The sequence below is a fragment of the Staphylococcus sp. ACRSN genome, from assembly GCF_022346615.1.
Lineage (GTDB): Bacteria > Bacillota > Bacilli > Staphylococcales > Staphylococcaceae > Staphylococcus.
This window is the reverse complement of sequence record NZ_JAKRNS010000012.1, coordinates 57,672-115,342: the sequence shown is the minus strand read 5'-3', so window position 1 is coordinate 115,342 and position 57,671 is coordinate 57,672. Positions and strand designations below refer to the sequence as shown.

The following is a 57,671-nucleotide window of genomic DNA, read 5'->3' as shown; positions in this document are numbered from 1 at the left end:
AGTACGTACCAACACCAGAAATTAAACCACCGCCACCTATTGCAGCGAATAAATAATCAAATGTTACATTATCTTCTTTGGATTGCTCAATGATTTCTTTAGCAAGTGTGCCTTGACCAGCAATTGTATAGATATTGTTAAAAGGGTCGATGAAATTCATTTGATTTTCGTTTGTATAAGTAAGTGCTTCTTTCAAACAATCATCAAAAGTATCACCTGTAAGAACGACTTCTACATTTGTCCCTCCAAAAAATTTAACTTGATTAATTTTTTGGAGAGGTGTAGTAACTGGCATAAAAATCACTGCATTGAGATCTAATTTACTTGCAGTATATGCAACACCTTGTGCATGATTTCCAGCACTTGCACATGTAATGCCATTTTGTCGTTCTTCTTCTGCTAATGCGATAATCGCATTGTAAGCACCTCTTAGTTTGAAAGAACGTACCCATTGTAAATCTTCTCTTTTTAAATAGACGTCACAATCATATTTATGTGATAGATAATGGTCCTTTTGGAGAGGGGTTTCTTTCACTATATCTTTCAATTGTAAGAAAGCTTCATCGATATCTTTAGAAGAAACAGTTGTTTTTACAGTCATAAGTTTCACACCTTTATTTAATAAGATTAAAATGTTTTTGCTTTTTCATAAGATTTAATTTGTTCTTCATATTCTAAAGTTATAGCTATATCATCTAAGCCTTTAACTAATTTATTCTTCCAAGTTTCATCAATATCAAAGTGAAATGATTTTTCAGAAGTATAAACAGATTGATTTGGTAAATCTACAGTAATTTCTTTAGCTTTTGCTAAGTACTTTCTACTTGGTTCATCTAATACGATAGGTAACATAGCATTTTTTGTACAGTTCATATAAAAAATATCACTATAACTACCAGCAATAATAATATCAAATCCATAATCTTTAAGTGCCCAAGCAGCGTGTTCACGGCTAGAACCACATCCAAAGTTATCTCCAGTAATTAAAATACTCGCACCTTTATATTCTGGTTTGTTTGGATTGAAATCAGGGTTATCTGTCCCATCATCTAAATAACGCCACTCATCAAAAGCAAATGGACCAAATCCAGTTTTTGAAATTCTTTTCAAATGTGCTTTTGGTATTATTTGGTCTGTATCGATATTATCGTTAAATAGTGGAACGACTTTACCTGTATAAGTAGTGATCGGTTTGATTTCCATATTAAACAACCACCTTTCTAACATCTACGAATTTACCATTAATTGCAGCAGCAGCAGCCATTGCAGGGGAAACGAGATGAGTTCTTGCACCTTTTCCTTGTCTACCTTCAAAATTACGGTTACTTGTAGATGCACAGTGCACGCCAGCTGGTACTTGGTCAGGATTCATACCTAGACACATAGAACAACCAGGTTCTCTCCAATCAAATCCTGCTTCTTTAAATATTTTATCGAGTCCAAGCTTCTCAGCTTCATTTTTAACAGTACGTGATCCAGGTACAACAATAGCTGTAATATTTGGATGAACTCTGTTTCCTTTAACTATTTCACTAGCCTCTACGAGATCAGAAAGTCTTGCATTAGTACATGAACCTAAAAATACATATCCAAGATCGATGTCTTCAGCTTTTTGACCTGGTTTCAAATCCATATAATTATAAGCTCGTTCATCATTTACACTTTGAATTTCAGGAAATGGTTCATTAAAGCTAACACCCATTTCAGGATTTGTACCCCAAGTTACTTGTGGCTCTAAATCAGATACATCGAGTGTAATCACTTTATCAAAATGAGCATCTTCATCTGTATATAATGTTTTCCATTCTTCAACTGAATATTCGAAATTTTGAGCGTATGGACGTCCTTTAACATATTCGAAAGTAATTTCATCTGGTTGCATCATACCGTATTTAGCGCCAGCTTCAATTGCCATATTACAAATCGTCATACGTGCTTCCATAGAAAGTGATTTAATAGTGTCGCCTGTAAATTCTAAAGCATACCCAGTTCCAAAATCTACGCCATATTGACTGATAAGATAGAGAATAATGTCTTTTGCGTAGACACCTGTAGGCAATTTTCCATTAACATCTATTTTAAGATTTTTAGGTTTTGTTTGCCAAAGTGATTGTGTCGCAAAGACGTGTTCAACTTCACTCGTACCTATACCAAATGCTATAGCACCAAATGCACCATGCGTTGCAGTGTGAGAATCACCACAGACAATTGTTTTACCTGGTTGTGTCAATCCTGTTTCTGGGCCTACCATATGAACAATTCCTTGTTCATCAGATCCCATATCAAATATATGAACACCAAATGCTTCAGCATTTTTTTGCAAAGTTGTGATTTGTTTATTAGCAATTTCATCTTTAATATTGAAAATATCAATAGTTGGTACGTTGTGATCAAGTGTTGCATACGTTAAATCTGGACGACGTAGTTGACGATTTTGTAGTCTCAAACCTTCAAATGCTTGAGGAGATGTAACTTCATGTATAAGATGTAAATCGATATATAATAACTGTGGGTCACCTTCTTTACCAGTTAAGACATGCTTATTCCAAACTTTATCAAATAGTGTTTTACCCATATGACATCTCCTCCTTTATAGATTTTCTTTTACAAAATTAAATATTTCAGATGTACTAAATTGACCATTAAGGTCTTGAGTTGTCTTGCCTTCTTTTATTAATTGATAAATTACAGATTCAAGTTTTGCAGCAGCTTCATTTTCATTTAAACTTTCACGTAAACACATGACAACTGACAATAACATTCCAAAAGGATTAGCCTTATCTTGATTAGCGATATCTGGTGCAGATCCATGTATTGGTTCATATAATCTAGGACCTTGTTCACTAAAACTAGCAGAAGGGGATAAACCTAAAGAGCCTGGAATGACAGATGCTTCATCACTTAATATATCACCAAATAAATTTTCAGTAACAATTACATCAAATTGTGATGGATTTGTTATTAAATGCATAGCGCAAGCATCTACAAGTAAATGATTTACTTCAACTTCAGGATAGCTAACTGAAACTTCATCAATGATTTTACGCCATAGTTTACTTGAAGATAGTACGTTTTCTTTATCTACAGATGTTAATTTTTTACTTCGCTTTTGAGCAAGATCGAATGCAACTTTTGCGATACGTTCGATTTCCTGACGTGAATATGTTAGAGAATCAAGTGCTTCTTCATTATTCCAATGTTTTGGTTCACCAAAGTAAATACCTCCAGTGAGCTCTCTTACTAATATAAAATCAGTTCCTGCAACACGTTCTTCTTTGATTGGGGATAAATGACTTGTGCCATTTGTAACAGTAGTGGGGCGAATATTTGCAAACAGACCCAAAGCTTTTCGTATACCTAATAAACCTTGTTCAGGTCTATTAGTTGGATCTGTCCATTTAGGTCCCCCCACAGCACCTAATAGGATTGCATCAGCATTTTTACATGCGTTTAATGTTGTTTCTGGTAAAGGATTACCGTGATTATCGATAGCAATGCCACCAAAATCATGACTTTCAACTTTATAATCAAAATTGAATTGTTCACTTAATTTTTGTAAGACTTCTAAAGAGCCATTTAAAATTTCAGGACCAATGCCGTCACCTGGCAATGCTACTATTTTGTAACTCATGAATGAATACCTTCTTTCTTAGATGTATTAGATGCATATTTTGCATGCGCTTCTACATATGCTTTACATGATGCGAGTAGGATATCATGATCAATGCCAACACCTGTGACAATTTGGTCGTCTATTTTAAGTTGTACGTGTACTTCACCTTGAGCGTCAGTACCTTCTGTTACTGAGTCGATTGTATAATCAATTAATTCTGTTTCTTTTTTAAATATTCGATCAACTGCATTGTAAATAGAAACAATTGAACCAGTACCAATACTTGAGTCTTGGTAAATATTGCCTTCATTATCTTTGATAACGACTACGGCACTTTGTAATCCACTAGATACAAATTGTAATTGAAGTGTTTCAACTTGGTAAATTGCATTTTGTTCATGTTCTGTGCCTTGTATCAATGCATGAATATCTCTATCAGTCACTGATTTTTTCTTATCAGCTACTGTTTTAAACTGTTTGAACAATGTTTTTTGCTCTTCAGGCGATACATCATAACCTAATGCAATAAGTTTTTCAGCAAATGCATGTTTACCTGATAGTTTCCCAAGAGGTAATTCAGTTGTATCCACACCAACTAATTGTGGTGTCATAATTTCATAAGTTTCAGGATTTTTAAGCACACCGTCTTGATGTATGCCTGATTCGTGACTGAAAGCATTCTGGCCTACAATTGCTTTATTTCTTGGGACTCGAATACCTGCAAATCTTGAAATTAAATCTGAAGTTTGTTTTGTTTCTGATAAATTGATTTGAGTTTGATTTTTATAATGATCTTGACGAACGTAAAGGCCAAGCGCAACTTCTTCTAAAGCAGTATTACCTGCACGTTCCCCAATACCATTTAAAGTACCTTCAATACGTTTAGCACCATTTTCAATCGCTGCCATACTATTTGCAACAGCTAATCCTAAATCATCATGACAATGTGCGCTATAAATGACTTCGTGATCAGAATCAATTTTTTCTAGAAGTGTTTTGAAAATTTGACCATATTCTGAAGGATAACTAAATCCTACAGTATCAGGAATATTGATAACACTGGCACCGGCATTTACTGCTGTTTGTACACATTCGATTAAGAATGGTAGTTCAGTTCTTGTCGCATCCTCTGGTGAAAATTGAACTATATCAAAGTATTGTTTTGCATAACTTACATGTTCTTTAATCGAAGCTAGTACTTCCTCTTTTGACATCATGAGTTTTGAATCACGATGAATAGGGCTAGTTGCTATAAATACGTGGATTCTTGGTTTAGCTGCTTTCTTAGTTGCTCCGTATACTGCGTCTATATCAGATTTTACGCAACGTGCTAGTCCACAAACTGCAGTTGTTGTTAAAGCTTGTGAAATTGCTTCAACTGATGCAAAACTTCCCGAACTCGATGCAGGGAATCCTGCTTCAATAATATCGACACCCCATTTTTCTAATTGCTTAGCAATCTTTAAACGTTCATCGAATGAAAAGTTAACTCCAGGTGTTTGCTCGCCGTCTCTTAGTGTGGTATCAAAAATTTGAATATGGCTACTCATTTTAAACATCTCCTAACAATAGTTGTAATTATCGATTAATAATATAAACCTGATGTTTTATAGTCAGTACATCATTTCGTAATGTTTAAAGCATCATAAGTTATTTATATTAGACTAGGTGAAAATATAAATTTACTTATAATGCTTTAATTACGATGGTTATCTTTTATTAATCAAATTATTTTTGAATACTTTTAGATTTGATAAATGGCATCATTTCACGTAGGTCTTTACCAACTGCTTCGATTTGATGACCATGTTGTTCTTCACGTAATTTATGGAATTCTTCAAAATTATTTTCGTTATCTTTAATGAATCGATTACTGAAGTTACCTTTTTGAATATCTTCTAATACTGCTTTCATATTATCTTTAACATCCGGAGTGATAACTCGAGGACCAGAAACATAGTCACCGAACTCAGCAGTATTTGAAATTGAATAACGCATGTTTTCCATTCCGCCTTCATACATTAAATCAACGATTAATTTCATTTCATGTAACACTTCGAAATAAGCAATTTCAGGTTGGTAACCCGCTTCAACTAATGTTTCAAATCCAGTTTGGATTAATTTTGTAGCTCCGCCACATAATACAGCTTGTTCACCGAATAAATCAGTTTCAGTTTCTTCTTTAAATGAAGTTTCTAATACACCAGCACGTGTTGCACCGATACCTTTCGCATAACTTAAAGCTAAGTCTCTTGCCTCACCTGAAGCATCTTGTTGAACTGCGAATAGGGCAGGTACTGCACTTCCTTCTGCAAAAGTACGACGAACTAAGTGTCCAGGTCCTTTTGGAGCTACTAAGAATACATCAACGTCAGCTGGTGGTTGAATAACATCAAAATGAATATTAAATCCATGAGCAAAAACTAATGCATTGTTTGCTTCTAAATTAGGTTCAATTTCTTCTTTATATACTTGTCCTTGAATTTCATCTGGTAATAAAATCATGATGACATCAGCTTGTTTTGCTGCCTCATTTACAGGGTATACTTCGAAGCCATCGTCTTTAGCTTTATCAAAAGAACTTCCTGGTCTGATACCGATAATCACATCATATCCGTTATCTTTTAAGTTTTGTGCGTGTGCATGTCCTTGAGAACCATACCCAACGATTGCTACTTTTTTACCTTGTAATGCGTCTTTTGTAACTGTTTGGTCATAATAAACTGTTGTCATAATAAAATCCTCCATGTTTTAAATTAAATTTTTTCAATTTTCTAAAAACTCAACTAAATAATACCTGCTGAACCAGTTCTAGAAACTTGAGCAATACCATATGATGATAGATCATCTAAGAGATTGTCCATCGTATACTGTGGACCTGAAGCTTGAAGATAAGTATAATCATCTTCCTTTTTCAAAATAGAGATTAGCGCATCATACGGTTGAATTACTTTTTCTAATTGATCACTACTACTAGGTGTTTGTAATTTGACTAAAACGAGTTCTCGATTATACGTATTCGTATCTGTAATATCTTCAACGTCTATAATATTGATTTGCTTTTCAAGTTGTTGAATTAAATTTCTTAATACGTCTGTATCAGGCACTTCTGCAACAAATGTGATGTCTGAAACACCTTCTTCAAGTGTTGGTGTAGCAGAAAGGGTCACGATATTAAATTGCCTACGTACAAAGATACTAGTCAGTCTATTTAATGTGCCTGCTTTATCTCTGACTTTTGTTCTGAAAGTTCTTCTCATGATAGTCCCTCCATCTCGTGGTTTGCTTTGCCACTTGGTACCATAGGTGTTACTGGTTCGATAGGTGAAATACGCACTTCAATTAATGCTGGACCGTCATGTGCAAAAGCTTCATCGATTTGTGATTCTAATTTTGCTGGATCATCGATTAAGAAGCCTTTAACATTATAAGCTTCTGCCAATTTCAAGAAATCAGGTTGATCGTTAAATACAGAGTGTGAAAAACGCTTATTAAAGAATTTATCTTGCCATTGTTTAACCATACCAAGTGTGCCATTGTTGATTAAAACAACTTTTATATCTAAACCATATTCTTCAAGTATTGCCATTTCTTGATTTGTCATTTGGAATCCGCCATCACCAACGAATGTTACTACTGTTTTATCGGGTGCAGCTAATTTAGCACCAATCGCAGCTGGGATACCAAATCCCATTGTTCCTAAACCACCACTGGTTACTAATTGACCATGTGATTTGAAAGGATAATATTGTGCAGTCCACATTTGATGTTGTCCTACATCTGTAGTAACAATGGCATCTCCATGTGTAATTTCACCAATATATTCAATTGCACGTTGTGGTTTCGAAAATGAATCGTCTTCATCTTTTTTATATGAAAATGGATGTTTATCTTTGTTGTTATTACAATATGTTAACCATGTATCATGCTTTATAGAATAACTTTCATAATCTAAGAGAGCTTCTAACGTTGCTTTACAATCTGCAACAATGCCTAAGTCAACTTTGATAATTTTATTTATTTCCGAAGGATCTATGTCGACATGCACGATTTTAGCATTTGGCGCAAATTCATCTGGATTACTTGCAAGTCTATCATCAAATCTACTACCAAAGTTTATGAGTAAATCACATTCAGTGAGTGCCATATTACTTGCATAAGATCCGTGCATCCCACCCATACCTAAAAATAAGGGATGTTCATATGGTATTGCACCAAGACCTAATAATGTACTAACCACTGGCAATTGATGTCTTGTTACAAATTCAGTGAATAATTCATTAGCTTTTGCATGATTTATACCTGCACCAGAGAGTACAATTGGTTTTTTTGCTGATTTTAAATAATCACGAAGCTTTTGAATATCATTTTCAGCTGGTTGATTAGGTATATTATAACCAGGTAATTCAAGTTCATCTGTTGTCTTGGCATTGGTAGATAATATACCCATATCTTTTGGAAAATCAATGACAACTGGACCTTTACGTCCTGTATTTGCAATATGAAATGCTTCATGAATTATTTTTGGTATTTCATTTACATTTTTAACTTGATAATTGTGTTTTGTGATAGGCGTTGTCATTGATAATAAATCTGCCTCTTGAAATGCATCTTTTCCAATACCAGCCGTAGCAACTTGTCCTGTAATGACAACGAGTGGTAACGAATCACTATATGCATCTGCAATTCCAGTTATTGCATTTGTAGCTCCGGGGCCACTGGTAACAACCACAACCCCTGTATTACCGGAAACACGTGCATAACCTTCAGCGGCATGTGTTGCACCTTGTTCGTGCCTAGCTAATATATGCTTAATCTTTCCATCGTAGAATGTGTCATAGAGTGGAAGAACTGCTCCTCCTGGATAACCAAATATAAAGTCAACATTTTCATTTGCTAAAGATTCAACTAATAACTCAGAACCTGAGCACATTTCGTCTACTGTCTCTTGTTCAAGTTCTACTTCAGGCTCAACTGATTGTGCCGCTTCCAAAGAATCAAAATTTTCTGACTTTTCATACTCAAGTGTTTCAATTTGTTTAGACATTGTTCTCACTCCTTAAATAAGGTTTTCAGGTACTTGCATAATTCCACCCGTATTTGCGCTTGTTACTAATGCTGTATAACGTGCAAGATAACCAGTTTTTACTTTTGCTTTAAATGGTTTTAAGTCTTGTTTTCTAGCTTCTAAAGTTTCAGTTGGAACTTCGACATCTAATGTTCGATTTGTTAAATCAATTGTTATCTCATCACCATCATTGATTAATCCAATCGGACCACCAGCTGCTGCTTCAGGTGATACGTGACCTACAGCAATACCTCTTGTGGCACCTGAGAAACGACCATCTGTTATCAAGGCAACGTCCTTACCTAATCCTCGTCCAACGATTGAAGAAGTAGGGGCCAACATTTCTGGCATACCTGGTCCGCCTTTAGGACCCTCATATCGAATTACGACTACATGTCCTTCTCTGACAGTATGATTATCAATTGCTTCAACAGCATCATCATGTGAATCGAAACAAATTGCTTTACCTTTGAATACTTTGATTGAAGGATCAACACCACCAACTTTTATTACAGCACCGTTTGGAGCGATGTTACCGTATAAAATTGATAGGCCACCTTGTTTATCATAAGGATTATCCAAATGTCTGATGACATCACTATTCAGTATTTCTTTATTTTCGTTGTTTTGACGTAATGTTTGACCTGTAGCAGTAATTCTATCTGGATGTAAGGTACCTTCTTTTTTAAATAATTCATTGATGATTGCTGGAACACCACCTGCTTCATGAACATCATGCATAGAATAGGATGAACTTGGAGCAATTTTTGAAAGGTAAGGTGTTTTTTTAGCGATTTCATTGATTCTTGTTAAGTCATAATCAATGCCTGCCTCATTAGCGATTGCTAATGTGTGTAATACTGTGTTTGTAGAGCCGCCCATAGCCATGTCTAAGGCGAATGCATCATCAATTGCTTCTTCAGTGATGATATCTCTAGGTTTTAAATCATTTTTAATGTTATCTACTAATTTGAATGCAGCTTCTCTAATCATTTCTCTTCGTTGTTCACTAACTGCTAGTGCTGTACCATTGTATGGTAATGCTAATCCCAATACCTCCATTAAACAGTTCATTGAGTTTGCTGTGAACATACCAGAACAAGAACCACAAGTAGGGCAGGCATTTTGTTCCATATCTAAAAATTCATCTTTTGAAATAGAACCATCTTTAAAAGCACCAACGGCTTCGAACATAGATGATAAAGTTAAAGCTTTACCTTCAGTAGATAAACCTGCTTTCATTGGACCACCTGAACAAAAAATAGCCGGTACGTTTGTTCTGACGGATGCTAACAACATTCCTGGTGTAATCTTGTCACAGTTTGGGATGTAAAATACGCCGTCGAACCAATGGGCATTTATTACTGTTTCAGCTGCATCTGCAATTACTTCACGTGATGGAAGAGAATATCTCATTCCAATGTGTCCCATGGCAATACCATCATCAACTCCGATAGTATTAAATTCAAAAGGAATCGCACCTGCTTCTCTAATTGCTTCTTTAGCTATGTCTCCTAATTCTCTAAGATGAACATGTCCTGGGACAATATCGATATAGGAATTACAGATTGCTACGAAAGGTTTATTCATATCGGTAGGTTGTTTTAATGCACCTGTAGCGTGTAAAAGACTTCTTGCTGGAGCTTGATGATCTCCTTTTTTGATCATATCGCTTCTCATGTTTGATTCCCCCATAAAATTGAAAATAAAAAAACGTCCCAATAATAATTGGGACGTTTTAAAGTCCCATTCAACTAGAAAGAGGACTTAAACACTTAGTAAATTTTTTACTAAAGTTCCAGTCCTACGAGCATAATAAAATGACTAAAATATTTGAAGTTGTCGGTTGATATTGCTTTGTACATGGCATCATTTTATTATGCTCCTTTCGAAAGAATGGTATATTTTTTGATTTGTTAGAAATATCTAAAAATTTGATAAATTAAATTTACTACATCGATGTGTTGATGTCAATAACTATTTGTAATTTTCTTACAATTCAAATAAATACAATTCAATGAAATAGTTATACTATGATGAAGTAATGTACGTTAAAATTTGTTAAACTATAAGAGTTAATTTATTAGACATTCTGATTTGTGCTTTCTAATATATACAGTGGTTAATGTAATTCACTCATTTTATTCAAGTGATTATTCATTGAAATAAATAGAATAAAATGAAAGATAGTACAATAAAAGCAATGGTATTTGTATAGTGATTATTTTAAATGATAAATGCTGATTGTATGATTTACTAATATGGAGAATCAATTTAGTAAGTCATGTGAAAGTTTATAAAATAGTAAGGTGCAATCTTAATGCCGTTGTGTAAAGGAGTATGAAGATGATTAAAATAAAAAATTTAGATGAGATGGAGCGTTTTGCCTCAATATTAGCAAAGCATTTAGCAGCACAGGATTTAATACTGTTAAATGGGGATTTGGGCGCAGGAAAAACGACACTTACTCAATTTATTGGTAAGCATATGGGTGTTCGCAGAAATATTAATTCTCCGACTTTTAATATAATAAAATCATACCAGGGGACAAACCTCAAATTACATCATATGGATTGTTATAGACTAGAAGGCTCTGATGATGACTTAGGTTTTGAAGAATATTTTGCTGATGAAGCGGTCATTGTTATTGAATGGAGTGAATTTATCACTGACTTTTTGCCAACAACTCATTTAACAATACAGATAAATACAATTACAGAAAATGAAAGAGTAATTGAACTAAAGGCACAAGGCGAATATTATAAAAATTTAAAGGAGGCAGTGGAACGTGAATTATCTATTGATTGATACATCCAATCAACCTTTATCAGTCGCTGTAGTACGCGACAAACAAGTGTTGAGTGAAATAAATACAAATATTAAAAAGAATCATTCTATCCAATTGATGCCTTCAATTCAGCAAGTTTTAGCGGATAGTGATATAGAAAAAAATGATATAGATGCTATAGTCATAGCAAAAGGACCAGGTTCTTATACAGGTTTAAGAATCGGAGTAACAGTTGCCAAAACTTTGGCATATGCATTAAATGCTGAATTATATGGTGTTTCTTCATTGAAAGCATTAGCAGCTACACTTGAAAACGAAAAAGGTTTAATTGTACCTTTATTTGATGCAAGAAGAGAAGCGGTATATGCAGGTGTATATAAAAAGATTAACGATGAACTTGTAAATGTAATAGAGGATCAATATATTCCTATAGAAGCATTGCTAGAGCAACTACATGAATTATCCTTAGACTATACATTTGTTGGTCCAGATACAGATCATTTACAAGAATTATTAGATGGTAAGTGTGTACCTAATTTACCGCAAGCTAAGTATATGAAAGATATGATTGGTGAACCAGAAGATATTCATCAATTCACACCAAACTATATTAAAATATCAGAGGCTGAGAGAAATTGGTTAAACCAACAGAACAAGCATTAAATATTAGATTAATGACAAAAGAAGATGTGCCACAAGTATTTGATATCGAAAGAATTAGTTTTAATGATAGTAGTTGGTCAATTGATGCTTTTTATCATGAAATCGAACAAAACGAATTTGCAAATTACTTTATAATGGAATTTAATCAGCAGGTAATTGGTTATATTGGTATGTGGATTGTGGTTGATCAAGCCCAAATTACTACAGTTGCTATTGATAATGCATACAGAGGCTATGGATTAGGACAACTTTTATTAAAATACGCTATGAACTATGCACAAACGAAATGTGAAGTTATGAGTTTAGAAGTAAAAGTAGAAAATGCAGTAGCACGACATGTGTATACAAATTTAGGTTTTCAATATGGAGGAAAACGTAAAAACTATTACGGTGAAGGCGAGGATGCGTTAGTCATGTGGGTGAATCTAAATGAATAAAGAGACAATAATATTAGCAATAGAATCAAGTTGTGATGAAACAAGTGTAAGTTTAATTAAAGATGGTAATAATGTCATGAGTAATATAGTGCTTAGCCAAATAGAAAGTCATAAGCGATTTGGTGGTGTAGTACCCGAAGTTGCCAGTAGACATCATGTTGAAGGTATTACGACAACAATTGATGAAGCGTTAAAAGAAGCGGAAGTTACCATGAATGAAGTAGATGCAATTGCAGTAACTCAAGGTCCAGGATTGATTGGAGCACTATTAGTAGGCATTAATGCAGCGAAAGCTTTAGCATTTGCTTATGATAAACCTTTAATACCTGTACATCATATTGCTGGGCATATATATGCTAATCATTTAGAAAAGCCACTTCAATTTCCACTAATTGCACTCATTGTTTCTGGTGGTCACACTGAGTTAATTTATATGAAAGATCATTTAAATTTCGAAGTGATTGGTGAAACAAGAGATGATGCAGTGGGTGAGGCTTATGATAAGGTAGCAAGAACTATAGGGTTAAGTTATCCAGGTGGACCTCAAGTAGACAAATTAGCTGCAGAAGGTGCAGATGTATATGAATTTCCACGCGTATGGTTAGAAAAAGGTAGTTATGATTTTAGTTTTAGTGGATTGAAAAGTGCAGTTATAAATAAATTGCATAATCTAAAACAAAAAGGTGAAAATATTGTTGAAGCAGATGTAGCAACAAGTTTCCAAAATAGTGTTGTAGAAGTATTGGTCGGAAAAACAATTGCAGCATGTAAGGAATATCATGTTGATCAACTTATCGTTGCTGGCGGAGTTGCAAGTAATAAAGGCTTACGGCAGTCTTTATCGACTACTTGTGAGGCTGAAAATATTAAATTATCGATACCAAACCCAAAATTATGTACTGACAATGCAGCAATGATTGGCGCAGCAGGCCATTTTTTATATCAAGAAAATCGTTTTGCTGATATGTCATTAAATGGATTTGGAAATATAGATATTGAGTTATTTTCAAAATAATATATGGCGTGTTGTTATATTATTGAAATTTCAGGATGGTTTACAGTTACTGTAAACCATCCTTTTATTTATATCCTCATAAATAGAACTGCTATTTATATTTTAAAGGTGTAGGAAATGGGTATTAATAATTTAGTGGTATAAAATAATGTTAAATGGTTTACCATTGTATTAATTTTAAAAAGTTGGATATTAGGAGGACTTATATTATGAAATCAGTTCAGTATTTTAATTTTCAAAATAGTTTAGCTGCATTGAATTTTTATGAAAAACATTTAGGTGCAACAAACATTCAGCGTTTAGGTGGAGACAATGCAATGTTCGACGACATGCCGGAAGAATATAAAGTAGATGCTGAGTTTACAATGCATGCTACTTTTGAAATATTTGGCGAAACATTTTATTGTAGTGATACTTGGAAAAATAAAAAAATTGATAACAGTGGTGCGATTGTAACATTTACATTTAGCCAATCTGATGAAGCTGAAAAACAAAGCGCGATTGAATTCTTTAATAAAGCAGTAGAAGCGGGTTGTGAAGTTACAATGCCATTAGGCAAAACAGAATGGTCAGAGCTTTATGGTATGTTTAATGACCCATTTGGTGTGACTTGGATGATTAATGCCGAATAGGTACGTCTCGCTTAATAGCTAATATAGTACGTTTAGTTACGATTATAATTTAGAAACTAAAAAAGTAGCAATCCTCATATTTAAATAGGATTGCTACTTTTTTATTAATACAGTTATTCATATTCTAATTGGTTTAAATATGAATGTTACTTTGTTGTTGATTTGGCACGCTCGTAAATAGACTTTGGAAAATCAGTGATTCTAAGTAATTCGATAGCATTTCGTGTATCTGCCTTACCGGATTTAATTTTGTAATCAAAATCAATTGTATTATCTGAAATTGACTCATTAAAATGATAATTTTCATAATTTGTGTCTAATAAGGATGACAATTCTATATCATGCGTTGCAGCTATGACAGTATAGCTATCTTGTTGATCAAAGTAACTTAGTACTGCTTCAGATGCAGCAATACGTTCTGTTGTATTAGTACCTTTGAAAATTTCATCAATAAAAATATAAATATGTTCTGTTAACGATAAATCAAATAGACGTTTGATAGATTTAATTTCAGTCATAAAATAACTATCTCCAGAAAGAATGTCATCTTGATTAACCATAGATGTATATACAAACCCAGGACTATATTTGAATTGGCTGGCAGTTACAGTGTTTATTGTTTGAGCCATAATCAAATTTAAAGCGATTGCTTTCATAAAAGTAGATTTACCAGATGCATTCGATCCAGTTAAAAGAATATGGTTATCTATCAATAAGTCATTAGGTACAGCATGTTTTAACAATGGGTGTGTTAAATTTTCGAAGGAAAGGGTCTGCGTATTCGTTGCTTCAGGTATACAATAACCGTCTAATGACTCTTGCCATAACGCGATAGCATAATGGTTGTCTATTTCTGCAATATAGTCATAACATGCCATAACTTCAATTTCATATTTTTTAAAACTGTTCTGAATAAGATGGAATACGTGATAATCGAACATGAAAATTAACTTGATTAACATAATCAGCATAAATGTGTCATCATTTGAATTTGCACGACCTAATAAGCCACTAAATTTACGTGCAATAAAAAAATGTTTGAAATCAACGTTTAACTTAGGAGAACCATCAATCTTTTGTATAGCAAATGCGCGACGTATCACATTGGAAGTGTAAAATATTGAATTCAAATCTTGATCGAATGTTTTCCGAATCATACCACTAATAATCATATTAAATAGAACTGATGCTATTGTAAGTAGTATGCCTAGCTTTGCGTTGAAAAATGAAAAAGCAAGAAATATTATTGGAAAATAAGTACTAGCCATGTAAAAGTTATTACGTTTTATGTATGTTAATTGATTTGGAAAAAGGGGATAAATTGCTTTTCCAACTTTTGCTAAATGCAAAGAAATTTGCTCTCTAAATTGTATATTTGATTTAAAACGATCAATGAGTGTACCGTTATCAATTTTAAACATTTGTCTTAAAGTAGCATATAATCGCATCTCACCGATAGAAGTAAAATTAAAATTAAGTGTTTGAAATAATTGATCCATATCTAAATCTGACCATGTTTTATTATCGATAAGTTGATCACTTTCGTGTTCTGATTTGAATGTATCAAATTGATAGCTATAACGGCGATAAGGTCGTACAAATGTTTCTAGTGGTTTACGCTTTGACCATAAACTTTTAATGTCATTTTTAAGCCTTTGATTAACAATAATATTAGTGATAAGCGCAATTATGGCACTCGCTATAATAAAGGCGATAAAAAACCATAAAATGGTAGGCATTATTAATCACAATCCTTTCTAAATTTGCTTGAGTGGTTCGAAAATCAATTATGACATGTAAATTATTTAAATACAATGTGCTTAATAAGGCAGTTATAATAAATATTCGAAATCATGTAAAGTCAATAGGGAACGTGCGTACTTATTAACAAATCGTGTATAAGTTGTGGATAAACTTTATTAACAGTGTGGATATCGACTTTTTTCTGAAAAGTAAAACATAAAATATGTTACATTTTACTTGTTGATAACTAGGATAACTTTGTGGATAGCTTTTGTTATAGGCATTCTGGTGTGAATAAAAAAATAAAAATTTACACTAAAAAAAGAAGCGAGGTAAAAATAATTTACCAAGCTTCTTTTATATAAAAATTATTATTGTAACAATTCTTGTAATTCTGCCCATTCGAACATTACCTGTTCTAGCTTTTGTTCGGTATCTGATTTAGAAATGGCGATTTCGTTCGCTTTTTCAGGATCTGAATAGATTTCAGGTTTTGTAAGTTCATTGTTTAGTTTATTAATTAGTGATTCATAGTTTTCAATTTGTTCTTCACATTGCTCTATCTTACGTGCAATTTGTCGTTGTTCTTTTTTTATTTGCTTTTGGTCAGTATAATTATTATTTTGTTGCAACACAACTGTTTGTTGGTTACTCTGTTCTTGCTCATGCTTTGTTTTGAGCGCTTCCTTTTCCTCTAGTTTATCAATAAAGTATTGATAATCACCTAAATATAAAGTGCCACCTGATGTATCTAAATCAAATACCTTATTCGCTAATTGGTTGATAAAGTAACGATCATGTGAAACGAAGAGCAAAGTTCCTTCAAAATTAACTAAGGCTTGTTCTAACATTTCCTTTGAATCAATATCTAAATGGTTTGTTGGTTCATCTAATATTAATACATTGTTTCTTTCTAGCATTAATAATGCGAGTTGAAGTCTTGCTTTTTCGCCGCCAGATAAATCATTGATTATTTTTTTTACATCTTCTTGCACAAATAGAAATCTACCTAATACTGCACGTACATCTTTTTCATTCATAGTAGGATACTGATCCCAAATATAATCGAGTATGGTTTTATTTGATTTGAACTCGGCTTGTTTTTGATCATAATATCCAATCTTTAAATTAGCACCTTTTGTGATGTCCCCAGAAATTTTAGGCTGAATATCTGCTAATGTCTTAATTAAAGTGGATTTTCCGATTCCGTTAGGTCCAATGATAGCAATATGGTCGCCTTTAGTTACTTCTAAGTTAATGTTAGAAGTAATTGGGGCCTCGTAACCAATTGTTAAATTTTTTATATGAAATACATCATTACCAGTATTACGATCGAAGTCAAACTCAATATTAGCACTTTTTGCATCTATCATGGGTTTATTGATAAGTTCGATTTTTTCAAGCATCTTTCGACGACTTTTAGCCATACCAGTTGTTGATGCACGAGCAATATTTTTTTCCACAAAAGTTTCTAATTTTTTAATTTCAGCTTGTTGATTTTCATATTCCTGCATTTTTTTTTGGTAATATTTATCTCTTTGTTCGATAAACTGACCGTAATTACCTATATAATGCTGAACATCACCCAGTGCTACATCATATATTTGATTCACAATTTTATCTAAAAAGTATCTATCGTGACTGATAATGATAATGGCACCTTTAAAGTAATTTAAGTAACCTTCAAGCCATTGTGTGGTTTCCATATCTAAATGGTTTGTCGGTTCATCTAATAATAATAAGTCTGGCTCATTTAATAACATTTGAGCTAAAGAAAGTCTCGTTTTTTGACCACCGCTAAAATCATTAATTGGTCTTTCAAAATCCGACTCACTAAAATTCAAGCCATGTAATACGGTTTTGATTTTACTTTCATATTGATAACCTTCTTGTTGCTCAAATTGGTTTGAAATACTCTCGTAGCGCGCAATATGCTCCTTATATATATCTGTGTCATATTCCTCAGCGTGTTGTGCTAGCCAATCTGTTTCTACCTTCATTTCATCCTGCATTTTTTTAATATGTTCAAACGGTTTTGACATTTCTGAAATTACGGTTTGATTTGTGTTTAGTGTCATCTGTTGCGTAAGATAACCTAATTTTAAATTTTTAATTTTAGAAATATGACCAGAATCATAATCTTCGACACCTGCAATGATTTTCATTAATGTTGATTTACCAGCACCGTTACGTCCTACAATACCGATTCGTTCACCAGTTTTTACCTCTAAATCTACATTGTCGAAAATATCTTCCCCGTCGAATGATTTGGTAATATTATTTAATTGTAAAAGTATCATCCGAATTTGCACCTCTCTATTCATAATCTATTTTACCGTATAAAGCTTATGGATAAAACTATCAGTGTTTATTTTTATATATCATTAATGTATAATGTTGTAGTAATTATTAGATTATTTAGCATTATTAATTAAATTAGGGGGACATGATCTTGGCTAATCAAAGCGATAAGATTCCTCGTGCAACGTTGAAACGTTTACCGTTATATTATAGATTCGTCAATACATTAAAATCTAAGGGCATAGATAGAGTGAATTCTAAAGCAATTAGTGAAGGCTTGAATATAGATTCTGCTACTATTCGTCGTGATTTTTCATATTTTGGAGAGTTAGGTAAAAAAGGTTATGGCTATAATATAGATAGCTTATTACATTTTTTCAAAAATGAAATTAGTGAAAACGATGAAATCAAAATAGCCATTGTTGGTGTAGGGAACTTAGGAAAAGCTTTGTTAACGTATAATTTCTCAATACATGATGAGATGACAATAACGGAAGCTTTTGATATACGAGAAGATGTGATAGGGACACAAATAGGTCAAGTGAGCGTTAGCAATTACGTTGACATAACTGATGTTTTGCAAAGAGAACAAATTGATATCGTTATACTTACAACGCCTGAAAGTGTTGCACAACAAGTTACAGACAAATTAGTAGAAGCTGGTGTGAAAGGCATATTAAATTTCACGCCAAGCAGAGTATCGACGCCGTCAGATGTACAAGTACATCATATAGATTTAGGTATTGAATTACAATCATTACTTTTCTTTATGAAAAATTATAGCAATAAATAAAGTTAGTAAACGAATTTACTTTTTTAATAAGTAAATTCGTTTTTTTTTATAACTTTATTTAATCGCTAAAGTTAGAGTATTAAATATGCATATTTGTACGGACAATAAATACTTTGCATTGACTTATACGGACAAATATAATACATTGTTATTGAAAGCGTTTTCTCAAAAAGATTTAAGGGGGATTTTATGGAGCATATAAACAATCCAATAGTGATACAAAGAGCGGATCCATTTATTTTTAAAGATGCAAAGACATACTATTTTACTGGTTCTTATCCAAAGTATGATCGTATTATTTTGAGAAAAGCAATGTCATTAAATGATTTAAATGATGCAGAAGAACATGTGATTTGGACTAAAGATGAACAGGGGGAGAAAAGTGCACTAATTTGGGCACCAGAAATTCATAAAATAAATGGTAACTGGTACATCTATTATGCTGCAGCTCCAAATAATCAAATTGAAGATGACACATTTAATCATAGAATGTTTGTTTTAGAAAATAGAAATGCCGATCCATTTTCAGATAACTGGACAGATAAAGGGAAAATTGATACAGGGTGGGAAACATTTGCACTGGATGCAACTGTATTTGAGTTAAATGGTAGGTTGTATTATGTTTGGGCACAGCAAGATGTCGATATATCTGGGCATTCTAATATCTATATTTCGGAAATGTCTAATCCTTGGACACTAAAAGGGAAATCAACAATGTTAACGGTACCTGAATATGACTGGGAATGTAAAGGTTTTTGGGTTAATGAAGGACCAGCAATATTAATTAAAGAACATCGAATATTTCTTACGTATTCTGCTAGTGCTACTGGAATTGATTATTGTATGGGAATGCTCGTTGCATCTATTGATAGTGATGTGCTTGATTTAAACGCATGGCAAAAAGTTGAGAAACCTGTATTTACGAGCGATATTAAAAATGGTCAATACGGACCGGGACATAATTCATTTACGAAATCTAAAGATAATCTTCATGATGTATTGGTTTATCATGCTAGAAATTATACAGATATAGTAGGTGATCCATTATATGATCCAAATCGTCATGCGCGTGCACAGTTTATTGAATGGCATAATAATTGGCCTAGTTTTGGTTCACCTGTGCGTGATAATCGACAAACGCCTCATTCAGTCAAGGTGAATGGAGTTGAAGCTAATGATTAATTTTAAGCGTGTAACATTTTGGAGTTTCGGTGGACTTAACTTCTTTTATTTTGCCATATGGACCTTAATTATTACTTTTTTACCTTTATGGTTGAATAGAGTAGCACATTTAAATACAGCTGAAGCAGGAATAGTATTTTCGACAATGTCTATTGTTGCGATAGTACTTGAACCGATTTATGGCATCATACAAGATAAATTAGGTTTGAAAAAGTATTTGTTCGCCTTTGTTATTCTGTGCTTATTGTTAATTGGTCCCTTTTTTGAATATGCCTTCATCCCACTATTAAATATGAACGTGTTCATAGGTAGTGTATTGGGTGGCTCATTTATTAGCTTGTGTTTGTATAGTGGCGTGGGCGTCGTCGAAGCATATTGTGAAAAATCGAGTCGTGCAAATTCCTTTGAATATGGTCATGCAAGATTGTTTGGTTCTATTGCTGGAGGTACGTTTGCATTTGTTGGAGGTATTATGTTTGTGCAACAACCAAATAGTATTTTTTGGGTGTGTACAACAGCAGCTATATTACTGGGTATTATCCTATGGTCAATTAAAGTGAAAGCATTTGACTACCAAAAAGATGATTCAACTAAAAATGAAAAAGAATATGTAAATAAAAATACAATTTTGGAATTGTTTAAAAATAAAAGCTTTTGGGGCTTATGTTTATTAATTATAGGAAGTGCAAGTTTGTATGATGTGTTTGATCAACAATTTCCTAACTATTTTGTTAAATTTTTTTCGGAACAAAGTTCTGGAGAATCGTTATTTAGTAAGCTGACTTCTACACAAATATTTATTGAAGCGGTAGTTATGTTATTTATGCCATGGATTATAAATAAAATTGGTTCTAAAAATGGTCTATTTCTATTCGGAATTATTTTATTCTTAAGAGTTATTGGTACAGCATTTACTGATGAAGTTTGGCTACTATCATTTTTTAGACTATTGGCAGCCTTAGAAATGCCATTAATGTTAGTTTCTATAATGAAATATATTGTAGGGACTTTTGATATTAGGTTATCCGCGACAGTTTACATGCTTGCGTTTAATGTAGCAAAACAATTAGGCGTAGCTTTTTTCTCATTAGTAATGGGGAAACTCTATGTGAGTATAGGCTTTCAAAGTACTTATATTCTCATGTCTTTAATTATTATCGTTTTTGTTTGTTTAGGAGCGTTATTAATGAATAATGATAAAGTAGATTATCAAAAAATTACTATGAATAAAAAAATTAAAAAAATAAGTTGATTTATGAAAAATTAATAAGGCAGATAATTTTACGTCAACCAATATTATCTGCTTTTTAAATGTCCTAATTTTATTTGGGTTTGGAAAATCTAAATCTAAATATATATTGAGCTAAGAGGTTGAAAAGTTACTCTAACTCTAATATTATTAATCTTATTGATTTTATCGGGGAAAGAGGTTATGTAATGGCTTGGTTAATCATAAGTGGGCTGTTTGTCGGTGCACTTTTAGGTTTTGTTATGCAAAGAACTAGGTTTTGTTTAGCAGGTGGATTTAGAGATATGTATGTGCAAAAGAACAATAAGATGTTTTATGCATTATTAATTGCAATAACAGTACAAAGTATTGGTTTGCTTATATTAACATCAACTGGAATTGTAGAGATTCCGAAGGCTTCTTATCCAGTTGTTGGTACCGTAATCGGTTCATTTATTTTTGGAATAGGAATTATTTTATCAGGTGGATGTGCTACAGGTACATGGTACAGAGCTGGTGAAGGCTTAATAGGAAGTTGGTTAGCATTAGTCGCTTATGGATTTACTTCAGCGGCAACTAAGTTTGGTATTTTATTGCCACTCATGAATGGTTTAAATAAACCAACAAATGTGAATACAAGCATGGCACAAACTACAGGTATTCCAACATGGATTTGGGTCTTAATATTAACGATAATTACAGCATTATTAGTAGTGAGAACGTTACGTAAACCGAAGCCTAAATTTGCAATGCCTAAATTGAAACAAAAATTTACAGGTATAAGACATGTATTATTCGAAAAGAAATATCATCCATTTATTGCAGCCATAGCGGTAGGATTAGTTGCTTTAATCGCGTGGCCAGTCAGTGAAACAACAGGTAGAATGTATGGATTAGGTATTACAACACCATCCGCGAATATTGTACAATTTTTAGTAACCGGTGATTTTAAATTACTAGACTGGGGCGTTTTCTTAGTACTAGGTATATTTGTAGGATCATATATAGCAGCAAAAGGATCTCGTGAATTTAAATGGAGACTTCCCGACAAGAAAACGATACGTAATAGTGTAATTGGTGGGGTCTTAATGGGATTCGGTGCTTCGGTAGCAGGTGGTTGCTCAATAGGTAATGGTTTAGTTGAAACTGCAACAATGTCATGGAAAGGATGGATTGCTTTAGCTTCTATGATTTTAGGTGCATGGACAATGAGTTACTTTATTTTTGTTAGACCTATGAAGAAAGCACAAAAATCACAAACTAGTAGTACGCATTCTGTTTCAAATGGAACACAAACGACATAATATATAGGAGGTATTGATTTATGATATATGAATTAGGTACAGTAGGTATGGTTTGCCCATTCCCATTAATCGAAGCTCAGAAAAAAATGGATACGTTAGAACTTGGTGACGAGTTAAAAATTGATTTTGATTGTACTCAAGCAACTGAAGCCTTACCAAATTGGGCTGCTGAACAAAGTTATCCAGTTACAAACTATGAACAATTAGACGATGCATCTTGGACAATCACAATACAAAAAGCATAGTTTTTAAATATTAATCACCTTGAACAAAACTAGAAACTACCTAGTAAATTCAAGGTGGTTTTTATTTTAAATAGTATTTAAAGCGGTTGCAATATGATAGAATAAGATTGTTTACAATAGCCAAATAATGAGAGTGAGAGTATATGAAAAATATTGCAGATATTGCAAAAATTGCAGGGGTATCAAAAAGTACTGTTTCTAGATATTTAAATAATGGTTCAGTTAGTGTGAAAACAAAACAAAAACTAGATAAAATCATTCAAGAAAATGATTACCAACCTAATCAATTTGCACAAAGTTTAAGAGCACACAGAACGAATATGATTGGCGCAATTATTCCAAGAATGAATTCTTACGCAGTTGACGAGACAGTAAAAGGTGTTAAAACGATATGCGATGAATTGAACTATAGTTTATTGCTTAACTATACAAATTTAAATGTAGAGAAAGAATTAGAAGCACTAGAGACATTTTATCGTAGCAAAGTAGATGGTATTGTTTTAATGGCAACTGAAATTACAGAACGTCATTTAACAATAATTAATAAAATTCAAGTGCCAGTCATCATCGTGGGACAAGAGCACGAACAATTACATTGCGTAATACATAATGACTTTCATGCAGGCTATGTTGTCGGTCAAGCACTCGGAAAATCCCAATATAAGAACGTCAAATTTTTTGGTGTAACTGAAAGTGACATTGCTGTTGGAATTGATAGGAAGTCAGGTTTAATTGCTGGCCTTCGAGAATATAGTATTGAACCGAGCATTTCATTAACTTCGTTTAATTATCAGGAAGCATTGTTCGATGTTACAGAAGAATTAGAAACTCAGCCTCATTTCGATGCTATTGTAGGGGCAACAGATTCAATTGCTTTGGCTGTACATAAATATACTTCAGAACACCATAAAAAAGTAGACAAGCAATTTATAGTGGGATTCGGTGGAAATCCAGTAACTGAAATTGTATCTCCCTCAATTAGTACAGTGATATATCATTTTGAATATGCTGGAGAAGTAGCAATGAACCAGCTCAATCAGATGATTATGCAACAAGCAATTGAGAAACGTCTAACAATTGATGTAACCCTAGCATTTAAATATTAAATGAAACATGATATGATGTAATAGATCATTGTGGAACCGGTACCAAAAACACTTAGGAGGATAAATAATGACGGAATGGACAAGAGAACAACGCTATCAAAGAATAGAAGATATAGACCAACAAACACTCGATGATTTAACAGACAAAGTTAAAGCTTCAATATATAGACAAACATATCATATTCAGCCAACTACGGGATTACTTAATGATCCTAATGGTTTAATATTTTTCAATGGTAAATATTATGTTTCTCATCAATGGTTTCCTCTAGGGGCAGTACATGGATTGAAATATTGGTATACATACACAAGTGAAGATTTAGTACATTTTAAACCTATTGGAGCGACTGTAAAGCCAGATACAAAAGATGATAGTCATGGAGTATATAGTGGTAGTGCTTTTGAATATAATCAGCATTTATATTACATGTATACTGCAAACCATCGTGATAAAGAATGGAATAGGTATTCTAGTCAACATATTGCGAAAGTAAACGCAGATCAAGAAGTAGAAAAATTTCCTAAAGCGGTTATTGCTGAACCACCTGAAGGTTATACGCAACATTTCAGAGATCCTAAAGTATTTACAAAAGATGGTATCTATTATGCAATTATTGCAGCACAAAATGAATTAGAACAGGGTAGAGTGCTACAGTATAGTTCTAAGGATATAGTGAATTGGACTTTTCAAGGAGAAATTGAAACAAAATTAGATGCATTTGGATATATGTGGGAATGTCCGGATTACTTCAATTTAAATGGTTATGACATACTTATGTTTTGTCCACAAGGGTTAGAATCAGATGGTGAAAAATTCAAAAATATTTATCAATCTGGTTATATAATGGGACAATATGATATTGAAAATTTATCTATGAATCATGGCGATTTTTTTGAATTAGATCATGGCTTTGATTTTTATGCACCTCAAACATTTTTAGATAAAGATGGTCAACGTATATTAATTGGTTGGATGGGGTTACCTGATACAAGTTATCCTTCAGATAATGATGGTTGGGCACACTGTTTGACACTTCCAAGAGTTTTAACAATTGAAGAAGGTAAACTTAAACAACGTCCAATTAAAGCATTAGAATCTTTAAGAACTAACGAAGAAACAGCTCTAGGATATGCGAATAAATTTGCAAGACAATTATATCCATATGAAGGTACACAGTATGAACTGATTATAGACATTTTAGAAAATGATGCTACGGCATTATATTTTGAAGTACGAACTTCAAAACAATTTTCAACATTGATTACTTATGATACACGCTCAAAAAAATTAACATTAGATCGTAGTGAAAGTGGTTCATTACCAGAACCAGTTGAGGGTGTGACAAGAACAACAACATTAGACACAGATCTTTCTCAATTAAGAATTTTTGTTGATACCTCAAGTATTGAAATATTCTGTAATGATGGCGAAAGTGTGTTAACTTCAAGAATATTCACTGATGAAGAAGCTACTGGTATTAAAGCATCGACTGAATCTGGACAAGCTTACCTAAGATTTACCAAATATGATTTGAAGGATGATAAATAAGTTATGAAACGATTACTTGCAATTGGAGAAGCGCTTATAGATTTTATACCTAATACAACAGATTCAAAATTAAAAGATGTCGAAGGATTTTCTCGACAAGTAGGAGGAGCACCTTGTAATGTTGCGTGTACTACAACAAAATTAGGTGGAAATGCTGAAATGATTACGCGACTGGGTGATGATGCATTTGGTGATTTGATTGTTGAAACAATAGAAGCTATTGGTGTGAAGACAAATTATCTCAAAAGAACAACTGAAGCGAACACTGCATTAGCTTTTGTTAGTTTAACAAAAGATGGGGAACGAGACTTTTCATTTTATCGTAAACCTTCTGCAGATATGCTGTTCAAAGCTCAGGATGTAGAAGATATTGATGTTACAGAAAATGATATATTGCATTTTTGTTCGGTAGATTTAGTAGAAAGTCCGATGAAACAGGCACATAAAGCTTTGATTGAAAAAGTTCAAAAAGCGGGCGGTACAATTGTGTTTGACCCTAATGTTAGATTACCTTTATGGGAAAGTGAAGCGGATTGTAAAAATGCAATTCATGAATTCTTACCACTAGCCAATGTAGTAAAAATTTCAGATGAAGAATTGTCATTTGTTACAGGTTTAAAAGACGAAGAAAAAGCAATTCAATGGCTGTTCCAAGGCAATGTACAAGTTGTAATATATACAAAAGGTCCTGAAGGAGCTGTATTGTTTTTTAAAGATGGTACAGTCATTGACAAAAAAGGGGTTAAAGTTAAAGCAGTTGATACAACAGGTGCGGGAGATGCATTTATTGGCGCTTTAATTAGTAGACTTGTAACTTCTGAAAAAACGGATGTCATACAACAATTAAAAGAAGAAGGCGAATCAATTTTAACATTTAGTAATTATGTTGCAGCGACTGTTACAACAAAATATGGAGCAATTGATAGTTTACCTGATTTAAAAGAAGTAAATGAAGCATTAATCAAATAAAATAGTTTAGAACAGAAATCATATTTTTAATAAAAAAGAGAGTTAATCTATTGCGGATTAACTCTCTTTTTTTGAGAAAGGTGGTACATGGTATCAAACGCTTTTAAATTTTTTTAACATTTCTAACTGATGCGTAACAGTGTTCGTTATTTTTAAAATAAACAATGCGTGATTTTGAATCGATTGATTCAATATTATGCCTGTTAACCACAAAACTATTATGACATCTAAAAAATCGTTCATCTAATTGATCAATTTCTTTTAAATTACCATAAAATTCAATTTGACGGTTATCTAAATGTGCAATTAAACGATGCGATTTAGATGAAGATTCAAAAAACATTACATCATCATATTGTACATAAACAGAATTACTACCTCTTTTTAATTCGATTGTTTCTACATTACTTTCTTTGGATAATAATTTCAATCTGGATTCAGAAGTTTCTAAACAGTCTATTATTCTTGATTTGAGTTCGTCTGGATCATCTTTAAAGATAAAATCCATAGCAGCGACTTTATATACAAATGTTAAGTAGGTTAACTCACTATGACTTGTAACAAAAATAATATTCCCAACTGGATCATGCTTACGAATCTCGCTTGCTAACTTTATTCCATTGATATCCGCTTCTAATTGAATATCTAAAAAGTAACATCCTATATCATTTAATTTCTTTGAACGCTCTAAAATTTCATAAGGATCATCTGTTGCAACTTCTATCTCCATGGGTTTTTCTTCAATCATAATATAATTATTTATAATTGAAATCATACGCTCACGTTGTCTTACGTCATCTTCACAAATGAATATTTTCATGTCTCCACGTCCTTATGAGTTAGAATTTAAAATTTCTACTTTTTGTATAAAGTAATTATTGTCAATTGTTGTATCTAATAAAACATTCGATGTAGTATCTGTCAATTCCTTTAAGGTAGAAAGTCCTAAGCCACGATTTTTTCCTTTCGTTGAATAATTTTCTTTGAAAAGAGTATGAATTTTAGGCATATCTGGATCACATTTGTTCATGACAATAAACATGACCGAATCATCGTTGTTTTTGATGAAGGCAATGCGAATCAAGGGATCATCTTCATTTTTTTCCGAAGCTTCAATCGCATTATCTAAAATAATTCCGATTGCTCTACTTAGATTAACGATAGGCATATCAATTTTTTCAATAGGCTCAGGAACTTCAATACTGATTCGAATGTTTTTTTCTTGAGCCTGTAAAATTTTTGTTGTTAATAAACCTTTAATTTCACGTACTTTTAAATTTTCAATTCCATTTATTTTAATTGCATTCATTTGCATACTATCTTGCATTGGTAAAATTTCTTCATGAAAATATTTTTTCAAACCTTCCATATCATTTTCTCTAATAAACTCTGACATGGTAGACAATATATTTACATAATCATGTCTAAACTTACGCATTTCATTATTAATGTTTTCAATTTGTAACGTATATTTGTAGTAATTCTCAATTTCCTGCATATTTCGCTTATATTGAATTTGCCTAACGATACTAAATGAAATTGTGATAATAAGTATGGCTAAAGTAATAATAAATATTGCATACATTACAGTAAGGAATTTAATATCGGCAAAAGACATTATCTGATTTGGTAAATAAAAATAAACTACTAATAAGCAAGTTAATAAAAATAGAGCAACAATAGTTAAATATATTTTATTAAAAGAAAGATCAGATGATAAAAGTTTCTTAACAAAATACCTAGAAATAAATGAAAACCCTAAAGTAGTTACAGCAAAAAATACAATATAAAGTAAATTAAATAATATATCATTATCTATCAAATTGTATGATATCGTTGCAAGCCACGTAGTTATAAAATTGGCTATGTATAGGATGAAAAAACTAATTAAAACAGAAACTAATCCAATAATTCTATTTCTAAAGTACATAAATATAGCTGTACAGCCTAATAAAAAAATCATTGCTCTAGATTGGAAAAGATAAAATACAACAGTAGAAGGGATTATAATCCCAATCATGGTAATATAATCCCTAACTGTATACTTAATACTATTAATAATTTTAATAATAACAAATAGTATTAAAGACTGAATTATAGTTAATGTAAGTGAACTTAATATTGTCATTCTTTACACACTTTCTATTGAACTATTATTTGTGTAATTCTGTTATTTCAGCAGGTATTTCAGGTTCATCGAAGTAACCACCGCAAGGTAAAGCTCCAACAGTAGCACCTAAAACAGAAAATAATTTAGTAATTAAATTTAAAACAGATTCTAAAATGTTCATTGTTAAACATCCTCCTTAGGGAAAAATATTGGTAGTTGAACCACTGCAATTAATACAATACCCAAAAGTATTAATTGTTGATAGGGTTCAGAGAAAAATACTGATAGTACTAATAATAATAAAGTTACAATAATTGTTTTTATTTTCTTACCTTTACGTAGTCTAGCAGGTATAGGTTGCTTTTTGGTTTCAGCCGGTGCATAAATTGCTAAAATAACAAATCCCAAAATTGCGAGTATATACATTATTAATGCAGACACTTCCATATACCCGATTAACCAAGGTAATAAAACAAAAAGCAATAAATTTTGAACATGGCATAAAAACGATGATTTCGCATGTGCACCATGTGCAAAAAGTCTAATAAAGAAATACGATAAATGAACAAGTAAAGTGTATAAAAAGAGATGACAAAGGATTGAAACGCCATAAGTGACTATTGTTTTAGAAAAGTTAATTGCAACAGCTTGCATTCCTAAACGTATTTTCAAAAATTCAATGTGTTCTAAATTATTACGTTGTTGTAAGTATCGTGCAAACTGCTCGATTTTATTATCAATAAGCTTTGACATTGCGCTTCTCTCCTTGGTTGTATTATACAAATTAAATTAAGTTTTGAGCGTCTTATTGCTCAACTGTACTTTTTAAGTTCCTAACTGTTTCATTTATATATCTGTTTAATTTTAACATATATATATTTGCAGTTAGGAATAAATTTTGACTAGTTGAGGAAAAAAAGACACGAAATTTTTAATTCATGGTTAAATGGTCATGTATCACAAAGAAGTGATAAACATTTTACAAATTATTTATGCAACAATTTGTTTGTAATGATAACTATTGTTTGAACTTAAGAGCAGGGGTTCAATCAATAAACTGACTATAGAAATAATGCTTTTGTATAGTTGAGTACTTATTTTAGTTAGTTGTCGTTTTTCAATTCTTTGAATACAAACAGAGGAGGCTGATGTAGTGACATATTACTTTTCAGCAATAAATAGAGATTTTGTAAAATAGTACAATATTTACTTGGTTCTTAAATGAACGAGTAAAGTTATTTTGATTAATTAGTGTATTCCCAACACTATAATCAGAATATTGTTTTATCAGTTTAAAGATTTGATGATTTTCCCAGTCTCAAATCAACATTAACACATTCAAAGATCATTCCCAATCTTGGATGCGTAACAATGAATTACTCAAGCTTAAATAGACCATTCCCAGTCTCAGTTGAGTAATTTTAATCTACTTAATATCATTGACCATTCCCAGTCATGAATTAAGTATCAGTAAAATACTTAGATTTAAGATTATTCCCAGTCTTAATATCAAGTGTCATTTAATCGCTCAAATTCGAGGCCATTCCCAGTCTCTAATGAGTATCATTAGTCTGTTTAGTGATAAGGATTTTCCCAGTCTTTAAGCTAAATAGTATTAAATATGATGACAGAGCTTTCCCAGTCTGAAGTCATAATTCAAACTTCTATAACAGAGATAGTTTGAATAGTTAATTATGTAAGCTATCGTAAACATCATTCAATTTATCATTAATTAACGGTAAATTCACTAAAATTTTTTCATAATTAATAACATCCCCAAAAATAGATAGAGAATTAACTGTAAAAAACATTCCCTTAATAATAAGTTACAAAAACCGTGAGCCCCTCCCAAGCTCACGGTTTTTTATATCTATTTTTTATATAAATCAGTTCTAAGATTTTTGAATACAGGGATTGCTTCTCTTTGTTTTTCAACTTCACCAATATCTATATCACAAGTTAAATGACCTGGTTTTTCTTTTAATTGCGCTATAATTTCGCCATTCGGATTAATAATGACAGATTGACCTGCATATAATGTATTACCATCATCTCCACAACCATTGCATGCAACGATGAATATATTATTTTCAATTGCACGTGCTTGTAATAAGGCAGTCCAATGATTACTTCTAACTTCAGGCCATTGCGCAACATAAAATGCAATTTGAGCACCATTTTTGGCAGGATATCTCAACAATTCTGGAAAACGTAAATCATAGCAGATAATTTGTGTAGCTTCTATACCACTAGATAATTTGAATTTTTCTGGAACCATATCTCCAGCTGTCATAAATCTTGGTTCATCCAGCATTGGAACGAGATGAACTTTGTCATAACTATTTATTAAGGTGCCATCTTTAGCTACGGAAAAAGCACTGTTGTATATTTTATCATCTTTGGAATTAGAAACAGATCCAGCAACAATATCGACCTGATATTGTTCTGCTAAGTCTTTTATAAACGCATAACTTCTTTTTAAATCAGAATCAGCAATTTGATGTAATTGGGGGAGAGCATAGCCGTTATTCCACATCTCTGGTAAAACAACAACATCTGTTTCCTCAGTAACGTAGTTCATAAACCATTGTGAAATTGTTTGCTCATTTAAAGTTACATTGGCTGGTTCTACTTTAAATTGAAAAATCTCTATATTCATTTAAATCGCCCCTTAATTTATTGTTAGAGTAAATATACTAAATTTATATATAGATTTCAAAATTATTAGAATATTAGGATGTAAAAAAGAAGTTACTCTATAACTAGCACAACGCATAGTAATTAGAGTAACTTCTTTAATTAAGTATGGATTATTTTCTTACTAAGAAACGTTTGTTAATATCGTGAATTTCTTTTTCACCAGCTTCTTCACGAATGTTACCAAATGGCATTTGTGCAACTAAATTCCATGTTTTAGGAATATCAAATGCTTCTTGAGTAGCATTATCAACTAATGGATTGTAGTGTTGTAATGATGCGCCAATACCTTCAGTACTTAATGCCGTCCAAATCGCAAATTGGTGCATCGCATTTGTTTGGTTAGACCAAATTGCAAAGTTCTCTGCATAGCTTGGCATTTGTTGTTGTAAACCTTCCACGACTTCAGTGTCTTCAAAATAAAGAATTGTACCGTGTGAATGTTTAAAATTATCGATTTTATCTGATGTAGGTTGAAAATCTCTATCGTCACCCATTACATTTTTTAATTCATTTTTTGTAATATCCCAAAAAGTATCATGTTTATCATTTAATAATAAAACAATTCTAGTAGATTGAGAGTTGAATGAAGATGGTACGTGTTTCACTGCATGCTCAATAATTGATTCAACTTCTTTATCTGAAATAGAAATTTCTTTCTCTAAACTATAAATAGTGCGTCGTGTTTCGATTGCATTTTGAAAGCTTTCTAAAGCTTTTACATTTTTATTAAATAAACCCATGTCCAAAACTCCTTTTTCGATTTAAATTATATATCAAGTATAATAATTATATTAGAGTTTGTAAATAGGATTTTACATAAAATTTCAAAGATATTAATATTATCTTTCAATAACTAACTTTTAATGAAAAAATAGCAGAATTCTAATATACTGAAATTGATATGAGAAATTTTAGGGAGGCGAATTGATGAAGCATCCTTTTTCACAAAAAGTGGTCGTTTCAGGCTTTGTTTTTGCATTAAGTACTGTGTTAATAACGAAGCCGACATATGGTGCAATACAATCAAATGAACAACAAAATAAGATAAATGATAATAAATTAGTTAATATAAATGGTAATAAAGGAAATATAACAACAGATAGTACAAAATTTGATGATGTAACATTATCAAATTCAAATAACACGAAGGATAAATCAGATCATTCTGGAAACAGTTCTAATTCAAATGGTACAGCATATATTGATCAAACTGGTGATTCAAAATTATCTGATAGTGATGTTGAACCAGCCTCATCAAAAAACTCAAATGTTCAAGATGGAAAGAATTATAGCAATTCCGATGATACAAAGTACAATGGTACAGCGAGAAGTCAAGATTTAGGACAACCGGATGACGCCGATATGAATGATACCAATACAAGTGACGATACAACATCAAGCGGTTCTATTGATAACAGTAGCAATAACACGAACAAAAACGACTCATCGCAATCGAATAGTTCAAATGATACTGAACCATCCAGTGATGGAAATAATACATTGCCACCAAATAATACAAATGATTCTAATAGTGGTACCCAATCAGATCAAACTCAAAATAATCGTGATGTTCCAAATGATTCGAATCAGTCGGATGCAGATGATACAACATTACCAACTGTACCAGATGACAATACGAGTAATAATAATGATGGATCGCAAAGTGGTGGAACGAAGCCGGACGACAATACAAGCGATAATAATGATAATGGTGCGCAAAGTGGTGGAACGAAGCCGGATGACAATACAAACGATAATAATGATAATGGTGCGCAAACTGACGGAACAAAGCCAAATGACAATACCAGCGATAATAATGATGGATCGCAAACTGGTGGAACAAAGCCGGATGACAATACCAGCGATAATAATGATGGATCGCAAACTGGTGGAACAAAGCCGGATGACAATACAAGCGATAATAATGATGGATCGCAAAGTGGTGGAATGAAGCCGGATGACAATACAAACGATAATAATGATGGTGCCCAAAGCGGTGGAGTGAAGCCGGATGACAATACAAACGATAATAATGATGGTGCACAAACTGACGGAACGAAGCCAGATGACAATACAAGCGATAATAATGATAATGGTGCGCAAAGTGGTGGAACAAAGCCAAATGACAATTCCAGTAATAATAATGATGGTGCACAAACTGGTGGAACGAAGCCGAATGACAATACCAGCGATAATAATGATGGTGCACAAAGCGGTGGAGTGAAGCCGAATGACAATACCAACGATAATAATGATAATGGTGCCCAAAGTGGTGGAGTGAAGCCGGATGACAATACCAACGATAATAATGATGGTGCCCAAAGTGGTGGAGTGAAGCCGGATGACAATACAAACGATAATAATGATGGTACACAAACTGACGGAACGAAGCCAGATGACAATACAAGCGATAATAATGATAATGGATCGCAAAGTGGTGGAACGAAGCCAGGTAGTGATGCTACATCTAATCAAGGTGGCAACGATACACAGACACCTCAACAACATAGTAAGCCAAATAATAAACAATCTAACAAAACAACAAATAATGATATAGCTACACTTGAGCCACATCAAAATATTGCTGGTCAAGAAGGAAATAACGTTTCTGGTACAGCGCAAAAGCAGCACAAACATGTACAAAGTGATAATCCAAATACTAAGTACAATCAAAATAATATTGAAAACAAGACGAATAAGTTAAAACATAACCAATATAATAATGCGACAAATCAATTGCATAATGAACATTCAAACCAATACAGTTCAAGGAATGATAAAGGTGTAACTTATGGTGACCTCTCTGTAAATGAAAATCAACAAATTGGTAACCATAATGATGATACGAAAGTAGTTAATAGGTTCAAACAAATGTCTACAGGCTCATTTAAATATAATCCTTACGTCATTAATCAAGTTCGTGCGTTAAATAATAAAGCTGCAAGTGTAACGGACAAAGAGATTTCAGCAGTTTTAAAAAAACAAAGCTTTGAAGATAATGCATATTTAAATTCGTTACAAAAAGGAACCAATTATTTTAAATTTCAATATTTTAATCCATTGAAATCAAGTGACTACTATAAAAATTTAGATAAACAAGTATTAGCATTAATCACTGGCGATATTGGTTCTATGCCTGATTTAAAAAATCCTAAAACCAAGTCATCATCTGGAAAATATGAATATCATTCAAGTAGTGAAGAAGAATTAACTGATACTCAAGAAAGAAATGCTAATACTACAATTGATATCAAATTTGAAAGAACATTATTCGCATTAATTACTGCAATGATAATTATAAGTATTGGTATGGTAATCGGATATCTAGTGCATAGAAGAAAATAGTTGTTTTAAACAGTAATACTAATCAAATTAGATAATGTATCATATTTGATAATAGAATAAAAAATGGTCGAGGCATCTCAGTGCCTCGACCATTTTTTTATTTTTGGTCACAATTCAAAGTATTGACCATCTTTCGTTATCTATATAGTTTTATAACTTTGCAGTATATAAATGAGTGATTGATTTGAGTGTCATTCAAAATAGGGAAGATATAAATCAGTTCATATCATCATGTTAAATAATATAGAAAATTAGAAAGTATTGAGATTTTTAAAATATTAACCTATAAAATGAATGATAAATGATGTCGTTTCTTGAAGTTGCTTTATTTTTTCAGGTCCTATAACAATTTGAATAATTACGACCAAGCTATTTTGCATGATATGTACTAAAATAGGTACCCAGATACGTTTAGTGTATGCATACAATGCTGAAAAGATCACACCCATGCCAAAGTAAATGATAAAAAAGGAAGGATCTCCATGTGCAGCACTAAAAATTATTGAGCTGACAACTGCTGCAATAATAAAACGAACGGCTTTATTTGCTTTAATTAAGTTATATATTTCCCCGAATATAACCTTTCTGAATACAAACTCTTCTAATATTGGTCCCACTGTTGATATTAGTATGATAAATAAAGGAATTTCTTGTGCAACTTTCATTAATCTTGCAGTATTTGGACTTTTATTTGGTGCACCAAATACATACATATTTATCATACCTGCAATCACTTGATAAATCATAACAACAGCAAATCCAACAAATGCCCATAAAACAACATAACGTTTCTTTTCTTTATGTTGACGCTCAATATAAGATGGATTTTTTATAAATAAATTGATAAGAATAATTAAAATTGCAGCAATAATAAAACAAGTTACCTGAGTATATATGCTTGCAAAAAGTAATGCTTTGCCGGATAAATTGTCAAATAGACCTAACAACTGAAGGATAACAACCCCTAATTGTGCAAATCCATAAATTAATAATGTCAAAATTGACGCCCATAATCGAGACATGGTGAACCTCCAATAATAAGTATATGTTATTTATTCTATCGTAAATGCAATCTATGCACAAAATTTATGACAAATAGTTTTAACTTGAAATATTGACCAACTTTGATTATTATTAAAAGTGTATTAGCACTCAAGCATATTAAGTGCTAACGATTTACTATTTTGAGGAGGAACAGTCAATGTTAAAACCATTAGGTAGTCGAGTGATTATACAAAAAACAGAACAAGAACAAACAACGAAAAGCGGCATCGTATTAACGGATAGCGCTAAAGAAAAATCTAACGAAGGAACTGTTATAGAAGTAGGTGCAGGACGTACTTTAGAAAATGGTACTCGAGTTGTTCCAGAAGTTAATAAAGGCGATAAGGCCGTTTTCCAACAATATGCAGGTACAGAAGTTAAGCGTGGAGACGAAACATATTTAATCGTCAATGAAGAAGATATATTAGCAATTATTGAAGCATAATACCTTTATAAATATAAATTTTTAAGAATTCTAAATAACAACATGGAGGTAAGAAAATTATGGCAAAAGATTTGAAGTTTTCAGAAGATGCACGTCAAGCAATGCTTAGAGGTGTAGATAAATTAGCTAATGCAGTCAAAGTTACGATTGGTCCAAAAGGACGTAACGTCGTATTAGATAAAGAATATACTTCACCATTGATTACAAACGATGGTGTAACAATCGCTAAAGAAATTGAGTTAGAAGATCCATATGAAAATATGGGTGCAAAATTGGTACAAGAAGTTGCAAACAAAACTAACGAAATTGCTGGTGATGGTACGACAACTGCAACTGTATTGGCACAAGCAATGATTCAAGAAGGATTGAAGAACGTAACAAGTGGAGCAAACCCTGTTGGATTACGTCAAGGTATTGATAAAGCTGTTGAAGTAGCGATTACAGCATTACATGACATTTCTCAAAAAGTTGAAAATAAAAACGAAATTGCACAAGTAGGTTCGATTTCAGCTGCAGATGAAGAAATTGGTAAATACATTTCTGAAGCTATGGAAAAAGTAGGTAATGACGGTGTCATCACTATTGAAGAATCAAGCGGTTTTAACACAGAATTAGAAGTAGTTGAAGGTATGCAGTTTGATAGAGGTTATCAATCACCATATATGGTTACAGATTCAGATAAAATGATTGCTGATCTTGAAAGACCCTACATTTTGATAACTGATAAAAAAATCTCATCATTCCAAGATATCTTGCCGTTACTTGAGCAAGTTGTTCAAGCAAGTAGACCAATATTAATTGTTGCAGATGATGTTGAAGGTGACGCATTAACGAATATTGTATTAAACCGTATGCGTGGTACTTTCACAGCAGTAGCAGTAAAAGCACCTGGATTTGGTGATCGTCGTAAAGCAATGTTAGAAGACTTAGCAATTCTTACTGGGGCACAAGTCATTACTGATGACCTTGGCTTAGAATTGAAAGATGCGACAATCGATATGTTAGGTACTGCAAATAAAGCTGAAGTTACAAAAGATAACACAACAGTTGTTGATGGTAATGGGGATCAAAATAATATTGATGCACGTGTAAGCCAAATTAAAGCTCAAATCGAAGAAACAGATTCTGACTTTGATAAAGAAAAATTACAAGAACGCCTTGCTAAACTAGCAGGTGGTGTTGCAGTTATTAAAGTTGGAGCAGCAAGTGAAACTGAATTAAAAGAACGTAAATTACGTATCGAAGATGCTTTAAACTCAACAAGAGCTGCTGTTGAAGAAGGTATTGTTGCAGGTGGTGGAACTGCATTCATGAATATTTATGATAAAGTCTCACAAATCGATGCAGAAGGTGATGTAGCAACAGGCGTTAACATTGTACTGAAAGCATTAGAAGCACCTGTTCGCCAAATTGCAGAAAATGCTGGGTTAGAAGGTTCAGTAATTGTTGAAAGATTGAAAAATGCTGAAGTTAGTGTAGGATTTAATGCTGCTACAAATGAATGGGTTAACATGTTGGATGCAGGTATCGTGGATCCAACTAAAGTTTCACGTTCTTCATTACAACACGCAGCAAGTGTTGCTGCGATGTTCTTAACTACTGAAGCAGTAGTTGCTAATATTCCAGAAGAGAATAATGGTAACGATAGTCAAGCAGGCATGGGCGGCATGCCAGGTATGATGTAACTAGCATACTGAATATTAAAATGATTAAAATTTAAATATAATGATACAGTTAGAGAATTAATATCTTTGACGAAAACAAAAAGGCAATTTCTATTGAAAACATAGAAATTGCCTTTTATTTTATTTAATAGTAATGGAAATACGAATATTTATGTCAATACACTTAAGAGGATAGTATGATATTAAACCATAGAATTAAAGTATATACTAAATAAAATATATTAATATGAAGCATACTTCTAATATTCCGAAATGTGTTGCATAACTTTATTTAAATGTATTAATTTAGAATAAATATTAAGGCATTGATTTATTTAACTCTTGTTTGGACGATAAATGAGTTGAACGACACCAGATGAAAATGTATTTGTGTGTACTAATGTTAAATTCAATCTCTGTTTTATATTTTCGAATAATGGTTTGCCTTCACCTAATACTACTGGATGAACAGATAGTCTATATTCATCAATCAGATTTAAATCAATAAATGTAGTAATAAGACCCGATCCACCATATAACCATATATTTCCACCTGGTTTATGTGTTAACTTATTTACTTGATCTGCAATATTTTCATTAATAAAAATAACATTTTCAGCAGAACTTGTTTGTGTTTTAGAAAATACATATTTATCTTTACGATGAACCAAGTCCCACATTTCCTTTTCCTCATCAGAAGCATCTAACGAAGGTGTATATTGTCCCCATAAATCGTAACTTTTTCTACCATATAAAATTGTGTCAATTTGGTTGAGAAAATTTGTGAATTCCATTTCGGGATCCATAATACACCAATCAATCTCCCCATTTTTTCCTTCGATAAATCCGTCTAAGGAAATAGCCAAATCTAATATGATTTTTCTTTGTTTTAATTTGATAGTCATACTTTTACCCTCCTCAAAATATTAGAAAAGTGTAACATATTGATAAAATAATTATTATTTTAATATTATCATAATGAAAAATACCAGTCATCGAGGTACAAAATTCTAATTTGAAATCTATGCTTTTAATAGTTAATAAGTCAATATAGACGTATAAAAAATAGTGTGTTTTCGCTATATAACAACCATTTATTGAAAATATTTTTTATAAAAATAAGTTAGGGGAATTTTTACATCTTATACATCAATAATAATGATTAATATAATCAAAAATCATCATTTTTATTGATGGTAATAAAAACGTATAATCATTAATATAATCATTTTTGAAAAGAGGATAAATTATGTTAGATAAGACGCACAAACAGTTAATATCTGGGATGGTTGCCTTGTTTATTGTTATGGCAATTAGCAGGTTTGCATTTACACCTTTATTACCGATTATGCAATCATCTACGCATTTAAACAGTCAAACTTCAGGTTATTTAGCTACTTCTAATTATTTAGGTTATTTAATTGGAGCTATTATACCAATGTGGTTCATTATGAAATCGAAAGCCATCGATTTGAAATTATATTTACTGATTAATATTGTAAGTACTGTATTAATGGGGATGTCAGATTCTTATATTGTATGGTTGGTCTTACGGTTGATTGGTGGTATTACAAGTGGCACAGTATTTGTATTAGCTTCTAATATTGTGTTAGATGCTTTAAGACAAGCGCATAAAGAAAGTATTTCAGGTTTATTGTATAGTGCAGTTGGTATGGGGTTATTTGTAAGTAGTATTTATATATTCTTTGTTGCGGATAGTGTTTCATGGCAAGCATTATGGATTACGCTAGGTATATTTTCTATGATTATATCATTGTATGTCTTTATTACTTTGAAAGATAATGTGCAGATGAAAATGGAAGATTCAAAAACGCATCGTAATTTTTCAACACAGACTATCGATGCAAGGTTTAAAAGATATTTTTATATTGCGTATTTCTGTGAAGGTGCAGGATATATCATTACAGGTACATTTTTAGTCGTTATTGTAAAATCAATCCCCCAATTTGCTGACTATGCTGCACTTAGTTGGATGTTTGTTGGATTAGGCGCAATACCTTCTACGATTCTTTGGTCGATGATTGCAGACAAGATAACAAGAGAAAAGGCAATTTATTTAGCATTTATATTACAAATTGTTGGTGTTTGCTTACCAATCCTTTCACATAATATAGTTAGTATTATCATAAGTTCTATATTATTTGGTGGCACATTCTTAGGCTTAACTACACTCTTTTTATCTCAAGGGCAAACCATGATGTATCAATATAATACTAAAACTAATTTTGTTGCTTCATTAACTGTAATTTATAGTATAGGTCAAATGGTTGCGCCAAGTATTTCAGGTGTTTTAATAGGTGAATCTGGAAATTATAATTTGGCATTGGGTTTTGCGACAATCATCTTATTAGTAGGCTTGATTAGTAGTGTTAAAAGTTATAATGTAATGCGTAAATTGGAGTGATATGATACATGCAAATTGAAGACTTGAAAACATTTAAAAAAGTTTGTGATTTGAAAAGTTTTACTAAAGCAGCTATCGAATTAAACTATGTACAATCTAATGTTACTGCCAAAATTAAACGCTTGGAAAAGTATTATGATACACAATTGCTTTATAGAGATAAAAAAGAAGTGACACCTACAGCAAAAGGTCATGTGCTCTTATCTTATATTAATGAAATCCTTTCATTAACTACAAAAGCAGAAGCGGATATTGGTAAAGTGAAAGATATAACATTACAAATTGGCTCAATTGAAACAATTGCAGCAACTAGATTGCCGGAAATATTGGAAGCTTTTCGTAAGGAGGACAAGAATACTAAATTAAATGTAACAACAGGTTCATCTAAACAGTTAGTTGAACATATTAAAAATAGAAATCTAGATGGTGCTTTTTTATCTGGAGTTGTTAACGAAAAAGAAATTATACAAGTTCCTTTATACGAAGAAAAAATGGTTGTTATTTCTCAAAAGGGGAGTACTGACTTATTACAAAATAGCTTGCCTCAATCAATTATTGTCTTTGAAAAAGGATGTTTTTATAGAAGTTACTTTGAACAATGGTTGAAATATAATTGTATTTCGGTTCAAAGTATCATGACATTAAACACTTTGGATGGGATTTTAGGTTGTGTAAAAGCTGGCATAGGCATTGCAATGCTACCTTTTTCTGTTATAAAAAATAGAGCTGATATTGATGTCGATTTTTATGAGATGAATGAAATTTTTGAAGATGTACCCATTTCATTTGTCTATCGAAGAGATAATATTGGTACGCCTGCATTTTTACAGCTGTTATCAATTTTACAGGATGAATGAGTGTAAAATGGTAAACCTTTAAATAACTCGATCGTATAGTTAAAACCTTTTTTGTTAAAATAAGTTGATTTAATTTCTAATAGGAAACGAATTTGATATGCTACTTATTAGCTATTTATATTTTAAAAATATTCTAGTATTTATTGTGTACTGAATAAACATTTGATATTAGGGTAGAGTTGGAAATAGTTTCGCTACAAATGTGTAATGCTTTGTATGATTTTCAACTTGTTTACGAAAGGGAGAATAATTATGACAAAGAAAACAGTTTATGAGGTTATTGATACTGGAATTAATTATTTATTGTCAGGATATGAAAAGTGGGATAATGATCAAGTTTTAGATGACAAATTTGAATTATTCCCAAATACGATTCATTGGCAATACGGACATGTATTAACAATATTTGAATCCGGATTATCTCTTTGTGAACAAAACGAAGTGGATATTGTTAAATATAATGAATTATTCGGATATGGAAGTTCACCTGAAGATTGGGGAGACAAAGAAATCCCATCTATTGATGAAATCTTTAGTTATTTAAAAACATTGCCTGAAAGATCTCGAAATTTAACTGATCAACAATTAGAAGAAGAATTAACTGAGACAATTGCAGGTTGTAATACGTTGGATGAATTGCTTGTATTAAATGCGATTCACATTCCATTACATGCTGGTAAGATTGAAGAAATGTCCCGAGTATTAAAAGAGCAACAATAAATAAAAGGAACAAACACTAATTTGACGACTCCACTTATAAAAGTGAAGTAATACATTAGCGTTTGTTCCTTTTTTAAGATTAATTATTTTTGTAAATCTGCAATTGCTTTTGCAATAGAATCGAATACATGTGGAATGTCTTCTTTTTCAACACAACTAAAGGCAATTCTAATATCGGTTTTATTTAATGCAATGATACCGATAGAATAATTTTCAATTAAATGTGTACGTAATGCCTCAGGATCTACACCTTTGACTTGTACAGCCATGAAGTAGCCAGAATTAAATTCATAAGGTTGCCAGTATGCCACATATTTATCATCATATACAACCTCTTTTGTTACTTCATATCTAGCTTGTAAAGTTTCAATATTTTGTTGAATTTCTTTATCAAACGTTTCGTTATGTTCTAAAACATATTTTACAGCACTTTGGGAAGGCATTGGTCCACTTGAAATATTACTACGTATCATACCTTTAACTTTGGCTTCTAACACGGATTTCGTAGTTTCATCATTGACGCCAAAAGTAATAAATCCAACTCTTAAGCCCCATGCGAAAAATTCTTTCGTCGCACCATCTAAACGAATAGGGAGTAAATTGTTTAACTGTAAGTTTGTTAATGCAGTAAATAAAGATTGAGTGTAAACATCTTCATAGAATAAGCCATAATATGCATCATCAACAAGTGCAATAACATTAGTACCACGTTCAGCTAATGATTTAATTGCAGAAACAATTTTCTCAACTTGATCTTTAGTAGGCGTGTAACCTGTAGGATTATTTGGATAATTTAAAATTAAGATTACTTTATCTTTAGTATAATTATCAAGTGTGTTAACTAAAGCATCTGTAGTATAGTTACCACTTTCATCGAATATATCATACGTTTCGAAAACGGCACTGTGTCTTGTGCTATAAACAAGTTTGTAGTTGCCCCAATTATGTGTTGGAAGTAGTATTGTATCACCACTATTCACAAACATATCACCAATTAATGATAAACCATGAGTCAAAGCATTAGTAACGATAGGTCTAGTCATATCTGATTTTTTTAAATCAGGGTTTTCTTTTAACATTTTTTTCTGCCATAAATCGCGTAAAGGTTCAATTCCTTGTGGGGGAGCATAAGGGAAGATTTCATCTGGTTCTAATTGACCAAAAACATCATTTAAAGTATCGGCATACATTTTTTTATCACTATATGTTGCCATACCAATCGTAGCATTATATTTTGTTGATTTTGCTTCCGCAGATTGAGACAAAATACCTTTTGGATAATACATTAATTTACCTAAATCTGAGAGCATATCTGCTATTTCTGGATTTGATTTAGATAATTGTTCATTTAAATCTAAAGCTAATGGATTCATGGTTGGTCTACCTCTCTTTACATATTGTTACTTTCTATATTATCTTGAAATGATTTAAAATTAAAGTCCTGACCACATTTTAAACAAAAATTATAAGAAACTGACCTTTTTAGCGAACATACGTTCTATTTTTGTGTTAAAATAAGCACAGGCCATCAAACTCCACATGGCACTTTTTACTGTGGGAGGTGTAGTATGATTACGTGGTGGCAAGAAATAATTGGAACTTTACTAACAGGTTGCTTGCTTGTTATTTTCCGTGTTTGGTTAGAAAATAAATGGAAAGATAAATAGGCAAGCTCACACAAAAAACCCCAAGTCTGCGACACCAGACTTGGGGTTGTGTAGTATAATTCGTGGATACACAATAATTTTATCATCAAAGGTGTAACTCTGCAAACAATATATTTTATTGTATATAATAGAAATAAGGTAAATCATATACTAATAAATTTATTTGTATGTTTAGGAAATTAAATTAATTTTTGCTATAATTACAATGTTTGAGGTGATAAATTGAAACATTTAACTAAGATATTTGTAACTTTGGCAATAATCTCATTTGTAGTAGGTTATTATTTACAAGCTAATGGTAATGAATCATCAGGTGTGAAATTGCTAATTGCTGCTATTATGTTTATGATTTGTGCGTTTATTAATCGTAATAATAATAGAAAGCAACGAAATAAAAAATGATAATAAAGAGGCTCAACTGTGTATGTTTCATATACTCAATTGAGTCTCTTTTTTTAATTTTTATTGAATATAATGCAATTTCTATTTACAAAACTATCATAATTGTATATATTGTATATATACAGTGGTAAGGGAGGACGTTAATGAAAATACTTTTGAAAAACAATAGTGAGAGCCCAATATATGAACAGATAAAGCAACAAATTAAAGAAAATATTTTAAAAGGATACGTTGATCCTGGCGAACATTTACCTTCTATGCGTGAACTTGCACAAGACTTGAGTGTAAGTGTAATTACTACGAAACGCGCTTATGAAGACTTAGAAAAAGATGGATTTGTCTTCACTATTAGAGGGAAAGGTACTTTTGTTAAGGAACAAGATAGCTCCATATTAAAAGAAAAGCAGTTTATTGTGATTGAGTCGTTGGCTAAATCTTTGAGTAAAGAAGCTAAAACAATCGGAATGCCTCTATCAGAGTTGCAAGATATATTGGCGATGATTTATGAGGAGGACGATGAATGAACGCAATAGAATTAAATGCTGTTAATTATCAATATGGAGATTTCGAATTAAAGGATATTAATTTTCATGTTCCTAAGGGTTATGTTACTGGATTTATTGGTTCTAATGGTGTGGGCAAAACCACAATTATAAGAATGATAATGGATTTAATAGAGCCAGAAAATGGTGAGATTCTTGTCTTTGAGAAAAGTATGCGTGAGTATGCTGTAGAATTGAAAAATAAGATAGGGTTTGTGTATTCAGATCTTTACTTAAATGAGAAATGGACTGTAAAAAAGATTGAATCATATATTTCGACTTTTTATAAAAATTGGAATCATGATCTTTTTTCTTATTATTTACAGAAGTTCAATTTATTATACAGCATGAAAATTAAAACTTTATCGACAGGCATGAAAATGAAATTATCCATTGCAATCGCCTTTAGTCATCATGCGGAATTATTTATTCTAGATGAGCCGACTTCTGGTTTGGATCCAATTGTCCGTAATGAAGTGTTAGATATTATACAACAGGAACTTATAAATGAAGAGAAGACTGTCTTTATATCAACACATATCATATCAGATTTGGAAAAAATTGCAGATTACTTAATTTATATTAAAGATGGAGAAGTTGTTTTAAATAACTACTTAGATGAAATCATGAACAAATATAAAGTAGTAAAAGGTGACTCAGATGAATTGGATGACGAATTATTTAGAATTATGAATTATTATGAACAAAATAAGACTGGCTATGTTGCTTTAACGGATCGAGCCAATGTATTTAAAGAAATATTTGGAAATAAAGTAGCTATCACGAGACCTACGATTGAAGAGCTAATGGTTTATTTAGAAAAAGGCAAAAATAATTTAATGCATCATAATTTGGATTAGGATTGAGGGAGACAGTATATGAAAAATTTACTTATTAGAAATTGTAAACTTCGTAAAAAGACCATTATTTTGTATAGTTTCTTACTCATTTTTGCACCGATCCAATTGTTAATAAACAATGATTTATTAATTATTAGAATTTTATCTTCAATCGTTGCCTTAGTCATATTGTTTGTTTCATTATTGGATTCAGGTCATGCTTTTCGTTTCCATAGTAGATTAGGACACAAACGAGCTTTTGATTTTTTTGGTAGCTTACCAATTTCTAAAAAAGATTTACTAAACTCACATTATTTAACGATTTTAATGTTTACTTTAATTGGAGCAGGTATTTTATCCTTATATAATATACCAAATTCGACTGTCACAAAAACAGGGATTTCTTATAGTATAACCTTACCGTTTTCTTATATAGCGATTAATTTGTTCGCTGTCCCAATCGCATTTAAGAGAAATTTAGAACAGAAATCGGAGAACATATCATATTTAGTATATTTATTGGTAATGATATTGTTTATTCCATTTTTAATGATATTAATTGCTATAGGTATACAATTCTTAATTGGTCATGAACAAATCTATATGGACTATTTAAGTATTCTTTATAAATATGGTTTTTTAATTATTAGCATTATTTTCTTTATAGGTAATTACTTTATACAATATAAAAAAATTAGCAATATACAAAAGGAGGCAAATTAATGCAATTACAAGACATTACTAAAACCTATGGTTCAAATAATGTGCTAGATCATATTGATTTCGACTTTGGTCACAGTCAAATTGTAGGTTTGATAGGTAAAAATGGGGTCGGTAAAACGACTTTAATGAAGGTTATGAATGGCAATATTATTAATTATAAAGGTGATGTAAAAATAGGAAATAAAGATAATATTGGTTACCTGATTGAGCATCCGAAATTATATGATAATAAATCAGGAATGTACAATTTAAAATTATTTGCGCATGTATTAGGAAAAGGGTTCGATAAAAAATATACAGATTATATTATAGATGCTTTTGGAATGAGACCTTATATTAAGAAAAAAGTTAAGAAATATTCAATGGGGATGAAGCAAAAATTAGCCATTGCTGTATCGTTAATGAACAAACCGAAGTATCTTATATTAGATGAACCTACAAATGGTATGGACCCAGATGGTTCTATTGATGTACTTAAGACAATTCAAAATTTGGTAAAAGAACTTGATATGAAAATATTGATTTCAAGTCATAAATTAGAAGATATTGAGTTGATTTGTGATAGAGCGGTATTTTTAAGAGATGGAAACTTCGTTCAAGATGTAGATATGAAGTCAGGTGCCCCTACAGACTCAACTGTAGTAATTGTAGCAGATAATGAATTTGATCAAACATTAGCACATTTAAATGAGCATTATGAAGTGCTTCAATCAATGAAAGAAAATAATGAAATTATTTTAAAAGCGCAAAAGAATTATAAAGTCTTATTAAAAGGGTTAGCATCCGTTGATGTATATCCTGAATTTATAGAAACACGTAAGAGCTCACTACGTGACACATACTTTAATATTAACCAGAAAGGCGGGAAATAATGAATAGTTTACAGTTAGTAAAATACGATATGTATAGTATTTTAAAAAGTCCTTTAACTTATTTAGCATTACTTTTAACAATCATTCCATTAATTGGATTCACTGTTTTGTTTGTTCAACAATCGGATAAAATGGATGGAAGTATATTACTATCAGCTGGAAGTTGGTTCTTCTCTTTAATGGGATTATTATTTGTAATTAAAACGATTACTAGAGATATATCGCAAGGCACAATACAGTTATATATGAATAAGAAGTCAAGTCGTGCAGGATATGTTATCGCTAAAGTAATTTCAATTTTATTAATCTCAATTTTGATTACTGCTGCACTTGTAGTATTTGTTTTAATCGTACAAGGTATTGTTGATGGTAAAAATGTAAAAATAGAAAAGTTCTTTGATTTATTATGGTTCTTCTTTATTTTCCATTTGTTCTATGGATTATTATTGTATCTATTTTCATTAATAGTACCAAAAACGGCATTGATTTTTACTTTAGGTATCTTTTTAGTATTAATTGTTCCTTTTGCAGAACCATTTTTACCAATGATTCCGAAAATAGGTGACGATATTAAAGATGCATTAAAATATATACCATTTAGTTATTTAACTTCAAAAACAACATCAGGGGATTATACTTTTACTCACTGGCAGTGGTTCATTTCATCTGCATCAATCGTTCTGTTATTTGTTGTTAATTTATTCTATGTAACTAAAAAAGATATATAAGTATTAACCGAAGACTTCAAAAATAAAAAGACGTATGAATAAGCGGTTAGAAAAACCCTATTCATACGTCTTTTTTTAAATGGTAATAAGTTTGTCTAAAATTGAATTATAAACATGTTCCCACATTTTAGAATCCGTTTTAAATCGGTTACTAATAATAACATGAGTTTCTGCAACTTTATCATCATATGTAGGGTCATTTTTATCCGGTAATTCTGCTCGTGTTTCCTCCACGAAGTGTTGTACTTGTTTAGCCCGTGGTCCCCACACAGAAACCTGTTCAAAATTATCATTTAAAAATACAAAAATTGGAATTGAACGCGCTGTTCCATTCGTTAAGTATTGATCGATTAAATCAGTGTTTTCATCACGATGGAAGACACGTACTTCCAAATTTAAATTCTCACTTATGTGTTTTAAAATTGGTATATTCATCATGGCATCGCCACACCAGTCTTCTGAAATGACTAAGACTTTACTATAGTTTGCTGATTTAATTTGTTCTAATCTTTGATCATTATCAGGTAAAGAGAATGAATGATATATTGATTCTAAGTTCTCTTTATTTTCAGTCATAGCTGCAATATACTGATCAAGTGGTTGACTGTTTTTGAAATAAGTTTCTAAACTTGTCATACTACTTCCCCCTTTAGTTTATTAGCTATTATTATATCAATAAATTTATATGAAAGAAAATTTTTAATACTTATAAAAGTAATATGTTTTTAAAAGTATAGTTTATGGATGAAAGTATGATTTTCCTATGCTATATTTATTACGTGATATGGATGTGGTGAAAAATTGAACTTGTATAAAAAGATAACATGGATATTGATATTGTTTAGTGTAATTTTTATTATAGGTTTTGTAATAATCGTAGTAAATCACAATAAAGGAAATGCATATACAAATTTATCTAATTTGAAAATTGATAAATTAAAAATAGGTTCGAAATTAAATCAACGTCAATTTTATAAACGTGAAGATGTAACTTTAAAGAAAATACATGTGTATTCGATGGTAACACATCCTGATTTTATTATTATAGTTAATAAACATAGTGATAGAGTAGTTGGGATGACGTTAATAAATGATGAGAAATTACATACAAATTATGGTTGGAACATCGGAGACGATATTTCAAAAGTTAAAGCATCACTTGGTAAAAATGGTGATGAGAAAGCCTTACATAATGGATTTAAGTCATTGATTTTTATTGATAAAACACATAAAATAAAGTTGTTTATTATACATAAACACAATAAAATTAAAAAGATTGAAATTCATAATATATAACAATTTAAAATGACATTGCCATTAGCTATGTCATTTTTCTATACTAAAACATAATGAAGTGAATTTAATTCTAAATTTGAATGGCGGTAGATATTTTGGATAAAATCACTTTTTTAAATGAACTAGAACAAGAGCTAGATAATTTACCAAGAAGTGAAAGAGATAAGGTAATGTATGAATATGAAGATTACTTTTTTGAACAAGAAAGTGAAGGGAAAAATGAATATCAAATCATAGGTGCATTAGAGTCACCAAAAACAATAGGAAAAGAGATAATGGCGAAAAGTGCAATTGCTTCTGCGGAATATAAACCGAATGCAAGAACAATTATTCGTGCTATTATGGCTTCACTTGGTATGGGGATATTATCTGTTGTGATAATCTTAATTCCAATGATATTTGTTGGTTTTTTCATGGTAATCTTATTATTATGCTCATTATTTTTTACATTAAGCCCAGTTCTATTAATTATAAATGGTATATTTAATAACAATATAAGTTTTGCTGTCAGTAATTATTTATTTGCGATATCTTATACAGGTTTAGGTATCGTACTCTTCGTTTCGATTGCCAAATTAGCTCAGTTTGTATATCGCTTGATTTTAAAATATTTACGTTGGAACATTAAAACGATAAGAGGGAGTGCAGTTGAATGAAGAAGTTGTTCATATGTGGGTTGATTTTATTCATTGTGTGCTTCCTCTTGGGCTGCTTAACTTGGTTTGGATTTGAACAACAAAACAATAAATTAAATTCAGTAAATAAAAGTTTTGATTCCAACAAAATAGATAGTGTTCATTTAGATAGCCAAAATAGTACAGTTAATATTAAGAGAGGTAACACTTTTTCTGTTAAATACAGTGGAAAAAAGAAGCTTAGTATTAGTGAGTCAAAAGGGCTGTTGAACATTCAAGAAAACAGTAATAGCGAAGATCATTATGGTTTGAATTTTAATCTATTCAGAAGAGTAAGTGATCAGATGACAGTTACTGTACCAGATAAACAGTTGAAAAAATTGAATTTATCGTGTGAAACAAATACGACTACAATAAGCGATATTAATATTAAATCAGCAAGAATTTTATTTAATGATACTGGTGGTGCACGTTTAAAAGTAAATAATTCAAATATAGAAAATATGTATTATAGGGGAACGAATTCACCTGTTCATATAGACAATAGTGAATTATCAAATGCCAATTTAAAATCGAAAAATGAAAGTATATTAATTAATAATTCTTTAATCGAGTCCTCTGTATTATTGGCTGATAAAGGTAATATTGACTTAAATAAAATGGATGTAAAATCTGATTTTAAAGCTTCTACACAACATGGAGACATTCAGATGAGATATAATAATGAACCAAAGAACACTTTACTTAAACTAAACCCTGAAAATGGGAAACCACATGTGAATAATAGTGTGTTTAAGGATGATAAAGTAGGTAATGGCGAACATGTTCTTGAATTATATACTAATCATGGTGATATTCATATAAATTAAATAATTAAGTAAAGAACCGATTTTAACGTTTTAAATGTTATCTTCGGTTCTTTTAATTATTTTAATCAGTAGCAAAAGTTAAATCGGTATCTATTTTGCCAGTAATTTGAGTGATATCTAATGAATCACCATTTAACCATTTCGAAAAATCTATTCTTAAAGGTGTATTATTTTCTCCTAAGGATATGGAAGCAATCAGACTTTCTGGTTCATACATACTGGTATGTATTGTACCTGACCAGCTTTTAAATAATTTACTATAAATTTCAAAATCTGGATTATTAAACATTTTAAAAGCATCAATTTTATTCAAGTTATTAGGTGCTTTTTTTAATAATCTAGAGAGGCGTTCTTTAGACTCTTTAGTGTAATTTCTATTTTCATGCGTTAATAATTTAAAGTGATTTGTACATGTCCGATCATAACGCACATCTATTGAACGTGGTGATACTTCGATAATCGCATGGTTTAAATGCTTATCCATGACAATGTAGCTGAATGAACTACGGTGAGGTATTTCTTTTAATAGTTGAATTGCCTCAGGCACATCTTTACAGTATTGAAGTATTAATCTTCCAATCATATAGCAAACAAAGCCATTTCCAGGATGTTTTCTGTGCATAAAATTATATCCCATTGCTAACCCTGCTTCGTTCATTCCATCCATTCTTCCTGTAATTCTTGATGTTGGGCCAATTTGTGCTAAACCACCATCATTTGGTTGAAATAATAAATAACGTCCATCGTATGTTGCTGGATGATAATCATAATTTCTGACCATATAATCTTTACCTAAAAATACAGTACAACCACTATTTTTAAGTGGTGTGAATCGATAATGTGCAAAATTCAGAATCATTTGACTCGTTGGTATATTAAGCACTTCTTGCATCCCGTTTATCTCATCCCATATTTGTGGTGCATATACTTGGAAAATATCATATGTTTCTTTGATGTGAATATCGAAGCGGGGAACACGTTTTTTCCATTCTTTTTCTCTGTTTTTTAACAAAGGTGTTTGTTGCATCCATTGTGCGGTTTGTATTCCTAAATCAAAGTGTGAACCTCGATGTGTTAATATATCTGATTTAACATTTTGCATAAACAAAACTCCTAATTTATTGAATATAAGCTAACAAAATTGTAATTCTATTGTAACTTCATATTAATTGTATTATATAAAGAGAATAGTTATTATAATAATAACATCAGCGAATAACTAATAAAATTAGTTTAACGAGGTGATTATTATGTCAAACTACTATGATTCATTTAAAGACGCCGTATCAACTTGGTGGAATAATTAAATTTAACTTGCTGAAGGTAGTGTGGTAGAAATCTAATTTATCTGAAAAGGTTTTGTTTCCTTCCTTTGCAAGTATGACTAGAATGAATAAATCAATTTTAATGAAGCTTTTTGAATATAATTAGCTATTACCTAATTTATGTTACAGGCTGAAACGTTATTATTAATGTTTGGCCTGTTTTTTTGGTATACATATAAGAAAACAAGTAGGTTGATGATTTTGCTATTTTTATATAGGCGATGAATTTATACATTATTAACATAAAATTACTAAAGAATTTTGTAGAATAAAAGCTAGAAAAGTGGGTATATATTTATTGATGCTTTTAATTGTGCTATCATTAGATATAGACATGTTAATAAATTATTGAGGTGAACAGAAGAATGTGGAATTTTATCAAAGGTTTATTTAAATTTGTTTTCGGTACAATCTTTACCGTTTCATTAATCGCAGGCGTAGGTGCTGTTGCATTTGCCTACATCTTCAAAAAAGATTTTGAAGATATTGAAAGTAAAACTAAAGAAATCGTTTCTGATATTGAAACAAATAATTAATTTATTGATAGAACACGTTAAGTGTTCTATTTTTTTTAGTCGCCGTCCATTCGTGAGCGAAGGCACGAATGGAACGGCGACTTATGCAGTCGGATAGATAACTATATGACATCTTCTATAATTTTAGTGATGTCATATAGTGATAATTTAATGGAACGCGTGGTACCCATGATATTACCTTCTAATGTCATATGTAATAAGTCTATGTGTTTAATACGTAACTGAACCGTTGCTAACCAACCATCTTGAAAATATTCTATTAAAATAGTTGCATCATCATGTAATGCTCGGTGAAGTTGACTATTTAATTCATTTAATTGATCGTCTGATAATAAAGGACGATCAATTTTATTTTGATCAGTAATATATTGTTGAATGGCTTCGAATTGCTCAGGTAAAGTGGCAAACGGTGCCCACTTTACCATACCGCGACCTTGAGGAATATGAGGGTTAAGAAACTCTCTTGGAATCTTTCTATAATCAGTTTCATTTTGATATTGTTTAGGAATCATGAAATCACCTCAACACAATGATAGAACATGTGTTCGTGTTTATCAAGTGTTAAATCAAATTGCAATTTAATGGTAAAAATAGTTAACAAAATGATTTTTGAAGATGATATATTTTCAATTGATTGTTTATTATGCAGATATTTATTAAAATGAAGATATATGAAAATGGAGGGGTTTACATGAGGACGATTGGTTACATAGGTACTTATACTAAAAAAGAAGGTAAAGGTATATATCGCTTTGAATTAGATGAACAAACAGGAAGAGTCACAGAAGTAGTAACTGGATATGAACTAGAAGCTTCTACTTACGTAAATCAACATAATAAATATTTATATGCCATCAATCGTGAAGGCGATAACTGTGGAATTGCAAGCCTAGAAATCCTAGACAATGGTGAATTAAAATTAATAAATAAATGTTTAGCATCAACGGAAGGTACTGGTTGCTATGTGGATATATCTCCAGATGGTAAGTATGTCTTTGAATCTGTTTATGGTGCAGGTTTAGCTAGAATATATGAAGCGAATCCTGAAACGGGTGAAATCATCCGCTTAATACAAGAATTAGCACATGATTATCCTACCGGCCCAGATGAGCGACAAGAAAGCTCACATGTGCATTTTCTAAAAACAACGCCTGATGAAAAATATGTTGTGGCAGCCGATTTAGGAACAGATAAAGTTGTAACTTACGAGTATGGAGATGATGGTTTAAAAGAATATGCAGTTAGTGATTTTGAACCAGGTGATGGTCCAAGACATATCGTATTCCATGAAGATGGTAAACATGCATATATCGTCCATGAAATTTCTAATATGGTAAGTACAGTTGCATATAATAATGGTAAATTTAATGAAATAGAAAGACATTCAACAATTCCAGCTACGTTTGAAGGGGAAACTAAATTAGCAGGTATTCGATTATCAAATGATCAAAAATTTATTTATATTAGCAATAGAGGTCATGACAGTATTGCTATCTTTAAAATTGGGGAGAGAGGTTCTTCAATTTCATTTGTTGATATTGTATCAAGTGGAGGAGAATTTCCACGTGACTTTAACATTACAAAATCAGATGAATATTTAGTTTGTGCACATCAAGAAGGCGATTATACTTTGACGGTATTTAAACGTAATAAAGTTACTGGAGAATTAACTCAAGTTGATCATCAACAACAAGCGCCAGAAGGTGTATGCGTACAATTTTTAAAATAATAACGAAGAAAAGGTATGAGCAATTAGTTGCTCATACCTTTTTAATTATTGAAAAAAGCTTTAATATATTTGAATTTTCCTTTGTAAGGCGGAAAAAATAAACTTGATTCTAATCTTGTTGATTTAAATATATATGATTTATCATGACTAAATGTATTAAAACTATACTTACCATGGTAATGGCCGATGCCAGAAGCACCTACCCCTCCAAAAGGTAAGTTAGGATTGGCAAGTTGCATTACCGTATCATTAATTGCACCGCCACCAAATGAAACCTCTTTTAAGACGCGTTCGGTTGCATTTTCATCTTCACTAAACAAGTATAAACTTAAAGGTTTTGGTTTAGAACGAATTAAAGAAATAGCTTCATCAAAATCATCATAAATAATTATTGGAAGTAACGGACCGAATATTTCATCTTCCATTATCTTAGAATCGAATGTAATACCTTCTAATAAAGTAGGTGCGATAAAGCATTCTGTTGAATCGGTTTCTCCGCCAAAAATAATTTCTGACTGGTGAACTTCAAGCAAATGATTTAATCTATTAAAATGTTTCGCATTAACGATACGCCCGAAGTCAGGACTTTGTTGAATCGATTTACCATAAAACTCAGTTATTGTCTGTTTTAAAGCTTTAACCAATGACTCTTGAACTTTGCGGTGGACCAGTATATAGTCTGGTGCCACACAAGTTTGTCCTGCATTTGCAAATTTTCCAAAGCATATACGCTCACTTGCAACTTTAATATTCGCTGTTTCATCGACAATAACAGGGGATTTACCACCTAATTCTAACGTGACAGGAACTAGATTTTTACTAGCTGCTTGATAGACAATTCTACCAACATTTTCACTGCCAGTAAAAAAGATATAATCAAATGGTAAATTGATAAGTTGCTGAGTGACGTTACTATCACCCTGACATACACTGACGAACTCAGGGTCAAATACCGATTCAATAATATTTTGGATGACTGTAGCAACGTTTGGTGTGAATTCAGAAGGCTTTAATATTACTGTATTACCTGCAGTAATTGCTCCGATTAAAGGCTCTATAAGTAATTGAAAAGGATAGTTAAAGGGTCCAATTATTAACACAGTTCCATAAGGTTCTTTCATAATATAACTTTTAGTAGGGAACATGAAGATAGGTGTGTTAACTTGTTTCGGTTTTGCCCAATTTTTAAGTTCTTTTCGTGCAGTTTTAATATTTTTCAAAGTGAAACCAATTTCTGATGCATAAGTCTCTACTTTGTTTTTTCCTAAGTCTTTCTGAAAAGCTTCGAGTAAATCATCTTCATAATTACGAATACTCTTGCTCAAAAGTTTAAGTTGTTTTCTTCTGAATTTAATATCTTTAGTTTCATGAGTGTCAAAATATTTTTTACTATTATGAAAAGTTTGTTCTATCGCATTCAAATGGAATCCTCCTAATCTGACAAATACCGAATCATCATGCATGGATAAAAAACTGGAACATATTTAAATATGTTCCAGAATTACTATATTAATAAATAAAAATGATTTATTGCTATTTTATCTATATCATAACGTATTAAACTACTTAGTTAAAGTTTCTGTGATTTGTGGAACGACTTGTTTTTTACGGGAAACTACGCCTGGTAAGAATGCTGTGTTATTTTCAAGTTGAACATCGAATGCGACACCCACTTTATCTTTTTCAGCACCTACGACAAGGATTTTTGAGTCACTGTTAATAATATCTGTGATTACAAGTACGAATAAGTCATATTTTTCATTTGTACTTGCTTCTAACATAGCTTTTTCTAATTCTTCTTGACGTACGAAAACTTCATCGATATCAACAGTGTTTACTTGAGCGATACGTGTTGTATATTCACCCATGTTGAAAGATTTTGCATCTGCAGTTAATAAGTCAGTAGCTGATTTATCTGTAGTTGAAGCGCCTGCTTTCAACATTTCTAAACCGTATGCTTCTAAATCAACATCTGCAATTGATTTTAGTGTTTCAGCTGCATTGACGTCCTCTTCAGTACAAGTTGGTGATTTGAATAATAAGCTATCAGAAATAATAGCAGAAACCATTAAACCAGCGATATGCGGTTTGATTTCGAAACCACGTTCTTTATACATTTTATATAAAATAGTAGCTGTACAACCTACTGGTTCAGCACGATAATATAATGGTGATGCTGTTTCAAAATTAGCAATTCTGTGGTGATCTACAACATGCTTAACTTGAGCATCAGCAATTGTATCTGCACTTTGTTGGAATTCATTGTGATCAACTAAGATCACTTCTTGATCAGCTAAGCTTTCATTTAGTAACTCAGGTGCATCTACTTTAAAGTGATCTAAAGCATATTGTGTTTCTGCGCTAACATCACCTAAGCGATATGGTGTAGCTTCTGTGTTACCAGTTTGTTGTTCGAAGTCTGCCATAATAATTGCTGATGAAATTGCATCAGTATCTGGGTTTTTATGACCGAAAATATATGTTTTTGCCATGTTTGAAATTCTCCTTATTTTTATATTTAATTTTATTTTATCATGATTAACAGTTGTTATTCTACTACTGCACCTAATGAATTTTTAAAATGTGTAAGTGCCCATTCATGACCAGCTGGATTAAACGAGGCAACACCTTTGTGTGAAATTAAAATATCATAGCCTAAATTGTAAGCAGAAATTGCAGTGTGTAGGACACAAATATCTGTACAAACCCCAACGATTTCAAGTTGACTCACATTTCGTTCCCTTAACATAATATCTAATGGCGTGCCAAAGAATGAATCATAACGTGTTTTATCTAAAAAGTGCACATGTTCATTAAACAAAATATTTTGATAAATATCATTAACCTTACCATATAATTCTCTACCCATTGTCCCTAAAATATTATGTGGTGGGAAAAGCTTACTTTCTGGATGAAAATTGTTATCTTCATAATGTAAATCCATCATAAAAAATATTTGTTGCTTTTTATTATTGTAATGTTCAATTCTCTCAACGATATAATTTTCAATTTGTTGACCGGCTTCCCCACAAGTTAATTTACCGTTATCTGCAACGAAGTCATTTGAATAATCAACAATAATCAGTGCGCTATTTTTCATTTATCTTTTTACACTCCCTAATCATAAAGTTAATAGTCATTATATACTAACTCATTAAAACATCAAAGTTGTATATCGAGGGTTTAAAAAATACGAAATATGTTTAATATAAAGTAATTATAAATAGATATAATACAATAGAAAGGAAGTTACCCATGATAATCAATGCTGCAGATTTTGGATTAAAAGGAAAACGTAAATGGTCAGATACTAGGGCGCTACAGCGTGCATTAGATACTGCAAAATCACACAAGCATGTCACAATCCACATCCCCAAGGGTGAATACCATATACGTAGATCATTAAAAATATATGAAGGTACCACATTATTATTAGATGACGAAACGATATTAAAGAGAAAAGGGAAAGACGCGCTATTAAAAAATGGACGTAAATTCAAATTATATTATGGATATAAGGGAAATAGTAAAATCCATATTGCTGGGGGTACATTCGATATGA

The 57,671-nt window shown here is 31.7% G+C and carries 58 protein-coding genes (2 of these 58 cut by a window edge); 32 read left to right on the top strand and 26 right to left on the bottom strand.

Features of this window, described 5'->3' with window-relative positions:
- From ilvA to ilvD, 9 genes are all read right to left on the bottom strand, one after another.
- Positions 1-601 carry the start of a threonine ammonia-lyase IlvA gene (gene ilvA / locus MHZ36_RS11665; protein WP_239231834.1) on the bottom strand. 668 nt of this gene lie to the left of the window's left edge, so only the first 601 of its 1,269 coding nucleotides appear in the window; it begins with the start codon at positions 599-601; the stop codon falls past the left edge of the window.
- Between the two features lie 26 nt (positions 602-627).
- Positions 628-1,203: a 3-isopropylmalate dehydratase small subunit gene (leuD, locus tag MHZ36_RS11660; RefSeq protein WP_239231833.1), complete on the bottom strand. Its 576-nt coding sequence runs from the start codon at positions 1,201-1,203 to the stop codon at positions 628-630.
- Position 1,204: 1 nt separating this feature from the next.
- Positions 1,205-2,575: a 3-isopropylmalate dehydratase large subunit gene (leuC, locus tag MHZ36_RS11655; RefSeq protein ID WP_239231831.1), complete on the bottom strand. Its 1,371-nt coding sequence runs from the start codon at positions 2,573-2,575 to the stop codon at positions 1,205-1,207.
- Positions 2,576-2,590: 15 nt separating this feature from the next.
- Complete coding sequence (leuB, locus tag MHZ36_RS11650; protein ID WP_239231828.1) at positions 2,591-3,631, bottom strand: 3-isopropylmalate dehydrogenase; 1,041 nt, start codon at positions 3,629-3,631, stop codon at positions 2,591-2,593.
- Entirely contained in the window at positions 3,628-5,163 is a 1,536-nt protein-coding gene (locus MHZ36_RS11645) for a 2-isopropylmalate synthase (protein ID WP_239231827.1), read from the bottom strand. Before MHZ36_RS11645 ends, leuB begins: the two co-directional genes overlap by 4 nt.
- 178 nt (positions 5,164-5,341) lie before the next feature.
- A complete protein-coding gene (gene ilvC / locus MHZ36_RS11640; RefSeq protein WP_239231826.1) occupies positions 5,342-6,346 on the bottom strand; it encodes a ketol-acid reductoisomerase in 1,005 nt (334 codons plus the stop codon).
- Between the two features lie 53 nt (positions 6,347-6,399).
- Positions 6,400-6,873: an acetolactate synthase small subunit gene (ilvN, locus tag MHZ36_RS11635; RefSeq protein ID WP_239231824.1), complete on the bottom strand. Its 474-nt coding sequence runs from the start codon at positions 6,871-6,873 to the stop codon at positions 6,400-6,402.
- Entirely contained in the window at positions 6,870-8,660 is a 1,791-nt protein-coding gene (gene ilvB, locus MHZ36_RS11630) for a biosynthetic-type acetolactate synthase large subunit (RefSeq protein WP_239231823.1), read from the bottom strand. Before ilvB ends, ilvN begins: the two co-directional genes overlap by 4 nt.
- A gap of 12 nt (positions 8,661-8,672) precedes the next feature.
- The gene (gene ilvD / locus MHZ36_RS11625) at positions 8,673-10,361 is read right to left on the bottom strand and encodes a dihydroxy-acid dehydratase (protein ID WP_239231822.1); all 1,689 of its coding nucleotides are present in this window, start codon (positions 10,359-10,361) and stop codon (positions 8,673-8,675) included.
- A gap of 666 nt (positions 10,362-11,027) precedes the next feature.
- Between ilvD and tsaE the strand changes: the two genes are divergently transcribed.
- The 5 genes from tsaE to MHZ36_RS11600 all read left to right on the top strand — a co-directional run bounded on the left by tsaE (position 11,028) and on the right by MHZ36_RS11600 (position 14,216).
- Complete coding sequence (gene tsaE, locus MHZ36_RS11620) at positions 11,028-11,489, top strand: tRNA (adenosine(37)-N6)-threonylcarbamoyltransferase complex ATPase subunit type 1 TsaE (protein ID WP_239231820.1); 462 nt, start codon at positions 11,028-11,030, stop codon at positions 11,487-11,489.
- Positions 11,470-12,132 (top strand): tRNA (adenosine(37)-N6)-threonylcarbamoyltransferase complex dimerization subunit type 1 TsaB, encoded by a 663-nt coding sequence (gene tsaB / locus MHZ36_RS11615; RefSeq protein ID WP_239231817.1) that lies wholly within the window; start codon positions 11,470-11,472, stop codon positions 12,130-12,132. The genes tsaE and tsaB overlap by 20 nt, the downstream gene beginning before the upstream one ends.
- An 11-nt stretch (positions 12,133-12,143) precedes the next feature.
- The gene (gene rimI, locus MHZ36_RS11610) at positions 12,144-12,569 is read left to right on the top strand and encodes a ribosomal protein S18-alanine N-acetyltransferase (protein WP_481867135.1); all 426 of its coding nucleotides are present in this window, start codon (positions 12,144-12,146) and stop codon (positions 12,567-12,569) included.
- Positions 12,562-13,584, top strand: a complete 1,023-nt coding sequence (gene tsaD, locus MHZ36_RS11605) for a tRNA (adenosine(37)-N6)-threonylcarbamoyltransferase complex transferase subunit TsaD (RefSeq protein WP_239231815.1) — start codon at positions 12,562-12,564, stop codon at positions 13,582-13,584. Before rimI ends, tsaD begins: the two co-directional genes overlap by 8 nt.
- Positions 13,585-13,793: 209 nt before the next feature.
- Positions 13,794-14,216: a VOC family protein gene (locus tag MHZ36_RS11600; RefSeq protein WP_239231813.1), complete on the top strand. Its 423-nt coding sequence runs from the start codon at positions 13,794-13,796 to the stop codon at positions 14,214-14,216.
- A 146-nt stretch (positions 14,217-14,362) separates the two neighbouring features.
- On the opposite strand, the gene MHZ36_RS11595 is transcribed toward MHZ36_RS11600, so the two are convergent.
- The gene (locus tag MHZ36_RS11595; RefSeq protein ID WP_239231811.1) at positions 14,363-15,955 is read right to left on the bottom strand and encodes a MutS-related protein; all 1,593 of its coding nucleotides are present in this window, start codon (positions 15,953-15,955) and stop codon (positions 14,363-14,365) included.
- A gap of 375 nt (positions 15,956-16,330) precedes the next feature.
- Complete coding sequence (locus tag MHZ36_RS11590) at positions 16,331-18,259, bottom strand: ABC-F family ATP-binding cassette domain-containing protein (RefSeq protein WP_239231810.1); 1,929 nt, start codon at positions 18,257-18,259, stop codon at positions 16,331-16,333.
- A gap of 146 nt (positions 18,260-18,405) precedes the next feature.
- Between MHZ36_RS11590 and MHZ36_RS11585 the strand changes: the two genes are divergently transcribed.
- The 8 genes from MHZ36_RS11585 to MHZ36_RS11550 all read left to right on the top strand — a co-directional run bounded on the left by MHZ36_RS11585 (position 18,406) and on the right by MHZ36_RS11550 (position 26,636).
- Positions 18,406-19,053: a redox-sensing transcriptional repressor Rex gene (locus tag MHZ36_RS11585; RefSeq protein ID WP_239231809.1), complete on the top strand. Its 648-nt coding sequence runs from the start codon at positions 18,406-18,408 to the stop codon at positions 19,051-19,053.
- A gap of 189 nt (positions 19,054-19,242) precedes the next feature.
- Positions 19,243-20,235, top strand: a complete 993-nt coding sequence (locus tag MHZ36_RS11580; protein ID WP_239231807.1) for a glycoside hydrolase family 43 protein — start codon at positions 19,243-19,245, stop codon at positions 20,233-20,235.
- The gene (locus MHZ36_RS11575; RefSeq protein ID WP_239231806.1) at positions 20,228-21,487 is read left to right on the top strand and encodes an oligosaccharide MFS transporter; all 1,260 of its coding nucleotides are present in this window, start codon (positions 20,228-20,230) and stop codon (positions 21,485-21,487) included. The genes MHZ36_RS11580 and MHZ36_RS11575 overlap by 8 nt, the downstream gene beginning before the upstream one ends.
- A gap of 185 nt (positions 21,488-21,672) precedes the next feature.
- The gene (locus MHZ36_RS11570; protein WP_239231804.1) at positions 21,673-22,767 is read left to right on the top strand and encodes a YeeE/YedE family protein; all 1,095 of its coding nucleotides are present in this window, start codon (positions 21,673-21,675) and stop codon (positions 22,765-22,767) included.
- A gap of 20 nt (positions 22,768-22,787) precedes the next feature.
- Positions 22,788-23,012, top strand: coding sequence for a sulfurtransferase TusA family protein (locus tag MHZ36_RS11565; protein WP_239231802.1), 225 nt, complete (start codon positions 22,788-22,790; stop codon positions 23,010-23,012).
- A 143-nt stretch (positions 23,013-23,155) separates the two neighbouring features.
- Positions 23,156-24,118, top strand: a complete 963-nt coding sequence (locus tag MHZ36_RS11560; RefSeq protein ID WP_239231801.1) for a LacI family DNA-binding transcriptional regulator — start codon at positions 23,156-23,158, stop codon at positions 24,116-24,118.
- Between the two features lie 67 nt (positions 24,119-24,185).
- Positions 24,186-25,667 (top strand): sucrose-6-phosphate hydrolase, encoded by a 1,482-nt coding sequence (locus tag MHZ36_RS11555; RefSeq protein ID WP_239231800.1) that lies wholly within the window; start codon positions 24,186-24,188, stop codon positions 25,665-25,667.
- A gap of 3 nt (positions 25,668-25,670) precedes the next feature.
- Entirely contained in the window at positions 25,671-26,636 is a 966-nt protein-coding gene (locus MHZ36_RS11550) for a carbohydrate kinase family protein (protein ID WP_239231799.1), read from the top strand.
- 103 nt (positions 26,637-26,739) lie between these two features.
- On the opposite strand, the gene agrA is transcribed toward MHZ36_RS11550, so the two are convergent.
- The 6 genes from agrA to MHZ36_RS11520 form a co-directional block, all read right to left on the bottom strand.
- Positions 26,740-27,456: a quorum-sensing response regulator AgrA gene (agrA, locus tag MHZ36_RS11545; RefSeq protein ID WP_239231798.1), complete on the bottom strand. Its 717-nt coding sequence runs from the start codon at positions 27,454-27,456 to the stop codon at positions 26,740-26,742.
- Positions 27,457-27,468: 12 nt separating this feature from the next.
- Entirely contained in the window at positions 27,469-28,764 is a 1,296-nt protein-coding gene (agrC, locus tag MHZ36_RS11540) for a quorum-sensing sensor histidine kinase AgrC (protein ID WP_239231796.1), read from the bottom strand.
- A gap of 25 nt (positions 28,765-28,789) precedes the next feature.
- Positions 28,790-28,927: a cyclic lactone autoinducer peptide AgrD gene (agrD, locus tag MHZ36_RS11535; protein WP_239231795.1), complete on the bottom strand. Its 138-nt coding sequence runs from the start codon at positions 28,925-28,927 to the stop codon at positions 28,790-28,792.
- Between the two features lie 2 nt (positions 28,928-28,929).
- Positions 28,930-29,499: an accessory gene regulator AgrB gene (locus tag MHZ36_RS11530; RefSeq protein WP_239231794.1), complete on the bottom strand. Its 570-nt coding sequence runs from the start codon at positions 29,497-29,499 to the stop codon at positions 28,930-28,932.
- A gap of 1,117 nt (positions 29,500-30,616) precedes the next feature.
- Positions 30,617-31,405: a carbon-nitrogen family hydrolase gene (locus tag MHZ36_RS11525; protein WP_239231793.1), complete on the bottom strand. Its 789-nt coding sequence runs from the start codon at positions 31,403-31,405 to the stop codon at positions 30,617-30,619.
- Positions 31,406-31,556: 151 nt separating this feature from the next.
- Complete coding sequence (locus tag MHZ36_RS11520; protein ID WP_239231792.1) at positions 31,557-32,186, bottom strand: nitroreductase family protein; 630 nt, start codon at positions 32,184-32,186, stop codon at positions 31,557-31,559.
- A gap of 187 nt (positions 32,187-32,373) precedes the next feature.
- On the opposite strand from MHZ36_RS11520, the gene MHZ36_RS11515 reads away from it, so the two are divergent.
- The gene (locus MHZ36_RS11515) at positions 32,374-34,791 is read left to right on the top strand and encodes an SdrH family protein (RefSeq protein ID WP_239231790.1); all 2,418 of its coding nucleotides are present in this window, start codon (positions 32,374-32,376) and stop codon (positions 34,789-34,791) included.
- Between the two features lie 278 nt (positions 34,792-35,069).
- Here the strand turns inward: MHZ36_RS11515 and mroQ are convergent, their stop codons facing one another.
- Positions 35,070-35,813: an intramembrane glutamic endopeptidase MroQ gene (mroQ, locus tag MHZ36_RS11510; protein WP_239231789.1), complete on the bottom strand. Its 744-nt coding sequence runs from the start codon at positions 35,811-35,813 to the stop codon at positions 35,070-35,072.
- Positions 35,814-35,992: 179 nt separating this feature from the next.
- Here mroQ and groES point away from each other — a divergent pair, with 179 nt between their 5' ends.
- Both groES and groL read left to right on the top strand, forming a co-directional pair.
- The gene (groES, locus tag MHZ36_RS11505) at positions 35,993-36,280 is read left to right on the top strand and encodes a co-chaperone GroES (protein ID WP_239231788.1); all 288 of its coding nucleotides are present in this window, start codon (positions 35,993-35,995) and stop codon (positions 36,278-36,280) included.
- 59 nt (positions 36,281-36,339) lie between these two features.
- Complete coding sequence (gene groL, locus MHZ36_RS11500) at positions 36,340-37,965, top strand: chaperonin GroEL (protein WP_239231787.1); 1,626 nt, start codon at positions 36,340-36,342, stop codon at positions 37,963-37,965.
- Positions 37,966-38,279: 314 nt separating this feature from the next.
- Here groL and MHZ36_RS11495 read toward each other — a convergent pair whose 3' ends face one another.
- Positions 38,280-38,849, bottom strand: coding sequence for a dihydrofolate reductase family protein (locus tag MHZ36_RS11495; protein ID WP_239231785.1), 570 nt, complete (start codon positions 38,847-38,849; stop codon positions 38,280-38,282).
- A 344-nt stretch (positions 38,850-39,193) separates the two neighbouring features.
- Here MHZ36_RS11495 and MHZ36_RS11490 point away from each other — a divergent pair, with 344 nt between their 5' ends.
- The 3 genes from MHZ36_RS11490 (at position 39,194) to MHZ36_RS11480 (ending at position 41,946) form a co-directional block, all read left to right on the top strand.
- Positions 39,194-40,369 carry a YbfB/YjiJ family MFS transporter gene (locus tag MHZ36_RS11490; protein ID WP_239231784.1) on the top strand — a complete coding sequence of 392 codons (1,176 nt, stop codon included), beginning with the start codon at positions 39,194-39,196 and terminating at the stop codon, positions 40,367-40,369.
- An 8-nt stretch (positions 40,370-40,377) separates the two neighbouring features.
- On the top strand, positions 40,378-41,226 hold the full coding sequence (locus tag MHZ36_RS11485; protein ID WP_239231783.1) for a LysR family transcriptional regulator: 849 nt from the start codon (positions 40,378-40,380) through the stop codon (positions 41,224-41,226).
- Positions 41,227-41,478: 252 nt separating this feature from the next.
- Positions 41,479-41,946, top strand: coding sequence for a DinB family protein (locus MHZ36_RS11480; protein WP_239231781.1), 468 nt, complete (start codon positions 41,479-41,481; stop codon positions 41,944-41,946).
- An 83-nt stretch (positions 41,947-42,029) separates the two neighbouring features.
- On the opposite strand, the gene MHZ36_RS11475 is transcribed toward MHZ36_RS11480, so the two are convergent.
- On the bottom strand, positions 42,030-43,319 hold the full coding sequence (locus tag MHZ36_RS11475; protein ID WP_239231780.1) for an aminotransferase class I/II-fold pyridoxal phosphate-dependent enzyme: 1,290 nt from the start codon (positions 43,317-43,319) through the stop codon (positions 42,030-42,032).
- Positions 43,320-43,517: 198 nt separating this feature from the next.
- On the opposite strand from MHZ36_RS11475, the gene MHZ36_RS11470 reads away from it, so the two are divergent.
- From MHZ36_RS11470 to pmtD, 7 genes are all read left to right on the top strand, one after another.
- On the top strand, positions 43,518-43,613 hold the full coding sequence (locus MHZ36_RS11470) for a Trp-rich small protein (RefSeq protein ID WP_239231835.1): 96 nt from the start codon (positions 43,518-43,520) through the stop codon (positions 43,611-43,613).
- 222 nt (positions 43,614-43,835) lie between these two features.
- Entirely contained in the window at positions 43,836-44,015 is a 180-nt protein-coding gene (locus tag MHZ36_RS11465) for an SE1626 family protein (RefSeq protein ID WP_239231779.1), read from the top strand.
- 143 nt (positions 44,016-44,158) lie between these two features.
- The gene (pmtR, locus tag MHZ36_RS11460) at positions 44,159-44,539 is read left to right on the top strand and encodes a PSM export ABC transporter transcriptional regulator PmtR (protein WP_239231777.1); all 381 of its coding nucleotides are present in this window, start codon (positions 44,159-44,161) and stop codon (positions 44,537-44,539) included.
- On the top strand, positions 44,536-45,417 hold the full coding sequence (gene pmtA / locus MHZ36_RS11455; protein WP_239231776.1) for a phenol-soluble modulin export ABC transporter ATP-binding protein PmtA: 882 nt from the start codon (positions 44,536-44,538) through the stop codon (positions 45,415-45,417). The genes pmtR and pmtA overlap by 4 nt, the downstream gene beginning before the upstream one ends.
- 18 nt (positions 45,418-45,435) lie before the next feature.
- Positions 45,436-46,119: a phenol-soluble modulin export ABC transporter permease subunit PmtB gene (gene pmtB / locus MHZ36_RS11450; RefSeq protein ID WP_239231775.1), complete on the top strand. Its 684-nt coding sequence runs from the start codon at positions 45,436-45,438 to the stop codon at positions 46,117-46,119.
- Positions 46,119-46,991 carry a phenol-soluble modulin export ABC transporter ATP-binding protein PmtC gene (gene pmtC, locus MHZ36_RS11445; protein ID WP_239231774.1) on the top strand — a complete coding sequence of 291 codons (873 nt, stop codon included), beginning with the start codon at positions 46,119-46,121 and terminating at the stop codon, positions 46,989-46,991. Before pmtB ends, pmtC begins: the two co-directional genes overlap by 1 nt.
- A complete protein-coding gene (gene pmtD, locus MHZ36_RS11440) occupies positions 46,991-47,719 on the top strand; it encodes a phenol-soluble modulin export ABC transporter permease subunit PmtD (RefSeq protein ID WP_239231773.1) in 729 nt (242 codons plus the stop codon). The genes pmtC and pmtD overlap by 1 nt, the downstream gene beginning before the upstream one ends.
- 75 nt (positions 47,720-47,794) lie before the next feature.
- Here the strand turns inward: pmtD and MHZ36_RS11435 are convergent, their stop codons facing one another.
- A complete protein-coding gene (locus MHZ36_RS11435) occupies positions 47,795-48,355 on the bottom strand; it encodes a thioredoxin family protein (protein ID WP_239231772.1) in 561 nt (186 codons plus the stop codon).
- A gap of 165 nt (positions 48,356-48,520) precedes the next feature.
- Between MHZ36_RS11435 and MHZ36_RS11430 the strand changes: the two genes are divergently transcribed.
- The 3 genes from MHZ36_RS11430 (at position 48,521) to MHZ36_RS11420 (ending at position 50,519) form a co-directional block, all read left to right on the top strand.
- Positions 48,521-49,015 carry a hypothetical protein gene (locus MHZ36_RS11430; RefSeq protein ID WP_239231771.1) on the top strand — a complete coding sequence of 165 codons (495 nt, stop codon included), beginning with the start codon at positions 48,521-48,523 and terminating at the stop codon, positions 49,013-49,015.
- A gap of 95 nt (positions 49,016-49,110) precedes the next feature.
- Entirely contained in the window at positions 49,111-49,671 is a 561-nt protein-coding gene (locus MHZ36_RS11425) for an HAAS signaling domain-containing protein (protein WP_239231770.1), read from the top strand.
- Positions 49,668-50,519 (top strand): DUF4097 family beta strand repeat-containing protein, encoded by an 852-nt coding sequence (locus MHZ36_RS11420; RefSeq protein WP_239231769.1) that lies wholly within the window; start codon positions 49,668-49,670, stop codon positions 50,517-50,519. The genes MHZ36_RS11425 and MHZ36_RS11420 overlap by 4 nt, the downstream gene beginning before the upstream one ends.
- Positions 50,520-50,580: 61 nt before the next feature.
- Here the strand turns inward: MHZ36_RS11420 and MHZ36_RS11415 are convergent, their stop codons facing one another.
- A complete protein-coding gene (locus MHZ36_RS11415; protein ID WP_239231767.1) occupies positions 50,581-51,621 on the bottom strand; it encodes a C45 family autoproteolytic acyltransferase/hydrolase in 1,041 nt (346 codons plus the stop codon).
- 588 nt (positions 51,622-52,209) lie between these two features.
- Between MHZ36_RS11415 and MHZ36_RS11410 the strand changes: the two genes are divergently transcribed.
- Positions 52,210-52,380, top strand: a complete 171-nt coding sequence (locus tag MHZ36_RS11410) for a hypothetical protein (RefSeq protein WP_119486039.1) — start codon at positions 52,210-52,212, stop codon at positions 52,378-52,380.
- A gap of 101 nt (positions 52,381-52,481) precedes the next feature.
- Here the strand turns inward: MHZ36_RS11410 and MHZ36_RS11405 are convergent, their stop codons facing one another.
- Positions 52,482-52,892, bottom strand: coding sequence for a YolD-like family protein (locus tag MHZ36_RS11405; protein WP_239231765.1), 411 nt, complete (start codon positions 52,890-52,892; stop codon positions 52,482-52,484).
- 179 nt (positions 52,893-53,071) lie between these two features.
- Here MHZ36_RS11405 and pglS point away from each other — a divergent pair, with 179 nt between their 5' ends.
- Positions 53,072-54,109, top strand: a complete 1,038-nt coding sequence (gene pglS / locus MHZ36_RS11400; protein WP_239231764.1) for a 6-phosphogluconolactonase — start codon at positions 53,072-53,074, stop codon at positions 54,107-54,109.
- 41 nt (positions 54,110-54,150) lie between these two features.
- Here the strand turns inward: pglS and MHZ36_RS11395 are convergent, their stop codons facing one another.
- The 3 genes from MHZ36_RS11395 to MHZ36_RS11385 form a co-directional block, all read right to left on the bottom strand.
- Entirely contained in the window at positions 54,151-55,530 is a 1,380-nt protein-coding gene (locus MHZ36_RS11395) for an aldehyde dehydrogenase (RefSeq protein ID WP_239231762.1), read from the bottom strand.
- Between the two features lie 141 nt (positions 55,531-55,671).
- A complete protein-coding gene (locus MHZ36_RS11390) occupies positions 55,672-56,601 on the bottom strand; it encodes a manganese-dependent inorganic pyrophosphatase (protein ID WP_239231760.1) in 930 nt (309 codons plus the stop codon).
- Positions 56,602-56,657: 56 nt separating this feature from the next.
- Positions 56,658-57,209, bottom strand: a complete 552-nt coding sequence (locus MHZ36_RS11385; RefSeq protein ID WP_239231759.1) for a cysteine hydrolase family protein — start codon at positions 57,207-57,209, stop codon at positions 56,658-56,660.
- Positions 57,210-57,364: 155 nt separating this feature from the next.
- Here MHZ36_RS11385 and MHZ36_RS11380 point away from each other — a divergent pair, with 155 nt between their 5' ends.
- Positions 57,365-57,671, top strand: the beginning of a protein-coding gene (locus tag MHZ36_RS11380; RefSeq protein WP_239231757.1) for a glycoside hydrolase family 55 protein. Its footprint extends 776 nt past the window's final position; 307 of the gene's 1,083 nt are visible here — the first part of the coding sequence; it begins with the start codon at positions 57,365-57,367; its stop codon lies off the right edge, out of view.

Excerpts from the sequence above, each read along its gene's own strand:
- rimI (WP_481867135.1), top strand. The coding sequence starts at position 12,144 with ATGACAAAAGAAGATGTGCCACAAGTATTTGATATCGAAAGAATTAGT.
- MHZ36_RS11585 (WP_239231809.1), top strand. The coding sequence starts at position 18,406 with ATGATCTTGGCTAATCAAAGCGATAAGATTCCTCGTGCAACGTTGAAA.
- pmtC (WP_239231774.1), top strand. The coding sequence starts at position 46,119 with ATGCAATTACAAGACATTACTAAAACCTATGGTTCAAATAATGTGCTA.
- pmtD (WP_239231773.1), top strand. The coding sequence starts at position 46,991 with ATGAATAGTTTACAGTTAGTAAAATACGATATGTATAGTATTTTAAAA.
- tsaD (WP_239231815.1), top strand. The coding sequence starts at position 12,562 with ATGAATAAAGAGACAATAATATTAGCAATAGAATCAAGTTGTGATGAA.
- MHZ36_RS11495 (WP_239231785.1), bottom strand. The coding sequence starts at position 38,849 with ATGACTATCAAATTAAAACAAAGAAAAATCATATTAGATTTGGCTATT.
- MHZ36_RS11595 (WP_239231811.1), bottom strand. The coding sequence starts at position 15,955 with ATGCCTACCATTTTATGGTTTTTTATCGCCTTTATTATAGCGAGTGCC.
- tsaE (WP_239231820.1), top strand. The coding sequence starts at position 11,028 with ATGATTAAAATAAAAAATTTAGATGAGATGGAGCGTTTTGCCTCAATA.
- MHZ36_RS11415 (WP_239231767.1), bottom strand. The coding sequence starts at position 51,621 with ATGCAAAATGTTAAATCAGATATATTAACACATCGAGGTTCACACTTT.
- MHZ36_RS11560 (WP_239231801.1), top strand. The coding sequence starts at position 23,156 with ATGAAAAATATTGCAGATATTGCAAAAATTGCAGGGGTATCAAAAAGT.
- MHZ36_RS11565 (WP_239231802.1), top strand. The coding sequence starts at position 22,788 with ATGATATATGAATTAGGTACAGTAGGTATGGTTTGCCCATTCCCATTA.
- MHZ36_RS11645 (WP_239231827.1), bottom strand. The coding sequence starts at position 5,163 with ATGAGTAGCCATATTCAAATTTTTGATACCACACTAAGAGACGGCGAG.
- ilvB (WP_239231823.1), bottom strand. The coding sequence starts at position 8,660 with ATGTCTAAACAAATTGAAACACTTGAGTATGAAAAGTCAGAAAATTTT.
- mroQ (WP_239231789.1), bottom strand. The coding sequence starts at position 35,813 with ATGTCTCGATTATGGGCGTCAATTTTGACATTATTAATTTATGGATTT.
- MHZ36_RS11570 (WP_239231804.1), top strand. The coding sequence starts at position 21,673 with ATGGCTTGGTTAATCATAAGTGGGCTGTTTGTCGGTGCACTTTTAGGT.
- ilvC (WP_239231826.1), bottom strand. The coding sequence starts at position 6,346 with ATGACAACAGTTTATTATGACCAAACAGTTACAAAAGACGCATTACAA.
- leuC (WP_239231831.1), bottom strand. The coding sequence starts at position 2,575 with ATGGGTAAAACACTATTTGATAAAGTTTGGAATAAGCATGTCTTAACT.
- groES (WP_239231788.1), top strand. The coding sequence starts at position 35,993 with ATGTTAAAACCATTAGGTAGTCGAGTGATTATACAAAAAACAGAACAA.
- agrD (WP_239231795.1), bottom strand. The coding sequence starts at position 28,927 with ATGAACATTTTAGAATCTGTTTTAAATTTAATTACTAAATTATTTTCT.
- MHZ36_RS11515 (WP_239231790.1), top strand. The coding sequence starts at position 32,374 with ATGAAGCATCCTTTTTCACAAAAAGTGGTCGTTTCAGGCTTTGTTTTT.
- pmtA (WP_239231776.1), top strand. The coding sequence starts at position 44,536 with ATGAACGCAATAGAATTAAATGCTGTTAATTATCAATATGGAGATTTC.
- MHZ36_RS11405 (WP_239231765.1), bottom strand. The coding sequence starts at position 52,892 with ATGATTCCTAAACAATATCAAAATGAAACTGATTATAGAAAGATTCCA.
- MHZ36_RS11520 (WP_239231792.1), bottom strand. The coding sequence starts at position 32,186 with ATGGGTTTATTTAATAAAAATGTAAAAGCTTTAGAAAGCTTTCAAAAT.
- MHZ36_RS11550 (WP_239231799.1), top strand. The coding sequence starts at position 25,671 with ATGAAACGATTACTTGCAATTGGAGAAGCGCTTATAGATTTTATACCT.
- MHZ36_RS11555 (WP_239231800.1), top strand. The coding sequence starts at position 24,186 with ATGACGGAATGGACAAGAGAACAACGCTATCAAAGAATAGAAGATATA.
- pmtR (WP_239231777.1), top strand. The coding sequence starts at position 44,159 with ATGAAAATACTTTTGAAAAACAATAGTGAGAGCCCAATATATGAACAG.
- agrA (WP_239231798.1), bottom strand. The coding sequence starts at position 27,456 with ATGAAAATATTCATTTGTGAAGATGACGTAAGACAACGTGAGCGTATG.
- MHZ36_RS11410 (WP_119486039.1), top strand. The coding sequence starts at position 52,210 with ATGTGGAATTTTATCAAAGGTTTATTTAAATTTGTTTTCGGTACAATC.
- MHZ36_RS11475 (WP_239231780.1), bottom strand. The coding sequence starts at position 43,319 with ATGAATCCATTAGCTTTAGATTTAAATGAACAATTATCTAAATCAAAT.
- MHZ36_RS11580 (WP_239231807.1), top strand. The coding sequence starts at position 19,243 with ATGGAGCATATAAACAATCCAATAGTGATACAAAGAGCGGATCCATTT.
- leuB (WP_239231828.1), bottom strand. The coding sequence starts at position 3,631 with ATGAGTTACAAAATAGTAGCATTGCCAGGTGACGGCATTGGTCCTGAA.
- pglS (WP_239231764.1), top strand. The coding sequence starts at position 53,072 with ATGAGGACGATTGGTTACATAGGTACTTATACTAAAAAAGAAGGTAAA.
- ilvD (WP_239231822.1), bottom strand. The coding sequence starts at position 10,361 with ATGAGAAGCGATATGATCAAAAAAGGAGATCATCAAGCTCCAGCAAGA.
- MHZ36_RS11530 (WP_239231794.1), bottom strand. The coding sequence starts at position 29,499 with ATGTCAAAGCTTATTGATAATAAAATCGAGCAGTTTGCACGATACTTA.
- MHZ36_RS11480 (WP_239231781.1), top strand. The coding sequence starts at position 41,479 with ATGACAAAGAAAACAGTTTATGAGGTTATTGATACTGGAATTAATTAT.
- MHZ36_RS11525 (WP_239231793.1), bottom strand. The coding sequence starts at position 31,405 with ATGAATATAGAGATTTTTCAATTTAAAGTAGAACCAGCCAATGTAACT.
- MHZ36_RS11435 (WP_239231772.1), bottom strand. The coding sequence starts at position 48,355 with ATGACAAGTTTAGAAACTTATTTCAAAAACAGTCAACCACTTGATCAG.
- pmtB (WP_239231775.1), top strand. The coding sequence starts at position 45,436 with ATGAAAAATTTACTTATTAGAAATTGTAAACTTCGTAAAAAGACCATT.
- MHZ36_RS11420 (WP_239231769.1), top strand. The coding sequence starts at position 49,668 with ATGAAGAAGTTGTTCATATGTGGGTTGATTTTATTCATTGTGTGCTTC.
- MHZ36_RS11590 (WP_239231810.1), bottom strand. The coding sequence starts at position 18,259 with ATGATACTTTTACAATTAAATAATATTACCAAATCATTCGACGGGGAA.
- MHZ36_RS11575 (WP_239231806.1), top strand. The coding sequence starts at position 20,228 with ATGATTAATTTTAAGCGTGTAACATTTTGGAGTTTCGGTGGACTTAAC.
- MHZ36_RS11600 (WP_239231813.1), top strand. The coding sequence starts at position 13,794 with ATGAAATCAGTTCAGTATTTTAATTTTCAAAATAGTTTAGCTGCATTG.
- MHZ36_RS11490 (WP_239231784.1), top strand. The coding sequence starts at position 39,194 with ATGTTAGATAAGACGCACAAACAGTTAATATCTGGGATGGTTGCCTTG.
- ilvN (WP_239231824.1), bottom strand. The coding sequence starts at position 6,873 with ATGAGAAGAACTTTCAGAACAAAAGTCAGAGATAAAGCAGGCACATTA.
- leuD (WP_239231833.1), bottom strand. The coding sequence starts at position 1,203 with ATGGAAATCAAACCGATCACTACTTATACAGGTAAAGTCGTTCCACTA.
- MHZ36_RS11390 (WP_239231760.1), bottom strand. The coding sequence starts at position 56,601 with ATGGCAAAAACATATATTTTCGGTCATAAAAACCCAGATACTGATGCA.
- MHZ36_RS11385 (WP_239231759.1), bottom strand. The coding sequence starts at position 57,209 with ATGAAAAATAGCGCACTGATTATTGTTGATTATTCAAATGACTTCGTT.
- groL (WP_239231787.1), top strand. The coding sequence starts at position 36,340 with ATGGCAAAAGATTTGAAGTTTTCAGAAGATGCACGTCAAGCAATGCTT.
- agrC (WP_239231796.1), bottom strand. The coding sequence starts at position 28,764 with ATGACAATATTAAGTTCACTTACATTAACTATAATTCAGTCTTTAATA.
- MHZ36_RS11485 (WP_239231783.1), top strand. The coding sequence starts at position 40,378 with ATGCAAATTGAAGACTTGAAAACATTTAAAAAAGTTTGTGATTTGAAA.